Source organism: Acinetobacter kookii, assembly GCF_900096895.1.
GTDB classification, from domain to species: domain Bacteria; phylum Pseudomonadota; class Gammaproteobacteria; order Pseudomonadales; family Moraxellaceae; genus Acinetobacter; species Acinetobacter kookii.
In genome coordinates this window covers 1-57,671 of the sequence record NZ_FMYO01000009.1, presented here as the reverse complement: position 1 = coordinate 57,671, position 57,671 = coordinate 1, and the positions used below count along the sequence as shown (strand labels likewise).

Sequence of the window (57,671 nt, the reverse complement as noted above, 5' to 3'; positions counted from 1 at the left end):
ATAATCTTTTTGCTCCAGCAGCTTTTGATCTGCGGATGACAGCAGACCGGCACGATGCTGATATAACACCTGGGCAAACCTGTCACTGTCCAGCTGTGCATGTAGAGGTTGCCATAAATCTGTTGCCGCTACGCTCTGTTTAAAAGTCGCTGTGGCTTTGGCCAGTGCAGCATCATCTTTGGCATTCAGCACCACAAAGACCTTGTCATTCAGCTGCTGACTGACATATTGCTGCGCCCGTTCCAAGCGGGGATCATGATGGGCTTCCGGCAGTAAGGCAAAGATATTGGTTTGAATATGAATGTCTTTTTTCAACCAAGCCGTACCCAGCGCGATGGCAATCACGCTCAGTACAATCAGCCAGAGCGCAGTAAATTTATTTTGCCAGTTGGAAAAGTGCATTTTCCTCAGCCGTTAAGTTTTGGGGTTGGGTGGTTTGCTGGCTAAAGCGAATGCTGGTGCTGTTGTTGGCTTTCTCGCGAATCACGATACGGTCCACATAACGCTGCCCTTGTGCATCGACCCGGACAAACAGTTTCTTAAACAAACTGCTTTTCGGGGTTAAGGCCACATTCCACTGTGCCGGACTGTAACTGGCCGAAACAACATTGAAATTTTTGGCCAAAGCCGCTTCATTCCCCGACATCAGCTGCAGGAACATGGTCGCGACCGAGCCATAAGGAGATTTGTCAATTTCAATCTGGCTATGCGTGCGCTGGGTTTTCTGTACCAGTTTACGAGGGATCACAATCAGGTCGGCTTTGACCGGAGTCTGGATTTTCCAGATTACGCCCTGCGATTTGGAAAACAACACCGTACCTTTGGACACAAAGGTCTTGTTCATGCTCGCCAGTTTTTTTTGCTGTTCAAAATTGGCCCGCACGGTTGGCGTTTCAGAGAGCTGGCTAAAGATTTGTCTGAGCTGCGGATTTTGCGCATGCACTGCTTGCGACAGCAACATGGTCAGAGACAGCACTCCTGCCAGGAATAATCCTGCTGCACGTGGTAGATTGAGAAAGTTCATCTGCTTTACTCCGCTTTAAACTCAGACCAGGCGTGTAAACGCTGCAATAAAATTTGCGGTGACTGGAAACACATTTCCCGACTTTCAATATGCACCGCCACTTGGGTGGTATAGCCTTTGGTCAGCCTTTTACCGCTTTCCACATCAAAAATCTGATATTCAATTTTCAGGCGGTTTTCCCATTCTTTTAAAATGGCACGCACCCGAATTTTCTGCTCAAACAGGATGCCATGCGCATAACGTACATGGCTTTCAATCACCGGCCAGGCATAGCCGGAATCACGCATCTGCTTGTAGTTATACTGAAACTGGTCCAGCAACTTGCAGCGCGCAATTTCAAAATACTTCAAATAATGCCCATGCCAGACCACATCCATGGTATCTACATCATGAAATGGCACTTCAATTATTACATCGGCATGCATAGTCTGTTTCCCGTCAGATTTAGCGAACAAGTGCGCTATTCAATAATTCCAGATTTTCCAGTCGGTCGACCAAGTGTTGTAATTCGCCCTGTAATGGACGGTCTTCCACCACGTAATCAAAAGTTTGTAATACCCACGCCTTAAATGTGTCGAGGACTTCAGACAATTTTTCATCCAGGGTTTTTAAATGGATGGCTTGCACACTGGCACAGCACAGTGCCGCAATGACCTGTTCCGTTAATACAATGACGCGGCTGGCATCACGCGCGGCAATGGTGCCCATACTGACCTTGTCCTGGTTATGACATTCGGTCGAGCGCGAGAAAATCGAAGCCGAAAGGGTCTGTTTCAAGGCTTCTGCCGTCCATGCCGACACGCCAATCTGTACCGCTTTAAAGCCATGATTCAGCGGCAAGCGCTCATCGGTTGCCCCGGTTAAATTACGCGGCAAACCATTATTCATTTTGTAGTCGACCAGTTGCGCCAATTGCCGGTCCATGAGGTCGGCAATATTGGCGATCATGATTTTCAAGCTGTCCATAGCCTGCGCGATATGACCGCCATAAAAATGCCCGCCGTGCAACACACGCAAATTCACCGGATCAATCAGCGGATTGTCATTGCTGGAATTCAGTTCATTTTCAATAAACTGGCGTAGCCAGACTTTCGAGTCTTCAAACACGCCAATAATATGCGGTGCGCAGCGTAGCGAATAACGGTCCTGCAGGCGTGAACTCTGATGTTCGGTTTGCACTTCACTGTTCAGCCAGTCACGCAGCTGTGCGGCAATATGCTGCTGGCCCGGATGCGGTTTTTGCGCAAACAGCACTTCATCAAAATGGCTCGGATTACCTTCTAAGGCCAAGACATTCAGTGCGGTAATGCAGGTGCTGGCCAAACTGATCTGTTCGGCTTTTTTATAGTTCAGGCAGGCAATCGCGGTCATCACCGCCGTACCGTTCATCAGGGCCAGTCCTTCTTTAGGACGCATCACCAAAGGCTGCATGCCTTTTTCTGCATAGACCTGGCTGATCGGAACAATCTGCCCCTGATAGTAAACATCACGTTCACCGACCAAAGCACCAGCAATATAAGACAATGGCGTTAAATCTCCACTGGCCCCAACCGAGCCTTCGGAAGGAATCACCGGAATCACGTTTTCATTCAGCATCCACACCAGACGTTGCAGCAAGGCATGCGAAACCCCGGAATAGCCACGTGCCAGCGAACACAGACGTGTCACCACGACTGCACGTGCGCTAATTAAGTCCAGGTTTTGACCCAGACCACAGCCATGAAAACGCGATAAATGCAATGGCAGTTCATTGACCTGATGGGCTGGAATTTCCACCAGACAGGAATCGCCATAACCGGTGGTCACGCCATAAATCACGCCTTCATCTTGCAGCAACTGATCCAGAAAATCGGCACCGCGTTGAATCAATTCGCACCATTCAGCACTGGCTGGTAAAGCGACCGATTTTTCCTGACGTGCGACCGCCACCACATCTTCAATTGATAGCGGATTTTCCCCAACAACTAAAACTTGCATTAATCTTTGTTCCAAAAATTATAAAAATTAAACCATTGATAGGGCGCACGAATACAGTGCTGCTCCAGTAATTCCACATATTTACGGGTCGTCGTTTGCATGGCTTGCAGACGGTTTTTGCGTGGAAAATTCAGCTGTTCGGCAATCGCGTGAATATGCACTTCAAAGCTGTCGGCCACGCGATAACAGAACACGGCGAGCACCGGAACTTTCAGCAAACTGGCAAGAATCCACGCCCCTTGCGGCCAGTTTGCATCTTCGCCTAAAAATGAAATCGACTGTACCCGATCCGACTGCACCGGCACACGGTCTGCGGCAACAATCACCCATTCTCCGCGATCCAGTTTTTCTTGCAGCACCAAGGCTGTTTCAATCCCCAGTTCATCCACCGAAACCAGATTGACATCAGCATGGTCATTGAGCTTTTTTAAGAACTGGTTAAATTTGGTGGCATGCTTTTGATAGACCAAAACATTAATTTTTTGCGGATGTTCCGACTTAATGGCACGCAGCAATTCAATATTGCCAAAGTGCGACACCACAATCACCGCGCCTTTTTGGTAATGCTCACGAAAATATTCATGTCCATGTAAAACCAGTTGCTGTTCCGGGATTTTACCCAGCCAGCCCTCAATTTTGTCCAGAATGCCTTCCCCAAACTGCATGAAATGCCGATAGCTCTGTGCCAGACTTGGTGGATGCGGGAAGGGAGAATTTCTACCTGCAAAATGGTGCAATCGAGTCAGATATTGCAGTGAAGCCTGACGTGCGGCAGCCGCAAACAGCCAGTACCATAAGATAATAAAATACATCAATACCCGACACAGCCATCGGCCACCCAGACGGTAGAACGCCAGCACAAGACTCAGTGAGGTCATGCCGCCACGTTCCTGAATATCACTCCATTTACCTGAATTCAGCTCGGCCACAGAATCAACCTTTTACTTTCTGTGCCAGCAATTTTGGCAAACGAATCAGCATCCCGCCCAGCAATTTGGCATGCGCCTTACTCATGCCCAGATTGTCTCGCCAGACATGGTAATGAGAAATACCGTCTTCTGGATAAATGACTTTGGTCGGCACATTGATAAAAGGCACATTGGCCCATTTAAGACGTACCAGAATTTCACTGTCAAAGCCCATACGTGGCTGAAATTTTGCCGAATCCAGCACTTTAATGGTTGAGGCTAAGGGATAGACCCGGAAACCGCACATGCTGTCCTTAATGTCAAACGACAGGCTGTTAATCCAGACCCAGATATGCGTGGCATAACGGCCATACAGGCGTTTTTTGGGCACCGATTCATCAAAAACCGGCTGTCCGATGACCATTGCGTCCGGGTGTTGCTGGGAAATTTGCAGAAATTTTGCCACATCCTGCCAGTCATGCTGACCATCTGAATCAAGCTGCAAGGCATGACTAAAACCCAGCTTGTGGGCATGACGCAACCCGGTGATCACGGCCTGGCCTTTGCCCTGATTATGATGATGCTCAACCAATTCGACCAATGAATTCTTTGCAGCAATAGTATGTAAAAGCTGAGTACATGCGGCATCACTGCCATCATTGACCAGAATGATCGGTTTCTGAAACTGTTCCAGATGGGCGACCAAAGCCTCGATATAATGAGGATGGTTATAAACCGGAATCACAAAACATTGCTGCATATACATCTACCTTTAAATCTGATCGCTCGGCGTTTTAAACAGCAATCGTCCAGAGGCCAAGGTCTGATCCGCATGGGTGAGTTCAAAACTGACTTTGTGCAATTTTCTGGTCAATTGCAATTGCAGCACCATAAAAGGCTTGATCAGATCCTGAAACTTCAACTGCTCGAAACCATTGCACCATTCCAGATCAGCCCAGGTCTGGCGGGCAAAATGCTGAATAAACCCGATCTGCCCCACCCCTGGAAAAATAGGATAATCTGGAAAATGCCCCTTAAAGCATTCCAGTTCAGGTGAAAACTCCAAACGGTAGGATGCCGAATCCGCGACATGCTGTTGTTCCAATACAATAGGCAATAACATAGGCTGAAATAAGGATTTCATGTATTGTTTATTCAGCTTGGATTGGGAGTTTTGCGGTAATTGTGTCAAAAAACGCCACTGTCTTGGAATGGCAATGCTTTCCAGTTTGGCTTTCAGCTGGGCTTTTAAGGTCGCGACATACTGTACTTTGCTGCCATTTTGCAGTTGCTGTCTGGCCTGCTCTGACAATACTGCAACACAGGCTAAAATCTGGCGATGTTCCCGTTCCAGAATCAGCACATGACATTGTACGATGTCATCCAGCTCGACAATTTTTTGCTCGATGGCATCCAGACTTAAACGTTTTTCTTCCAGTTTGACAATCCGGTCCAAACGCCCCAACAAACGGAATGGACTTTTTAAATTGCCGGCTTCAACCAGTTCAACTTTATCACCGGTAAAAATCCAGTCTTCGCTAAACGCATGATTGGTTCTGACCTGGAGTTCCTGCTGTGCATTGGTCTGTATATCGACATTGGCAAAGGGTATCCACAAGGCATCATCCTGCTGGCGATGGGCAATCCCGCCGGTTTCGGAACTGCCAAACACTTCGGTAATGGTACGGTTCAGATAGGGTCTTATACCGGATTCCAGTTTCCCACCAGAGGAATAGACCGTTAAACAGTTTTGCAGCAGCACATCCTGAGTCCAGCGTTTTAACAGTGCCGGACTGGAAATTACATAATTATCCATCTTGAAAACAGTTAATTTTTTCTGGATATCGGCGACATCTTCGGGGAAAGCCAGCTGTACTTGAAAAAAGCAGCGACCGCTGGCCAATGGCCAGAGCAACTTAAACAGCAGGCCATAAATATGCTGATGACTGACCGTGGCAATCGCAATCGCCTGCCCAGGCAACTGAAAACTGGCATCCAGCCCCTGTACTTCATTCAGCAACTGACGCAAGCTGCGCGGGATTTTTTTAGGCTGACCGGTAGAACCGGACGTATAAAAATAAAGCTGTGCCTGAGTCAGAAAGGCATCATCCAGATCGAGTTCAATCGGCTGGTTGTAGCTATGGGATACAGTCTGGCGCTGTAAAAAATAAACATTCTGCCCGGCCAGTTCTTTTTCCAGATCACTGACCCGGTTCGGAGGCAGCAGTACCTGTTTTTTGGCCAGTAGTGCTGCAAATAACAGCACTAAAAACTGGTAACTGTCAGGTTCCCAAAGCGCCCAACTTTCCTGTGAAAGTGCCTCAATGGCATGACGTTGTTGCATCACATCCTGCCAGAAATCCTGAAAGCGGATCTGGCTTAAATCAGGCCGAATACACAGCGGTTTCAGTGAATGGAGATGATTTTGAAAATGACACAACATAATATTCTGTTTTTATTCCTGAAGTTGATTTAAGCGCTGCTGTCGCTTACGCAAGATAAATTCGCCCAGTAGTAACAGCCCCATCAACACATAGGAAATAAAGCCGTTATACAATACCCAGACCTGCATAGAGGCAAAGAGTACGGTCGCCAAGGCAATCAGGGCATTCAATACAAAAAAACCGCACCATACAAGGGTGACTTTTCGGGTCCAGATCACCCCAGCTTCGGGCAAATCCGGTTCTGCCAATCGGGCAAAACGCTCAATCATGGATGGGGGGCGGATTAAAGTCGAGGCAAAAATCATACATGCCCCCACACTCATCAACACCGGATACAGTTTTAGCCAGGCATGATCTTTTAAAATCAGGCTCAGGCTGCCACACAAAATGGCAAATCCGGTTAAGGGCCACAGCAAGGCATTGCCCTTGCTGAACAGGCGCAATAGGCCCAAAACAATCAGCAGGCTGCTGACCCAGACATATTGTCCATGTGCCAAACTATAGCCCACTAAAAAGGGATAGAGCATCAACCCGATTGCCACTATCCCTTTAAAGATCAGTTTCATGCAGCAGACATGTTCTGAATCACAGTCACCACATCCTGTACTGTGCGTACGCTTTTAAAGTCTTCAGGATTAACCTGTTTACCGGTCAATTCCTTGATTTTGACCACCAGATCAATCGCATCGATACTGTCTACGTCCAGATCGGTGGCTAAATTTGCATCCAGCTGCACATCTTCAGGGCTAATCTCAAACAGATCTTCCATCCATTCTCTTAATTTTTCAAGTACTTGTTCCTGAGTTAGCATCACTACCTCTTATGCCTGTTGCTGTGCTTCAACCAAAGCCACCAGACTTTGAATTGATTTAAAATGTTGTTTGGTTTCCGCCGATTCAGCATTCAAATGAATGTTGTAACGTTTTTTCAGTGCCAGGCCCAGTTCCAGCGCATCAATCGAATCCAGACCCAGGCCATCCCCAAATAAAGGTGCTTCGGTTTCAATATCATCTATGCTGATGTCCTCAAGGGCCAGAACATCAATAATCATTTGCTTTAATTCATCAGCAAGATTGCTCATTTTTTAGATAACTCTTGGTTAAAAAATTGGTGTAATTGATGACTCAGCTGACGCACGTGTTTCGGATTCACCGTTACATCCTCGAGCAGATCATCGACTTGTATGGCATCCAGTACCTTCACATGAATATGGAAAGGCTTGGAAGGAACGTGATACCACTTTTCATTCTTGGTTAAGGTTGAAGGCGTACAGCTAATCAGCACCGGACGAATCGGCACGTTGGCACGAATGGCAATATTGGCCGCACCGCGCTGAAATTCATTCAGCAACTCGCCTTTTGCAGTCCGGGTACCTTCAGGAAAAATCAGCAACGATGCTGCCTGATCCTGCTTTAGCCTTGCCACGCAATCATGAATAAACTGTTCCGAACCGGCATTTAAAATATAACCGGCATTCTGCACCGGACCTTTGGTAAATGGATTTGACCATAAAGCCTGCTTGACTACACAGTTGGCTTGTTCCATCAGCCCGATCAGCACCACCACATCCACCAGGGTAGGATGGTTGGCAATCACCAGTTCCTGCTTACTGTGCTGTAATTTTTCCAGGCCTTCAATGTCATAGGTCATAATTCCGAGTTTTACCATCATTTCGGTAAAGCCCTTGAAGCTATGCTTAATGACTTTTTGGGTACGCTGCTGCCTTAAACCGGGATTCTGAGTCGACAGTTTCACTAAGGGTGCAATTAGCCCCCCAATGGCCACACCGCCAATCCCGAAACTGGCGAAACTGAAACCGGTTGCGCCCACACGCCACAGGTAGTTGGCTTTTTGCTTGATTTGATCGCGCTTTAACATTTTTGCCATGCCTGAGTTTGAGGATAATCAAGACGCTGTTCAGATTGCTGCCAGAAATCATAAAAATTCTGCGCATCCATATATTTATGACGCTGGTTGCCTAGCGCATGCATATCCAATTGCAGGTTGGGCGCTTCAAGACTCACCATTGCCGACATGGCAAAAGCGATAAAAGGCTCAGCTTCGTGATAAATTTCCGGTAATGCCTCGTCATAATACACCACCAGAACGCGTGGATTCGGTTGCGTTGCGGTTTTTAACCAGGCATAGGCTTCAATCAGGGCTTCACTCCACGAAGCCGCCAAACTGGTCGATGGGGTCGCATCCTGACATAAAATGGAATACAGTCCGGCAATGGCATTATGTACGGAAGTTGAAAACTGGGTCGGTGACGGCGTCTGATCTTGCAGTACATCGGCCAGAATTTTTAAAGTCTTATGTTCATCGCCATATTGTGAAGCCCAGACAATATAATCTGCCGATTTGGAATTCAGCGATTGAATAGCACTGCTTAACGCGAGTTTGGCAATCCCTGACAAACGTCTGCGCTGCATGGCTGGAATTTGTTCTAAGGCGGCAACGGTTTCATCGGCACGACTTATGCACAGTTGTGACACATTGATTTGAAGCATTGCCCTAATTTTCCATACCCTAAAATATTTTAGCTCGAGGCTATTTTAATGGGTCGGATTATAGCATTTGTAATAAAAATTACACAAAATGTATCTTGTATAATATTGATTATTTAAAATTATAGTTTTGATTTCATTGTTTATTTTGTTTAAAAACCCTTAAAAAACCGATCAGGCATAAAAAAACCAGCAACACCTGTTGCTGGTTTTTATGGCATCAGTGCAATGCTGGATTAATTGCCTTGCACCAAACGACGCGCACTGATAATGCCCGGCTGTTGTTCCAAACGCGCCAAAAGACGGGATAACTGGGCCAAACCTTTCACCTCAATCAACAATTTCATGTTGGCAATACCATCCGCTTCGGAAATGGTATTCACCTGACGAATATTGATCTGATCCGAGAAGATCACTTGAGTCAGGTCTTTGAGCAGACCACGGCGGTCATAAGCCTCAACAACAATCTGTACACTTTGGCCACGGGTCGGCTGCATTTCCCAATCCGCTTCGACAGCACGTTCAGGTTCCTGAGAAATCATGCGTACATAATCCGGACAGGCCACCTTGTGAATACTGACGCCACGATTCAGGGTGATATATCCCCCAATGGATTCACCATGCACCGGCTGACAACACTGGGCAATATGCAGTTCCACATTGTCCAGACCGTCAATTAAAATGCCATGTGCAGACAGGGTATGACTGGCACGCGGATTCAAGGTCGGTTTGAGTACCAGTTCAGGCTCATCCTGACCGATATGCATATGACGGTTGACCTGATTGATCAGGGCATGCAGGCTGATGTCGCCATTCACCAGTCCGATCAGGATATCTTCACCCAACTTGACATTGAAATGATTGCAATAGTCACTTAAATCAATACTTTTGGGATGAATCGCCAGGCGTGAAAGCTCTTTGTTGAGAATTTCACGGCCGACTTCCAGATTTTTACTGCGGTCTTGCTGTCTGAACCAGTGACGCAGCTTATCCCGCGCGCGGGCAGTTTTAATATAACCCAGCGAATTGACCAACCAGTCCCGGTTCGGCTCGCGATCTTTCTTGGTTAAGATTTCAACCTGCTCACCGGTTTTCAGGGTATAGGTCAGCGGCACATAGCGCTGGTTCACCCGTGCGGCATAGCACTTGTTCCCCACTTCGGTATGCACGTGATAAGCGAAGTCCAAAACAGTCGAACCACGCGGCAATTCTTTAATATCGCCATCGCGGCTAAACACATAAATTTTTTCAAAGCCTTCAAAATCTTGAATCTGTTCAAAATTTTCTGGCTCATCCTCTACTTTATGCGCACTGGCATCATTGCGTTCCTGGTAATGTTCCAGTACGGCACGCAATGAATGTAAACGATGATTGAAGGAATGATCGGTATTCTTGGCACCTTCTTTATAGTTGAAGTGCGAACATACCCCAAGCTCGGCTTCTTCATGCATATCCTTGGTGCGGATTTGCACTTCGAGCGACTTGTTCTCTGCAATCACGGCAGTATGCAATGAACGGTAGCCATTGGCCTTGGGATTGGTAATGTAATCATCAAACTGATGCGGAATATGGCGCCAGATTTGATGCACAATGCCCAAGGAGTGATAACACTCGGGTACGGTTTTAACCAGAACCCGCACCGCACGGATATCGTACAGCTGGTCAAAGCTTAAGTTCTTGCTTTTCATTTTTCGATAAATCGAATAAATGTGCTTCACCCGTCCGCTAATTTCGGCTTCAATCCCATGGCTGGCCAGTTCGGTTTTCAGCTTATCAATCACAAACTGAATGTACTGCTCACGCTCCAGGCGTTTCTCATTCAGCAATGAGGCGATTTCTTTATAACGCTCCGGGGCCAGATAACGGAAAGCGAGATCTTCCAGCTCCCATTTAAGCTGGGCAATCCCCAGGCGGTGTGCCAAAGGCGAGTAAATGGTCAGAATTTCACGCGCAACACGTTCCTGGCGTTCCCGAGAAGCTTGGGTCAGTTCACGCAAGGCGTAGGTACGTTCGGCCAGCTTGATCAGCACCACGCGAACATCTTCGGTCACGGCAATCAGCATTTTATAAATGCCGCTTAAATGTTCGCGCTGGTTGTTATTAAAGTGGTCTTCCAGACGCTTGTTCTTTTCAATCAGCTCGGACAGCTTACCCATCGCCAGTGTGCCTTGCACCAGGCCATAGACTTGCTCGCCAAAATGCTCCTGCACTTCTTCCAGCGTCATCACGCCTTCACGAACGCTACGATATAGCATTGCGGCAGACAAGGTCGCTTCATCGACATGCAGATGCGCCAGAATATCGGCCATTTCAATGCCGGTATAGAAGGTATTGGAACGATGGTTGACCGTACTTTGCAGTTCTTTCTGCAAAGTTAAATGCGCTACATCTTCGAGTTGTTTTAGCGCCGTATCATCTAATATGCCACGAACCCGATTTAACCATTCAGCCAAATCTTGTTGAGCTTGTTCGGCATGTTCTACAGTCGCTTCCTCCGACAACTCATTGAGACGTCCAGGAAGCTGCTCACGTACTGTGACCATACCCTACTCCTACTTTTTTACACTTCATATTATAAATCGTTTATTTCGTTGTATTTTTCGAATAAGGCAATAGATTCTACATGTCCCGTATGGGTAAACATATCCATTACCCCAGCCTTTTTTAATCGATAGCCATGTTTTACCAGCACTCCCGCATCTCGCGCCAGTGTGGCAGGATTACATGACACATAAACGATTCTTTTTGCACCAAATTTGGGCACATAATACATTATTTCCTCCGCCCCTGAGCGTGGAGGATCAATCAATAATGCATCAAATCCCTGATTTGCCCAAGAATGATGCGAAAAATCTTTTGTTAAATCTTGTGAATAAAATTTTACGTGACATATACCGTTTTTCTCGGCATTTTCTGCACCACGTTGAACCATTTCCTCACTTCCTTCAACAGCAACCACTTGTCCGGTTTCACCGACACAACGCGCCAAGGGTAAAGAAAAGTTTCCTAAACCACAAAACAGGTCGAGTACACGCTCCCCTTGCTGCAATTGAAGCAAATCACATGCCAGCTTCACCATCTGCGGGTTAATGGTGGAGTTGACCTGAGTAAAATCAAGCGGATTAAAGCCAAATTTCACATCAAATTCGTCCAAAGCATAATGCAAACGCATCGCCGCGGCCGGATCATCGACACGATGCAAACTGTCGCCCCCTGCTGGCTGCAAATACAGTTGCCACTGTCTGTTTAACGCAAACTGTTTTAATTGGTTGACATCATCGGATGACAATTTTTCAGTATGGCGCACCAGCAATGCAATATCCTGATCCCCCATGGCCAATTCTACATGACCAATCGCTGCTTTGCCCTTTAGACTTTGGAGTAATTGTTTGAGTTCGGTCATGGAACCAAATTTACGATCCAGCACCATACAGCGGTCAATCGGCGTCAGCTTATTGCTCTGGCGTTCACGAAAGCCCACCACCAACTGCTCTTTGGCTGGAATATAACGCACACCGATACGTGCTTTACGGCGGTAGTCTTCACGTTGTGAGCGTAAAGCTGCCAACCATTGTTCAGGCTGGATACCGGCAAAATGTTCCAGATGCGACTTCAAGACCTCCTGTTTCAGTCGAATTTGTTCATCTTGCTGAATATGCTGCATATTACAGCCACCACAAACACCAAAATGCGGGCATTGCGGCTGAACACGCAAATGCGAAGGCTCGCTCAGAATCTCTACGCAATCGGCTTCTTCTAAACGTTTCACCACATGGGTAATTTGTGCTCTAACCGTCTCCCCCGGCAAGGCATATGCAATAAAAACTTTTTTACCGTGCTTGTCACTCGGATGATCGGGATGCGATCCATAGTGCGCGATTCCCCGTCCTTCATGTGAAAGAGACTCAACCTGAAATGTGTAAATCGGATGCTGAGCTGGACGTGGCTTGGTTCTATGTTTCATGAATACCTAGGGTGTGGGAGAGATAAAATCTGTAGCGGTAAATTCGGTATGCTGTGAAGTTTCACGCCATACCTGAAGAAAATCTGCGTGTTGCGGTTGATGCTGTAAATACTGGATGGTGGCTTGAACCCAGTAACGGTGATCTTCAGCCAGCAATTGGCCTTTCAGCAATAGCCAGCGCAAATAGATCAGCCAGGTATTCAGCACATCGCCTTCACAGTAGCTGGTTAATTTTAACCACTGCTGTGCACGGACATATTCCGGAACATGGTAAGCACCATCACCGCGCTTGCCCGGAAATCCCAGCAGATGTGCAACATCATCCAGCTTCTGGAAATGACGGCCATTAAACATCGCCATGGCATCCATTAAGTCGACATGACGCTGATGGTAACGGTTCTGGTAATTATTATAGCGCTTTTGCTGATCAATTTCGCCCTGATCGAACAAACTTGGTGCCGACAGGCCATGATACATGGCACGGAACAGAATGACCGGCAGATCAAACTGTGAACCATTCCAACTGACCAGAGTCGGATGGCGCTTATCAAAAATGGACAGAAATTTTTTTAAAATTTCCGCTTCGCTATACTGTTCGCGGCTAAATGAAAACAGTGTCATCGCCCCGTTTTCATCAATCCAGAGACCGGAAATACAAACAATTTCATGCAGCGGCAAACGCTGGAAATCCGCCCCTGATTCCTGACGGCGCAATTTCATTAACGCCTGCTCAAGATCTGCTTCGGGCAAATCCAGATGATATAAATGCGCACCTGACTTTAAATCGGTCAGCGTTTCGATATCAAAAATCAAGATAGGTAAGCGCATTTCATCTCACAGTTTTTTAATTATTCAGGGTCGACTACAGAGAATAAACCGGTAGACAGATAACGGTCACCACGGTCACAGACGATGCAGACAATTACGGCACCCGGATTTTCTTCAGCCAGTTTAATGGAAGCCCACACGGCACCGCCTGATGAGGTTCCGGCACTGATGCCTTCTTTGCGCGCCAGTTGACGTGCGGTTTTTTCCGCTTCAATTTGCGGAATGTCCATAATGCGGTCAACCCGCTTAGGATCAAAAATGGTAGGTAGATATTCTTGTGGCCAACGACGGATACCGGCAATATTGGAACCTTCCGAAGGTTGCAAACCGACAATCTGAATATCCGGATTTTGTTCTTTTAGGTATTTGGAAATCCCCATAATTGTGCCTGTCGTTCCCATGGAACTGACGAAATGGGTAATTTTACCGCCGGTTTGCTGCCAGATTTCCGGACCGGTCGTCCGGTAATGGGCGTCCACATTGTCCGGGTTGCCAAACTGGTTTAAGACCAGTCCTTTTCCTTCTTCTTGCATTTGCAGCGCCATATCACGCGCCTGTTCCATATTCTCGGACTCGATCAGCTCGGCGCCATAAGCACGCATGGCATCTTTGCGTTCCTGACTTGAACCTGCAGGCATAATGAGTTTCATTTTATAGCCACGCATGGCAGCCACCATGGCCAAGGCAATTCCCGTATTTCCACTGGTCGCTTCAATCAATGTATCGCCTGGCTTGATTTGACCACGTTTTTCAGCCTGCATAATCATGTTGTACGCTGGGCGGTCTTTTACCGAACCTGCAGGATTGTTCCCTTCAAGTTTCGCCAATACTGTTGCTTGAGTGTGACTTGCCAGACGTTGTAAACGCACCAGAGGCGTTTTTCCTACATAGTGATCCAGTAAAAATTCGTCAGCTTGGAAATCAGGGGTGGTATTACTCATTATTTGCACCTATATCGAGGTGCGCCTATTGTATGGAAAAATGCTTCCTCCTGCACCCATTTAGCAGGCTTTTTATTGAAAGTGATTAAAGCACAGCCAGTTTTAAATAAAGCGTGCTAATATGCAAAGCATAGGGAATCAACTGCTTTAACCATGTCAAATATCAATAAAAAGTTATTTAAGCGTCTACACTTAAATCATGCTTATGGACAACTCATCGCCATGATTTTTGTCCCCATTATGGTTTTGGCATGTGTGGGGGCATTGCTGGTTTTATCCGAAACATCCAATGCCTCACGTGCGCAGCAACGTCAGATGGCTATTGCGATTGTGACCCGCTATCAGCTTACCGCCGAAGCTGCATTCGATCTGCTCAACCGCTATCCATGGCAATATGATCAGGCTCGTAATACCCTGCAAGTGATGCTGGATGAAAAACATCTCATTCGTGCCGCAATTATCGATCCCCAAGGCAGAAACCGTTTAAGTATTGGTTTTCAGGATCAGGAAGCTTGGCCCAAGATTGACGCTAAAGCCGATTTTGTCGGGCCTATCCTGCATAATCACAATCATATCTATGCCTTAAAAATTAATGAACATACCGATAACCCGGCCACACTGGTAATTGAGCTGGATAACCAGCCCCTGGAAATTGCCCACTACCGGGTCATGATTGTGCTGATTGCCACCGGCCTGCTGACGTTATTGCTGCTGTTACTGTGCCTGAATTTCTACTCACGGCGCTGGATTGCGCCAATGTACGAAATCCGGATGCAGTTACAGCGCCTGAATGCCGACACGCTTGATCAGCACATGGTGATTAACAGTACCGGGGAATTGCGCTTATTGCAGCGCGATATTGCCAACGTGGTGAAACGCCTGCACTTTAGCTTTCTGGAACTCAAAGAACATACCGAACAGACCGAAGATGATTTGCGCCGTACTTTAGATACCCTGGAAGTTCAGAACATTACCTATCGTCAGGCACGCGACCAGGCGATTTCAGCCAACCAGTCCAAGTCGGTGTTTCTGGCCAATATCAGCCATGAACTGCGTACTCCCTTGAACAGTATTGACGGCTTTATTCATTTATTGCTGCGCCAAGGCAACCTGAGCAATGAGCAGAACCTGTATTTGCAAACCATCCGTAAATCATCTGCGCATCTGCTGGCGCTGATTAATGACGTGCTGGATTTCTCCAAGATTGATGCCGGCAAGCTGGAACTGGAAACGGCCCCGTTTGACCTGGAAGAAGCCATTTTTGACGTGATGGATATGCTCTCGCCATTGGCTGCGCAAAAGCATATCGATATGGCATTCTATTATGCCGACAATGTGCCAACGCAAGTGATTGGCGATGCCTTACGCTTCAAGCAGATTCTGACCAACCTGATTTCCAATGCCATCAAATTTACCCCGGATGGCGAAATTATTGTCCGTGCCCGCATGGAACATGACGATATCGGACAATGCCTGTTGCACTTTAGCGTGCAGGACAGCGGCATTGGCCTGAGCGGTACAGACCGGAAAAAACTGTTTGAATCCTTCTCGCAAGGCGATGCTTCGGTGACCCGTCAATTTGGCGGTACAGGACTTGGCCTGGCCATTTCCAAACAACTGGTGCATTTGATGCAGGGCCAAATTGGCTTTGAAGACAACCAGGAGCGCGCACCGACCGAAAAAGGTTCAACTTTCTGGTTTACCGCCATGTTTGTGGTGGATGAAGACATTGAAATTGTGCATCCGCACTTTGAACAAATGCAGGTGGTTTCCTATTTGGCCCATCCTGCAACCGCCAACATTCTGCGCCATTATCTGGAAAATTATGGTGTGCATCATGTGGAAACCGGTTCGATTCTGGATCTGTTCAGCCAGCTGAATAAATTCCCGACAAACGATGAAAATACCTGGCTGATTGTCGACCATAGCGGCGATGGCGAAGCGCTACTGAAAGAAATCCGTCAACGCTACCACGGCAATATTGCCGTGTATGGCTATCAGATGGCGCTCGATCCAAACATGCTGAACGATTACCGCGCCCGTCCGCTGTATCAGCCTTTAAGCCGTAGTGCCTTGATTCAGCTGCTCAGCAATCAGCCTGTTTTCGAGCAGGATGTGCATGAAGAGTTTAATGGACAAGGTTTGCATGTACTGGCAGTGGATGACCATTTACCGAACCTGATTGTTCTGGAAGCGCTGCTTGCAGAGCTGAATGTCACCACCACCAAGGCCTTAAGCGGTCAGGAAGCCATTGAAATTATTCAGCAGCGCATCGAGCAGGAGTTGCCGGCATTTGATTTGGTGTTTATGGATATTCAAATGCCGGTGATGTCCGGAATTGATACCACCCGTGCCATTCGCTCGCTAGAGTCGACCCTGGAGAATCATAAGCGCCTGCCGATTATTGCCCTGACCGCACATGCCTTGGCGGATGAAAAGCAGAAACTGTTGCAGGTCGGTATGGATGATTACGTCACCAAACCGATTCAGATGGAACAGATTATTCAGATTCTGACCCACTGGACCTCGGAAAGCTTCAAAAAGGCGAAAAGCATCGAGAAGTCCATTCTGATTGAAGCGCTGGACCCCAATATTCTGGATTGGCAACAAAGCCTGCAACTGGCGGCCAATAAAGAAGATCTGGCCATCGATTTACTGCAAATGCTGATCGACAGTTTCCCTACAGAACTGGATGAAATGCAGCAGTTGATTGAAATGGAAGATTTTCCACAACTAGAACATGTGCTGCACCGCTTATATGGGGCGACCCGTTATGTCGGTGTTCCTCGCCTGCAGGAAGTCACTGGTGGATTTGAACAGTTTGTTTCTTCCTTACGTAAAGAACGCCGCAAGGCGGATGAAGCCTTTATTCAGGAAACTCTGAAACGCTTTGATGAATTGCAGTCGGTCATTCAGCAGGTTGAACAGGCCTCACAGCAAATTTTAAACAGGCAAAGTATCTGATCATGGTCTAGCCGAGTTCTAGAAGCCACGTCTATGTTTAGATGTGACTCTGCTGTCATGTATCGCGGCATGTATCAGAGAAATACCCGTGTTATGCTCAAAACCATATAAAAATACAGGTCTAACTCATGGCTTTACTTCGCATAGAAAAAAATAATGGCATTGCCACCGTTTCCTTAAACCGTCCAGAAAAGCGCAATGCCATGAGCTTTGCTTTATTGCGCGAACTGGTGCATGCCGCCAAACAAATTAAAAAGGACCGCTCCATTCGCTGTGTCATTTTAACCGGCGAAGCGCATGTCTTTAGTGCCGGAATTGACCTGGCCGATTTAAATGCGCCAAAAAATACCGCTTATGCAGCCTGGGAGCTGCTCAAACCGGGACAAAGCCTGTTCCAGAAAGCTTTTTTAATCTGGCAGGAACTGCCTGTACCGGTCATTGCGGCAATCGAAGGCTATTGTCTGGGTGCCGGCATGCAACTGGCTTTGGCAGCCGATATTCGTATTGCCCATCCGGACACCAAAATGTCGATTATGGAAAGCCGCTGGGGACTGGTGCCGGACATGGGACTGACCCGTTCCATTAAAGGCATCATCAGTGTCGATCTGGCCAAAGAACTGACCTTGACCGGGCGTATTTTTGACGCCAGCTATGCAAAAGAGATTGGTTTGGTGACGCATCTGGATGAATCACCAATGAGCAAAGCCCAAGCAATTGCAGAAGAAATGCTGCAACGTTCTCCGGATGCACTGGCAGCGGCTAAACAGGTTCTTGATGCCATGCAACATGAACCGAAAAAATCATTACGCCTGGAGAAAATCTGGCAACTGAAATTACTGTTGGGCAAAAACAGTAAATTGGCCCGTAAAAAAGACAAGAACCCGGAAGTTCAGTTTTTACCGCGCCAATATAAGTAAAATAGTCCAATAACAGCATGGTCCAGAGAAAAACACATGAGTTTTGATCGTAATACAAAAATCGCATTCCTAGGCATGGGTCTCATGGGCAGCCGCATGGCGACCCGGCTGATTCAGGCCGGTTTTGACGTGGCGGTATGGAACAGAACGGCGTCCGCCTGTGACGTGCTGATTGATATGGGCGCTACTGCCCTAGACGTGCAAAATATTGGGCAATATCCGGTGATTCTGACCTGTCTGGCCGATGATGCTGCTGTACAGGCGGTGTTTGATCACATCCAGCATCAACTGACTGCGGGTCAAGTGATTGTGGATTTCTCCAGTTTATCTGTGGATAAAACCAAAGCTTTGGCACAGCAGGCACAAAACCAGCAAGTGCAATGGATTGACTCGCCTGTTTCCGGGGGTACCGCAGGTGCCGAACAGGGCACGCTGGTGATCTTTGCCGGTGGCGACACGCAAACCATTCAAGATTTATCGCTGATTTATAATGTGCTCTCGCAACGTGTAACGCGTATGGGCGAAACAGGTACCGGGCAAGCCACCAAAATCTGCAATCAGCTGATTGTTGCAGCAAACAGCACCTTGATTGCAGAAGCAGTGGCCTTAGCCAGACAGGCAGGTGTAGATACCACCTTGCTTGCCCCTGCGCTTGCCGGTGGTTTTGCCGACTCGAAACCGTTTCAGATCTTAAGCCCGCGTATGGCAACGCATACTTTTGAGCCGGTGCAATGGAAAGTGCAAACCCTGTCCAAAGACCTGAATAATGCCATGCAGCTGGCTGAACAGTTCAATTTAAATATTCCTGTCGCAAAACAGGCTCTTTCACAATTGAAAACCCACCAAAATAACGGCTATGCTGAGGCTGACCTGGCAACTGTCATTCAACTGGTTGAATCTTGAGCAGATCATTTCTTAGCACGCAAGGAGTAACAGCATGATGAAGCTGGCGGTAAATTTATCCATGATTTTTACTGAAGTACCTTTGATTGAGCGCTTTGCTCTGGCGCGCGCGCACGGATTTCAGTATGTGGAAATTCAGTTTCCCTATGAACTCAGCATTGAACAGATTCAGACCCAACTGACCCTGCATGATCTTGGCTTGTGCCTGATTAATGTACCTGCAGGTGACCTGATGCAAGGCGGCAATGGTCTGGCTGGCGTACCGGGTCAAGAAATTGAATTTCATCGTGCCCTGGAAAAGGCCATTGAATATGCCACCGCACTGAATGTATCCAGTGTGAATATTTTGGCCGGCAAGCAACCGCTCGATTCAGATCTGTTGCCTTGCTTAAATACACTGGCAAAAAATTTAAAACTGGCCTGTTCCATGTTTGCTGTACACAACATCCAACCGGTGTTTGAAATGATTAATGGCACCGACATGCCGCGCTTTCTGGTACAGAATATTGCCCAGGCCCAGGAGATGCTGGAAGCTGTACGACACCCTGCGCTGAAAATGCAATATGACTGCTATCACATGGCGATGATGGGTGAAGATGTGCTGCAAGGCTTAAAGGAAAATATTCAGGATATTGGGCATATCCAGTTTGCAGACTGCCCGGGACGTCATCAGCCTGATACTGCACAAATTCCATACGCAGACATTTTTCAATGGTTAAGCCAAAGTCCCTATACGGGTTTCACCGCGGCAGAATACAAGCCCCAAGCGCATTCCAGCCATTCCTTTGCCTGGAAAGATAAATATTTTGCAAAACATCCACAAAGTTAAATTATGAACAGATTTGAAATTTAGCCCCAAAACCGCTATATTACACAGTGAGATATTGTCCGGAAATTAAACCTTTTATGAATTTAGAACCATCGCCCAGCGCTTCTAATTCTCTCGAACACGCAATGAATGCTCATGCTAAAGATGTACAAGCTTGCTTAAAAGTTGTACATGAAGCCCTCTTAGATGTAAAAGCAAAAGATATTCTAGAACTTGATGTCAGCTCAATCAGCAATGTGGCAGATGCCATGGTCATTGCGAGTGGTACATCAACCCGTCACATTAAAGCCCTTGCAGACAATGTTGCTGAAGAAGCACGTAAAGCAGGTTTCCGCCCTCTCGGCGTTGAAGGTGAACGTGATGCCGAATGGATCCTCATCGATCTTGGTTTTGTTGTCGTTCACGTCATGCTTCCAACAGCGCGTAAATTTTACGATCTGGAAAGCTTATGGCGCGCAACTCCAGAATCAGTAGCCTAAATTAAAAAAGCGACCTTCAGGTCGCTTTTTTTGTGCTGCTGTTTTGGGGATGCCCAGCCTGAACTTTAGACCGAACATCCACTCCATCCAGATTAATCCACTATAATAAGTGATGTAAATCCACAGAAGGATATTTGCTCTTGATGTCCATTTTCACCCGTGCATAGACCTGATCGGCCTTGCTTGGCCCATAAAATTCGCAATAGCATTCATAGGATGCAGTAATCACCTGAGCATAACTGGTAAGCGGCAAACATTCCGTAAAAGCAGCATCATTCAGATTCGCGGATTGCTGAATGGCAATGCCCAGGGCTTGGACATGATTTTTCACTTCCGCATTAAAATCATTCTGATCAGCTGTAGCTACTGTTTGCACTACCCCATTAATCAAATCAAAAAAAGCATCGGCAAAATCGGCTGAAATCGGCACCTCTGTCAGCTCTTCCGTTTGCACTTTCGGCTTGGTATCCAGTAGCACCTGTTTTTCAACCGCCGACATTTCGCATAACACCTGTTTCAACATTTCCTTGCGCTGAACACGCAATTCATCGGTATTGCAAATATCATTCATAAAACGGTTGAGTACAAATGAAGGCTTGTCGCCATACTCCTGTTCCCAGTAATTCAATACCCGTTCCAGTACAGTTCCTTGCAAATAATGGCTTAAACCGCGCTCAATTGCCTGTTTCTTTTGCATCACAGTGAGTAATTCATTTGGCATAGCTAAACTCCCCTTCTTGGTTCAGTGGCGTCTGGTAATATCATCTGTTTCAAAAGTCACATCGCGCTGAAATTCAGGATAAGACAGCTCGGCATGTTCGGTATAATCCAGACCGCGCTGTTCATGTTGCGTTCCGACACGCAAACTCCCCAGCATTTTCTTTAGCACCTTAAAGGTAATCAGCGCGATTCCAAATCCCCAGGCAAATGCTGCCAGCACCCCTAGCACCTGAATGGAAACAATTTGCGAGTTGAACATATCGGCTTCAAAAAACAGGCCGGCAGCCACTGTTCCCCACGCCCCGCAAAAACCGTGTACCGTCACTGCATCCACGACATCATCCAGTTTTAATTTTTCCATTAAGACCGGCAAGGTACTTACCAGCAAACCTGCAATGGCACCGGTGATGACGGCAAAAAGTGGCGACATGGTTGCACAACCTGCCGTAATACCCACCAAACCGCCCAATGAGGCATTAATGGTGGTCTTCATCAGGATTGCCTTGCCACGAACCAAGGCATACAACATATAAGCCACCGCAGCAGCACAGGCGGCCAGATGGGTATTTAAAGCAATCCGGCCAATACTGACATTGGCATTCACCGTGGATGCCGCATTAAAACCGAACCATGCAAACCATAGGATAAAACCACCCAAGGCTACCAAGGGCAAGTTATGTCCCGCCAAAAAATGACTTTGTCCATTACGACCAAAACGTCCCAAGCGCGGCCCCAAAACAATGATTCCGGCCAAAGCGACCCAACCACCGATGGAATGCACCACGGTTGAACCGGCGAAGTCGATAAACCCCAAGGCCTTTAACCAGCCTGTACCCTCAAAAATACTGCCCCATGCCCAACTACCAAAGACAGGATAAATAAGGCCACTGACCACGGCAGCAACGACAATATAAGCGACAAAGTGAATACGCTCCGCCATGGCACCACTGGCAATTGTGGTTGCAGTAGCGGCAAACATCATTTGAAAGAACAGCAGATTCCAATGCCAGCCATCCATGTTATCGGGTGCAAAATGACTGGTGCCAATCCAGCCCGAAGTGTTCATGCCGAACATCAGCCCAAAGCCCACCAACCAGAAGACCAATCCCCCCAGACAAGCATCCATATAGTTTTTCATTAATACGTTAACGGTATTCTTGCTGCGTACAGAGCCACTTTCTACCATTGCAAAACCGGCCTGCATCAAGAACACCAGAATCCCGCCGATGACCACCCAAACGCTGTCGAGTGATAAACGTATTTCTTGAATATTGGCTGTGTTTGTCGCAGCTTCACTTGCAAATGCAGGTAGTGAACAGACGCATAACAGCAATACTAGACACTTTATTATTTTCATGAACAGTCCCCCTAAAACTGAATCACAAAAATGCAAAAGAAATGCCAGATTATCGAGATTTATCTTTTTATTTAAAAAGGCCGGCAAATGCCGGTCTTAGCACAACTTAATTTCTAAAAATATCACTAATCAGCAATATCTATTTAGAAATAAACAGTTAATTGCCATTTTATAAAGCATTTTTGTAATATCGCTTGATCAGACAGCACCAAATAAAACAAGAAACCATATCCTTATAAAAATGTATCCTGCTCTATTCTTCAATTTAATTATTGAAAAGTCATATATTCTAGAAACAAAAAACCACCCGAAGGTGGTTTTAATCTCCCTAAATCCCTCTTTATGAAAGAGGAACTTTTGAAGCGTGGATTTAGTGACCGCCGCCGTTAATGGCTTTAGTCATATCTTCCACAACTTTCTTGGCATCACCGAAAATCATCATGGTTTTTTCATTATAGAACAAGTCATTGTCCAGACCTGCATAACCGGTTGCCATAGAACGCTTGATCACCATAATGGTACGCGCCTTATGTGCTTCAAGAATCGGCATACCATAAATTGGTGAACTTGGATCATCTTTCGCTGCCGGGTTGACGACGTCGTTTGCACCAATGACCAACACCACATCAGTTGCCGGGAAGTCAGAGTTGATTTCATCCATTTCCAGAATGTCTTCATAAGCCACGTCAGCTTCAGCAAGCAATACGTTCATGTGACCAGGCATACGACCTGCAACCGGGTGAATTGCAAAGCGTACTTTAACGCCTTGTTCTTTCAGGATTTCACACAGTTCTTTTACGGCATTTTGTGCACGGCCTTGAGCCATACCATAACCCGGAACAATCACTACGCTGTCTGCATTTGACATCAGGAAGCCTGCATCATCTGCTGAACCTGAGCGGTGGTTACGCTGAACCTGCTCGCCCTTGTCACCAGAAGCCACTGCTGCACCACCCATTGCACCACCAAACAATACGTTGATGATTGAACGGTTCATGGCTTTACACATGATGTAAGACAGAATTGCACCTGAAGAACCTACCAGGGAACCGGCAACAATCAGCATATTGTTTTCTAAAGTGAAACCAATACCTGCTGCAGCCCAGCCAGAGAATGAGTTCAACAGTGACACCACAACCGGCATATCGCCACCACCGACCGGTGCAATCCATACCCAGCCAAATGCAAGTGCAAGTGCAGTCATTGCCCAGAAAGATGTCATGTCGCCGGTTAAGAAGAAGTTGATACCACAACCAAGCATTGCCAGGAAAATAATCGCCTGTACCGGCTTAACCCAGCCACCCGAAATGGTTTTCGCCCATTTCTTCGCAGCCAGTTTACCGTAAGCAAATACGGAAGCTGTAAAGGTGATTGCACCCACGAAACAACCCACGAACAATTCAAATAAATGAACGCTGCTCATATGTGCATGCTGAACACCAGCTGCTGTTAACGCCGCTTCATTCTGTGCAAATAGCGCAGTTAACTGGTTGTTATGCAAAATCGCGGCAATGGCAATCAATACTGCAGCCAAACCAACAAGCGAGTGCATCAAGGCAACAGTTTCTGGCATTTGCGTCATTGGAACGGTACGTGCACGGGCAATACCCACAACAGCACCAAGAACCATTGCACCGACAATCATCCAGATCACAGGATGCTCAGCCACAAAGAAAGTCGTGATCACGGCAATCGCCATTGCGATCATACCGTAACGGTTACCGGCAATCGCAGTCTTTGGACCCGACAGGCCGCGCAGGGTCAAGATAAAAAGAATGGCACCGATCAAATAGAACCAATTGGCATATTCTCGAATAAATTCCATTGATTAGCCCTCTTTTTTCTTTTGCTTTGGCTTAAACATTTCAAGCATGCGTGCAGTCACGGCAAAACCACCGAAAATGTTGATACTTGCCAGGAACACTGCAACCGCGCCTAAAATGCTCACGATGTTTACGCTTTGAAAAGCCACGTTGGCATCGACACCAATCACTGGCAAGCCTACGGTTTGAATCATTGCACCAACGATAATGATCGAAGACAATGCATTAGTTACCGCCATAAGTGGCGTATGTAAAGCAGGTGTTACGCCCCAAACCACGTAGTAACCTACGAAGATGGCAAGGACGAAAATTGTAATCGTTTCAACCATGATGACTCTCCTTAACCACGCTTCAGCAGTACTTGACCGCCATGAGTTACCAGAAGGGCTTTTTGAATTTCCTCTTCCGGATTGATGGCAAAGTTTTTCTCTGCATCAAACAGGGTATCAAGGAAATTAAAGACGTTACGTGCATACAGTGCTGAAGCTTCAGTCGCAACTGTAGAAGGAATATTTGGAATACCCAAAATGGTCACGCCATTATCCGTCACGACATTTTCACCGCACTTGGAACCTTCCACGTTACCGCCAGACTCAACCGCCATATCCAGAATGATTGAACCCGGTTTCATTTTGGCCACTGTTTCAGCACGAATTAAACGCGGTGCATCACGGCCCGGCAACAGTGCAGTGGTAATCACGATATCAGCATTGGAAACGGCTTTATCGACAATGACCGCCTGGTCTTTGATGTATTGCTCACCTGGCATCCATCCATAACCATTTTTAGCAGCGTCAGCGGCTTTTTGCTTTTCTTCATCCGACATTGGCACATCGAGCCATTTACCGCCAAGCGATTCGACCTGGTCACGTGCAGTTGGACGTAAATCGGTTGCTTCAACCACAGCACCTAAACGTTTTGCAGTCGCAATCGCTTGCAGACCGGCAACACCTACCCCCATAATCACCACGCGGGCCGGTTTTACCGTACCGGCAGCCGTCATGAGCATAGGGAACATGCGTTGATATTCTGCGGCCGCCAAAAGTACCGATTTATAACCGGCCAAGTTAGCTTGAGAAGACAGCACGTCCATGTTTTGGGCACGGGACAGCGTACGCGGCAAAAGCTCTAATGCAAATGCAGAAACCTGCTGCGCTGCAAACTGATCTAGCTCAGTGTTGCGATACGGGTCAAACATCGCAATGACTGCGGTATTTGGCGCAAGTTTTTGAATTTCTTCGCCTTGAGGGGCACGAACTTTCAAAATAATCTGACTGCCGGTATAGGCATCATCCGTAATTTTGGCACCGACCTGTTCATAGGCACTGTCAATATAAGCGGCTTTTACCCCTGCTCTACGTTCAATGACTACAGTATGACCAGCACTGATCAACTTCTTGACTGTTTCTGGCGTTGCCGCCACACGATTTTCACCGACAACAGTTTCGGTTGGGATTCCGATCTGCATGAGCGTTCCTCAAGCTAATTTTTCTTAAGTAAACATCGCCGTAAGCAATGTTTCCCCCTAGATGCGTTTTTGTTGAATTTTGGGATTCTAATTGAACTTTTTTAAATTACCACCCAATATTTATTTAATAAATACCCATATTTTGAACTGGTGATTCATAAAAATAATCATACGATATATCATTTATAGGTTTAGCATTTATTTCAGCTGTGCTGAATGACTTTAACTACCACGCTCAATATTTAATGTTTGGCTTTACTTAAGTGCCTGGGCCGAAGCTGCCCTACCTGACCAAAATCCGAGATTGATCTTTCTGACAATACAGCCTTGCTGGCTTGAATTTATTTCTTCCCTCAAATTGCCTGATTTATTTATAAAATTATTAAAATTAAATGGTTTTTTTTATTCATTGACTCTGGTGACATCTGAAAGGCTTTTTTTGTCTTGAAAAATATCCGTCACTGAAAAACTCGTGCTGCGACGATTGCATATTTTTACAACACTAAAAAATAGATAATTTTCTTATTTTTATGCTTTTTTTGCTCTTTTATGTTTATTCGTCCTAAGTCTAATCCGATTCAAAATTTAATAAATATTTTTTTCCTCGTCATTTCGCATGATGATGTTTTAAATTTAATCAATGGGATGCGCGCAGTTATTGCACCTATTTGGTGCAAATAATCAGCTTTTAGGCTGATTCCCGACTTTTTACACACAAATTCACTGATCTTTAGCCTAACAAGCCCTTGGCAGAAGTATTGTCTGGATAAAATTTATTCAGGACTGATTGCCCGAATTTCTAACTTTCGCAGAAAATTGTAGCGACGGATAAACATCAGCCTGAGTTTAGCAATCAATTATTCCCTACAGGAATCATCACCATCATATTTTTGCATTTAACCTCGGCGGCCAAAAACTTTATAATTCACATTTAGTGCCTGATTGCTCTGATCAGCAACCCTCATCAAGTAGATAAAATGAAACTGAGTCTAACCAAAACACAACTGGGTTCATTGTTTGCGATCTGTGCTGCTTTCCTGTTTAGTACCAAAGCCATTTTTATCAAACAAACCTATGCCCTGTCACCTCTGGTGGATGGCACGGTACTGATGGCTTTGCGTATGGCCAGCGCCTTACCGTTTTTTTTGCTGCTGTGCTGGTTCAACCGTCATCACAATAAAGCGCTGGCAGCGAAAGACTGGGGTTTATTGATTGTTGCAGGGCTAATAGGTTACTACTTTTCAAGCTGGCTGGATTTTGTCGGTCTGATGTATATCAGTGCCTCTCTGGAACGGATTATTCTCTTTCTTTATCCGACCCTGACCGTTTTGGCTTCCAGCGTGATCTATAAACAACGCTTGAGCCTAAAAAGCCTGTTTGCTATCGCTTTAAGTTATGGCGGTACGGTTATTGTGATGTTGCAGGAACAAAGTAATGTCCCGCATGAAGGTCATTTCTGGCTGGGAGCAAGTCTGGTCTTTGCCAGTGCAGTATGTTTTGCTGCCTACTTACTGCTGACCCCACGCCTGATTCAACGTTTTGGTTCATGGAATTTTACCGGTTTGGCCCTGAGTATTGCCTGTATCGGCACCTTAACCCACTATTTTGTTGCCACACCCCAACCTCTGAACTTACTGTCTCAGCTTCCTTCCAGTGTAATCTGGTATGGAGTCGCTTTAGGCTTTCTGGTCACCGTGTTGCCGACCATCCTGATGGCGCAAAGTATTGCCCGGCTGGGTGCTGCACAGTCTGCCATGATTGCTTCGATCGGGCCGATTCTGACCATTATCTTGGCCACCATTTTTCTGGGTGAGCATTTAAATACCATTCAATGGCTGGGCTGTATGCTCAATATTGTTGGCGTTATGATGATCACTCTTTCTAAAAAGAAATTCTCACATTAATTTTTGTTCGGTCTGATTCAAGCCTTGTGCCACCTAAAAGTACGGCTTTTAAAATAGCCACAGAACGCCGAATAAAGACCGCTTTTCCCGTATATTTGTACATCCAGACTGATAGCGCTTGCTATACTCTGCAGGTACATTGCAATGCCGGCAAATTTTGTCTGCATGAAACAAAACAAGGATGGTTATGAAAACTTCTCTCGACATCAGCCAGGATAAATCTTTGCTCTGGCTGATGGCCATAGCCTGTGGTCTGTGTGCGGGAGCCAACTATTATTGCCAGCCTTTAATCCATTCCATCCAGCAATATTTTCATGTTCCTGAATCACAAGTTGCCTTAACCGTGACGTTTGCCCAGGTATCCTATGCACTGGGCTTGCTGTTTATTGTTCCAATGGGTGACATTGTCAATAAAACCAAATTCATTCCTTTACTGATGATCATGGCGGCCATCGGTTTATTTCTATGTGCTTTTGCCGTCAACTTACCCATGCTTTGGCTGGGAACCATGATTACGGGACTATTTTCAGTTGCGGCACAAGTCCTGATTCCCCTAGCCACCATGGCCGTCAAACCGGAAAAAACCGGTGAAGTGGTAGGTTTCCTGATGAGCGGACTGCTGGTCGGACTGCTGCTATCCACCAGTCTTGCGGGTTTAATGTCTAACCTGTTCAACTGGAAACTGATCTATATGCTCAGTGCGGTATTGATGCTGATTTTGGCTTTTCTACTCAAAGCTAGACTGCCACACATCCCCATATTAAAAATGAGCTATGCGCAAATTTTTAAATCCATGGCAATTTTACTGAAACAGGAGCCGCGTTTAGGATTTCGTTCCTTGATTGGCGGTTTTGTATTTGCTGCCATGAGTACCCTGTTTTCGACCATTGCCGTTTTGCTGACCTCATCCCCGTTTTATCTCTCTGATGTGCTGGTCGGTGTTGTAACTTTGGTGGGGGTATTCGGTGCATTGTCTACGTCTAAAATTGGCAAAATTGCCGATCAGGGCCATACTCAATCCCTCACCTGGATAGGTCTGTTCACCCTGATTGTGAGCTGGATTTTTCTTTATTTCGGTGGGCAATCTCTGCCAAGCTATATTTTGGGTTACGGCGTCATCAGCCTGGGCCTGACCATTGTGCACACCAGTAATCAAAATATTATTTTCCGTTTACGTCCAGATGCCAAGTCACGGATTAATTCTATTTATATGACCTCTTACTTTATTGGTGGGGCGTGCGGTTCCGCATTGGGCGTTTATTCATGGCATCATGGTGGCTGGAGCATGACCTGTCTGGCAGGATTGAGTCTGGTGCTCTGCGCTGCCTTTTTTGCCTTTCTGGATATGCGCTATCACTCTGCTGCCTCCACTTAGGTATAAAAAACTGGCAAATAAAGAATTTTCTGCCCGACTCGGCTGATTGCAAAATAGAATTTAACAAACTTGTACGACGGGATAAAACGGTTTGCCCAAATCCAGACTATGCGCATTTTCTAGTAGTACAAAGATAAAGGTCGGTAACAAGGCGGCCAGAATATTACAGGCATCCTGCAATTGCCGGCGATTGACCGAACTGTTATAGGTGGCCCCGCCATGAATGATCTGATTGCGCAAGGTATAAAGACGATTAAAAACAATAAATAAAATATCTACTGAGGCTTTTTCCTGTAAGGCTTTGTGGACTTTTTTCTTCTCCTGTTCAAAATCTTCTTTCCAGCTGTGCTGGCTGATTTTTTGATTCTGATAATCCCAGAACTCCTGATACACGTAGGGATTTTCTAGAAGCAGACGGATGGGTTGGCTAAATTTATCCCAAAGCACATGATAAATTTTATGTTCCCGATCTTTCTGACAAATTAAATATAAAAACTGCCTGAATGTCTGCTTGTCCTGATTGAAGGCAATATCTTGTGCATAAATAGCATTAAATGAAATCCAGAGACTCATGAATTTAAGATCAAGGTCGCTATCGAGTTCGAGTGATTTTTTTAACCAGCTTAAGCCGCGATGAATTCTCAAGTTGAAATAATCTGAATGCTCTGCCTTTTTACTTTTAAAAACTTCTTCTAAAATGAACATTTATATTTTCTCTATCCATTATTCTTTTCTTTATAAGAACATACTGAATTCGAGAAATTTCCACAATATAATCAAAGCACTCAATATTCATTTTTTAATGAATAATCAGTACATTTGAGCCTGTTGCATTTTTTGTTTCTGCTCTTTTCTTGGGGCTTTAAGCAGACAGCAGATATAAACCGTACTTCGGTCGTGCTGATAACGGATTGGATAAATTGTTTTCCTTATATTTTAAGTCAAATTGTTATGTTACGAAGTTCAAGAATAAAGCGTTATAATTCAAGTCAGGAATAAAGATTCACTAAACTTTTATACTGATGATTTAATTTGCTCTACTGAGCAAACAACAGCAACACAATTATCATGAATCTTTGATAGCAATCAGAGTCAAGATCTAATTACTCATTTTTATATGATCAATCTTCTATAAATAATAATTTATAGAAATAAGCCGTACCGAGATTGTCGAAAACCAACTTTCCAGAAAAGAATGTCGCGATGACAAAATCAAAATAGACGCCTAAAATTAAAGAGCGTACGGTACACTTAGTTAGTGAATGCGAGAATATCCATCAACCTGCTGGGCTAGAATCACTGCACTCGCTTAAGTTCGAATGTACTCTTGCAGCACTTCGACCTTGATATAAAAAAGTATCCAGATCAACAAAAATCAATTACTGTTTAATTAACAACGCATCTCAACTTAAATATGAGAACAAAGAACTCCAACAGGTAAATGAAATTCTTCGTAACGCTGCAGCCTTTTTTCGCCTAGGCAGAGTTTGACTATCCACAGCAATAATAATTAATTTCATTCAGAAAAACAAAATGCTCAATGGTGTTGAAGCTATCTGAAACTCTTGCTGATTGCACCCTTACGAAACAATGCTTTTCATAGCTTAAATTCTGCTTTATAAAGATCTGCTTTAACTTTTAAATATTTATACATCCAAAATCATGAAAAATTTTATATAATTTAACTCGCCCAACTTTAAAAAAAGCAATAGAATAAACTTAAATCTTTTAATTCGTTAAATATATAATATGGGTTTAAATATTGATATTTCTGTAATAACACCAGCCTACAATGCTGAAAAATTTATTACCAGAACATATAATTCTCTTAAAAATCAAAAATTTAAAAAATTTGAATGGATTATTATTAATGATGCCTCCAATGATAGAACTGAAGAATTGATAAAAGAATTTATTACTGAAGCACATTTTAAAATTATCTTAATTAATAACATTGAAAATGTTGGTGTAGCAAAAAGTCGAAATAATGGATTAGATTTAGCAACAGGAGAATATATTTGCTTTCTTGATGCTGATGATTTTTGGTCAGAAGAAAAATTATTGCTACAGTTTCAATATATGAATGAAAATAAATGTTCAATAAGTTACATGGATTACCGACACGTAGATGATAAAGGGGAGTTTATAAAAGATATTATTAGTCCCATAGAATGTAATCGAAACCATCTATTAAAATCTAACTGCATTGGAACATTAACTTGCATGGTTAGTAAAGAGCTAATTAAAGATAGGAGATTTATAAAACATGGACACGAAGATTATATATTCTGGCTTGAATTACTATCAAGCACAGAAAAAGCTGTTAAAGTTATTACTGAAAAACCTTTATGCAACTATACCATATCAAAAAACTCCCTCTCAGGAAAAAAAATAAAATCAGCGCAATGGCAATGGAAAATTTATAGAAATATTTTACAAATAAATCTAATTAAATCTTGTTATTATTTTACTCATTATGCCATTAAAGGACTATTAAAGCATAAAATTTAGTCATGCATTTTGAGAAAAATAAATTGGCTTGATAGACAGCTTTATTACATTAAAAATTTCAGTTTATCCAGAAATCCATAATTATTTATATGTAAATTTAACTAGAACAATATATTAATGGGAACCTAACAAAAAAAATAGGTATGATTATTAACACCATAAGCTCTCATTAATATTTTATTAAAAATAATTATTTATTCGTGCTAAAATTTATTATTTCAATTCCTTAAGTAAAATTCTAACAAATTAATAAGTTTGTAAAAAAATAGACTTTATAAGAAAGTCTATTTACAATTGAAAAATTTCTCTTTTTTGTTAATGATATGCTATTTTTCATTAGATCATATATACCTGACTTTGATGGTAAAATTCAAAAATACTTTAATGTTCTAGACACTTTAGAGGTTTCTTATCGTTTTATTGGTTGGGATCGTATAGGGGAAAGTAAAAAAAATGAAAAAAATATTCTTTTTAAAAAAAAGGGCTATATAGGCGGAGGTCTAAAAAATTTTTTTAACCTTATCCTCTGGAATATTTTTATTTTTATTACCTTATGCAAACATCATAAAAAAATTAATATAGTTCAAGCGATTGATTTGGATACCGCATTTACAGCATTTATCTTTTGTAAAATTTTTTCTAAAAAAATGATTTTTGATATTTATGATAAATATACAGATACGCATGGGATAAATGGGAAATTTAAGAAAATTTTAGATAAAACTGAAAACTATCTCATAAAACAAAGTGACTTATGTATTTTAGCGGATGAAATAAGAAAAAAACAACATGGTGTAGATTCGAAAAATATTATTATAATAGAAAACGTACCAAGAGATACGAACCTACCGAATTTAAATTCAGATATTCAAGATAACACAAAAATTAAAATTGGTTATTTTGGAGTCTTAGAGAAAAAACATCGCGGAATTGAACATCTGGTAAATTCAATAGCCGAAAGAAATAATCTAGAACTTCATATTATAGGATATGGTCCTTTAGCTGACTTTATTAGTAATCAATCCAATAAAAATATCATATTTTATGGTTCTGCTTCATTAAGAGAAGGACTTTCTATTATGTCTAAAATGGATATTATAGTAGGTATGTATTATAAAGATATATTAAATCATTTATATGCAGCACCAAATAAATATTATGAACACTTAATGCTAGGTAAAGCTTTTCTTACAACTAAGGACATTCCTCCAGGTATAAAAACTGAAAAATTTAATACAGGTTGGTCTATCCCTGAAGGAGCAGATAGTTTAAATGATTTCTTTGATAGTTTAGTTAATAAAGAGCTGATAAAAATTAAATCAATCAATGCAAAAAATTTATGGGAAAACTACTATAAAAATTATTATGAAAACGTATATTTAAACTCATATGGAAAAATCATAAAAAATCTAAATATTAGTTAAGGTTAAGCAATATTTTTTAGTACTAATAAATATACATTATTCCATCTTATATTGATAAATAAGTGTCCACTTTATGTGGACACTATTGAACACTTCAATGTTTAGAAAAATTGATGATTCAGCTGACTTCCCTGCTAAAGCCCACTTTTAAAAATATTCTATGGATACGTCTTCGCACGAACCAACAATATTTAAATGGCATCAAAATATTCTCTAAGAATTTGAACTATTCGCTCAGATGCATGACCATCACCATACGGAGAAACACCACGGGCCATCACCTTATAAGCTGACTCATCATCAAGTAATCGCTGAGCTTCTTCAATAATTCGTTCGCAATTTGACCCCACTAATTTCACTACACCCTGCTCTACTGCTTCTGGACGTTCTGTTTCATCACGTAGCACAAGTACTGGCTTACCTAATGCAGGAGCTTCTTCTTGCACTCCTCCAGAATCTGTTAAAATCAAATATGCTCGTTTCATTACAGCAATAAAGGGTGCATAATCCAAAGGTTCACATAGAATGACATTAGGTAATTCTGCTAGAAATTCATGAGCCACATCTTTAACATTTGGATTTGGATGTACTGGGTAAAGAAATTGAATATCTGAATTATTCTTTGCTAAAGTACGTAATGCTTTACAAATATTTCGGAATGGTTCTCCAAAATTTTCCCTGCGATGCGAAGTTACCAATACCAGACGCTTATCCGCTTCTATATCAATGGGTAGCTCTAAATCTTTGGCAGCACTCATCAACAATGCATCAATTACCGTATTACCTGTGACCACGATATCAGCATCTGCAATTCCTTCTTTTAGCAAATTCTGCCGAGAACCTTCAGTCGGTGCAAAATGCCAACGTGCTAATTTTCCAGCAATAACTCGGTTAGCCTCCTCAGGGAACGGATTCTGCATATCCCAAGTTCTTAATCCTGCTTCAACATGTCCTATCGGAATACGATGATAAAAACATGCCAGAGCTACAGTCATAACTGTAGTCGTATCACCCTGTACTAAAACAGCATCAGGTTTTTCACTTTGTAAAACATCATCCAAGTCTAATAATAATCTTGCTGTCAAGGTGGTTAGTGCTTGATTGGGACGCATAATATCAAGATCAATATCGGGTTCTATACCAAAAAATTGGTTGACTTGATCAAGCATTTGTCGATGTTGAGCCGTTGCTAACACTCGAACCTCAGCCCATGGTTCAGATTTTAGTGCCAGAATGACTGGTGCCATTTTAATGGCTTCAGGGCGGGTACCTACAACGCAAAGAATTTTTTTCATATAGTAATTCCAAGTTTTTTCATGAGTTTTTTCCAATCCTCAAGAAATATCTCTGTAGAAAAGCTATTTCGTACTGAGGTTACCGCTTTACGCGCCACGTCATAATGATCAAATAAATTTTCTATACACTTAGCGAACTTTTCAGTATCACCGAGTGGATAAGTAAGCATAGACTCATGACCAGAAACTAAATCTACGTGTGCTTTAATATCCGACAAAGCGACAGGAATAATTGAAGATATTGCTTCTGCAGCCGAAAGGCCAAAAGATTCACTTTGAGAGGGGGAAACAAATATTCCACCTGAATCAGCAACAGCATTCAATAAAGCTCTAGAGGAGGTAAATGAAACAGGAGGTAATACTAAAGAAATACTATCAAGGGAACGCATTAACAATTCTTTTTCGATATTAATTTCAGGGTTTTTGGGACCGCAGATCAAAAGCATAAACTCTCCTTTTCGTCGACTCTCCAAAATTTGGAAGGCATCTAATATAGATAAGGGGTCTTTTAAACGATCTAGACGGCCAAAGAAAAGAATAGGCTTACGCTTCCATGCTGGAAGAGAAATTTTTTGTGACAATTCAAAAGAATCGATCCCCCAAGGAACAAAATTTCTCAGTAAAGACACTGAAGTGGGTAAAGATAAAAATTCATTTTCAATCAGTGTCTTAAATGATAATGAAGGGACGACAACTTGCTCGCAACTAGACGATAATTTTTGAAGATATTCCCGATTATCTTGATATCCAGTGTGACATTCAACGATATAACGTTGAGAACGATTTTCACATAATTCTATTGCTTGTGGGCAATCGATTAAAGAAACTAAATCATAGTTTCTATCAAGTGAAGTTACAATTGATGTGGTGTCTTCAAGTCCATATTTTTTCAGCGCTAAACGAAATGCCTGCCCCCCTCCTGCATCATGCATAAAATAAAAGTCTATTAAAATCTCTGGAAAATATTGTCTAAAAGCTAGTGCACGATTAATTAGCACTCTCTCACAGCCACCAAAAGTCGCCCAAGGATAAACAAAACATATTCTAATTTGCATATAAATCCCATATACCATTATTTTTATTTATTTCATTTATCAGCGTCTCAAATCGCGCTCGCCAAGTTACCTGCTGCAAAAAATTATTAATATCTTCTGTGTCATAGTCGTCATTAAGTGCCTTCTCAATAATGTCTTCAACATCTTCGCTTTCTGCAAAATATGTCATAGGATAGCTTTTCAAATGTCGGATACCCGTTACAACAACAGGCAGTCCAAAGTACAAATATTCATATATCTTAATAGGATCTACAGCTTCTGCTAAGATTCCTTCCATAAAAGGAATTATCCCAATAGACCAATTGGAAACTTGCCTATGTAAATCTTTTGGTAATACCTTACCTAAAAGATGAATGTTGGATAAAGCTGTAATTTCTTTTCTAACCCATTCTGGCTCGCCATAACCAATAATCTCAAACTTAATATGAGGATAGCTCTTCGCAAGCTGCAGTATAAGCTTCCAATCAAACCAAGCATCAGTGAGATGTCCGAAATATCCAATTATAGGACCTCCATCTTCTCGATTCCTCGCTATTCCTTGATTCTCTACACCAAGCACTTCAGGAGTAAAACCATTCCCAATTATTTTAATATCCGAACGAATATGGGAAAATTTGTTTCGTAAAGGAGGAGATACCGCACAAACAAAATCAGACTGCAATATAAGACTTTCTTCTACAGATTTCTTAAACCAGGGAGCTTGCCCTACTTCACAGAATGCCTCCCATTCATCCATAATGTCATAAATAATAGCGAATCCCTTTTCTCTTAAAATGGGAACAAGCCCCACCAAATTAGGAGTAGGCATAGTCACAAGAAAAAGAGAACGCTCACGGCAAAGATGGAGTTTATTAACGTACTTTATAAAATCAAAGAGAGGAACTTGAAATACATTTGGAAAAACCTCTTTACATCCTTTGGACAATTTATCCTTAGCAGACCACTGCCAAGCAATAAATAATACTTGATAACCTTTTTCAGCAAAATATTTTGCTGCATTAATTGGCCTTTGATTTACTAACTCATCAAATTCAAACCCACAAGGAATAATCACAACTTTATTGTTCTTGTTTGCTTTCTCAACCCATTCAATATAATCGTTAGTATCATCATTCAAAAATTTATCACTAGCGATATCCATATTGCGCTGCATGCGTTTAGCTGCAAAAGCATATCTTTGCTTTTTTAATTTATCTTGTAATGCTTGAGGTAATTTCCAGTAAATCGCTTTTAATAATAAATATCTCCCATCTTTACTCCAAATATAACGGGAAAGCGAATACACTAAACGCAGAGGTCGAGTCAATCTCCATGAACGAGATGTCTGAAACATCTGAATTTGATTATTTTGCTGAAATATTTTCTGGTTGAGAGTTGCTATTTGCATATTCTGATCAGCCACAGCTTGCGTAAGACTAGCAACTTGTAAATCTCTATCTGTCACTGCTTGCGTAAGACTGGCAACTTGTATATCTCTATCACTCACTGCCCGTGTTAGACTTGCAATTTGTATATCTCGTTCAAGCACAGTTTGCTTTAGAATATTAAACTCTGTATTCAAATCAATTTTTTCTAGTTCACAATCACTTAATCTAAGCCGAAGTGAATGAATCCAAGAGGAGTCACCATAGACTAAAAAAACTTGATTCCCACTCCATTGTGTAGAAGGAATACGTGAACAATCCAAAACTTTGGACCATACTAGCCGAAAACCATTGTCTAGTTCTAAAGGGATATTTTCTGACAAAAAAGTTGAGAAATGTTCAGCAATACGATTAATCTCGCGATATGGCAACGCAAGAATAACGGCTTTTTTAGCCTTTGTACTTAAAGTTGCCAATACTTCAAACGGATTATGGAAATGCTCAAGTGTGTTAGATGAAAAAACTACATCATAGCTTTGTGTAATCTCAGAATCTGGTTCAAGCCAGTTTTCACAAAAAAATTTAATCATAGGATAGCGCTGGCTAGCCTGCTCAATCGCTATTTTTGAAAAATCAACACCAAATAATTGCTGTGAATTTATATAACTAGCCCAAATATCAGTTCCATCCCCTTGTGCACACCCCCAGTCTACAACACTGAGAGATTCTCGCCGAATTTGCTCAATCAACCAAATTGGCAAATTTTCAAGGGCAAGTTGAGCGAAAAAGCGAGATTGTCGCGGTCCTTCATAAACCTCCCAATCTTCGGTAAATCGTTTATCCCAATAAGTATCTGAATTAATAGTAGATAACATTTATTATAAAACCTGTACTGTCTGCTCAATCGCCGGCTGAAAAATTCCAAAAAAACGCTGCTCAGACAAAGATGAAAAATAGTGAGCACCCTCAAGATATTCATAGTAGTGGATATCTAAATCGGCACGATTTTCCACGGCCACTACCAAGAGATATTTTCCCGTCACTAACGGATTTATCATACGAAAACGTATACTAAATTCTTCTTGCTCAAGAAGTTGAATATCGCCACTGTCATGTGTTGTTGAAACAATTAGATCAGTCCCTTTAAGATCTTTAATTGAACAGGCGATGCTTAAATGCTTGCGAGGAATATCCGAAGGCACATGTACCTGCACCACAATTTCTATAGGCTCACCCCAAGCAATAACATCACTTCTAGTACCATGTTTATTACATACTGATGCTCCAAGAATTAATCCCTTACGTGCCCCCCAATGGGTAACAGGACGAGCATCCAAAGCATGATGGTTTTGTATAATTTGCTGATCATTCTGTTCTAAAGAATCAATCACCTTCTGAGTTGCTATATTTTTTTTAATATTTTGATGTAGACCCTGTTCCTCGGATAGCTCATCTTGAAACATATATTCCATATACTTACCTGTAACCGGAAAAACTTCTCCATCCTCAACAAGCGTTCCTTTATCAAGCCATATTGCTCTATCACAAAGTGTCCGAACTACACCCACATCATGACTAACAAATAAAATAGTCGTGCCACGTTCTTGGATTTCTTTAATGCGTTTCATACACTTGGCTACGAAACGGGCATCGCCTACAGATAGTGCTTCATCAATAATGAGAATTTCAGGATCGACATGAATGGCAATTGAGAATGCGAGCCGAGCATACATGCCACTAGAGTAAGTTTTAACAGGTTGGCCTAAGAAATCGCCAAGCTCTGAAAATTCAAGCACTTCACCCATTCTTTGTTCTATTGTTTCTTTAGGAAATCCCAAAATAGCCGCATTTAAAAGAACATTTTCGTACCCTGTGAATTCTGGATTAAAGCCAGCTCCTAACTCAAGCAAAGCCACTACACGGCCATTTGTGTCAATACGACCAGTTGTAGGAGTCACTGTACCGCAGATCATTTGGAGTAAAGTGGATTTTCCACTACCATTACGGCCTATAATTCCTACAGTTTCGCCTCGATTTATAGAAAATGTTATATTTTTTAATGCCCAAAATTGGCGAGGCTTTTTTTTATTTCCAAAACTTAGCATTTGAAAGAGTCGATCTTGTGGCTTTTCATAAATGTTATAACATTTACTTAAATCGGTTACTCGAATGGCATAATTAGATAACATCAGCAAATCCCCTACGGGTTTTTTGAAACCATAAAAAACCTGACCAAGCAAACATACTAGTCCAGACAACTTGGATTAACCACTCAATCCAGTTAATTCCTTTACCCCAAATTAGGACATCACGTGCTTGTTCAATTATTAATGTTAATGGATTTAACTGCATTAAAGACTGGTATGCTTCAGGTAGAGCCGTTATTGGGTAAAAAATTGTTGTTAAAAACATTAGCAGGGTGGTGAAAACTCCTACAATTTGTGATACATCCCTCAAAAAAACCCCTATTGAGGCAAGTAACCAAGAAAATCCTAAAACCAACATTATTAAAGGTAATAAAACAAATGGAAATAAGAATATTTCAATGTGAGGAATACCCATAAATATGATATAAAAAATAATCCATACAAAAAAACTAATTAAAAAATGAAAAATTGCAGAACCTAAAGCTACTATGGGGAGAACTTCGAGAGGAAAAATAACTTTTTTAACATAATTCACATTACTTAATATTAAGTTTGGAGAACGATTAATGCATTCTGCAAAAAGGTTAAATATCATTAACCCGGAAAATAATATTAAAGCAAACTCTGTTTTAGAATCCGAGCCACCCAACCATTTTGCTTTAAATACGACACTAAAAACAAATGTATAAACAACTAACATTAAAATGGGGTTAAAAAAAGACCAAAGCAGCCCAAATATTGATCCACGATAGCGCGCAACAACCTCTCGTTTAATTAAACTCCAAATAAGATTTTTATTGATAATAACAGTTCTAATCAAAGCCAAGAGTGAACTGGAAGGACTTGCATGCGGATTCAACAACAATACTCCATTTTCATTTTGTCAACTAAATTACTGTGAATTTATTAGCCAGCACTTTATTTTTTAAAAATATATTTTTGAGGATGAATAATACCATGCTTTATTATAGAATCGAATTCTTTCAGGCTAGTAACTAGCTTAATTGTGTATATGCACCAACTTTAATTAGCCCTGTTACACAAATACAATTGTATCAACCCCTATCCTCAACTTCCTTAATTCTATTAATTTATTTCAGGAAAATATTCCAATAGCAAGAATGACCTATGATTCTTTGAAGTTAATGAATCAAACTTTTCTATTTCACGGACACAATTTACTTCAATATATCTGTATTCAATAAGAACTCCTTCAATTCTGCTGTTGCAGGTAGTCCTGTCACGCTTACCATTAGATCAGATCTGTCTAGTTTCTCATAATCATGCATTTACTTTATCAAAGCTAGCCAATTCAACATTCACCTCCTACATGACCTAGCCGTGAGATAATATTCCCCATATATGAAGTAACTCACGATGTAAGATAGTTATAGCGATTGGTTTCAAATCCAACTTAACATCACAATTCTGATGTAACGCAACATGCTCTGAGATATCGGCTGGTTTTATTTTTGTGATAATATTGCGCGCGATTGGTAGCTTCTTAATTAAGAGCAGAGAATAGCGTTTCGTTCTTCCGTACTCGCTCCCGACTTCATCCAAATATTTATCTATGGTATCTGATAAGGTCAGATCAATGAGCTGTTCTTTGCCAAGCAAAATATCAGGATTGTCTTGAATTTCGACTTCTCTTTTCTTAACCCAGTTTTCAGCCATCTTTTTTGAATGAAATGTTTTACTTTCAGAGAAAGTAGGAAAGCCTTTTCGATTGATTCTAATCGCAGCAGGATAGTTAATTTTACCATCGGCACCTTTCCTTGCTGTAATTAACCCATAATTTACACCACGGCCTATTTTTTTGATTATGGTGTAAAATTTGGTGTAAATGCAAACCGATTAACCCATCTAAACACAGGTTCAAACAGATTCGCGCAGGTTGCGAAACAAAGATTAAAGGTATGATTTTTAATGACTATTATCAAAAACATTGAAAACACTCAATCCCCGCGAATCAGTGTCGCCCCGATGATGGATTGGACTACCCGTGACTACCGTTTTTTTGCACGCCTGTTTAATCCGAATATTATTATGTATACTGAAATGGTGACGACGGGTGCCATTCTTTTTGGCGGTGCAGCACGCCATTTGGACTATAACAACGAAGAACACCCGATTGTTCTGCAACTTGGTGGCTCAAATCCGAAAGATCTTGCGACCTGTACCAAAATGGCACAAGACTGGGGCTATGATGAAGTCAACCTGAATGTGGGCTGTCCCAGTGACCGCGTACAAAACAACAAAATTGGCGCATGCTTAATGGCAGAACCCGACCTGGTGGCTGAATGTATTGCTGAAATGCGCAATGCCGTGGATATTCCTGTGACGGTCAAACACCGGATCGGTATTGATGACATGCAGTCTTATGAAGAAATGCTGCATTTTGTCGATACCGTAGCCAAAACAGGTTGTGACAATTTTATCGTGCATGCACGTATTGCCCTGCTTCAGGGCTTGTCACCGAAAGAAAACCGCGATGTTCCGCCTTTGCGTTATGAAGATGTTTACCATTTAAAACAGGACCGTCCAAACCTGCTGATTGAGATTAACGGCGGAATCAAAACCTTGGCTGAAACCCAAGAACATTTAAAACATGTTGATGGGGTGATGATTGGCCGCGAGGCTTATCACAATCCCTATCTACTGGCTGAACTTGGACAACTCTGGAATCTGGAAGCACCTGACCGTTTTGAGATTATGGCGCAAATGATGCCGTATATTGCCAAACGGATGGAGGAAGGTGCTCCACTTTCTATTATTACCCGTCATATTTTAGGATTATTCCAGAATTTGCCGGGTGCACGAAAATGGCGTCAGGCTTTAAGCGGTGGCAATGCCAAAACCCTAAAAGATGTAGAGACAGCTTTGATCAATATTCAGGAAGCGATGCAACGCACTGAAGAATATATAAAAGAAAATCAGAGCTCTCTAGCTTCAAGTTAATTGCACGGTATCCCCATACAAAATGCCAGTCCATTTAACCATGGACTGGCATTTTTATTTTAATTTTGCATGCGGCTTGCTGGGATACGATTTACACCGTTCACACAATGGTCACGAACAAGCGTAAATGGGCTTCATCTCACTTTTCACCCAGCCTCACCTGGAACGCTAAATATGCATCACATCAGTGATGGTTATAAGCAGCATGTCCTCGATCTTTAACCGCAGCAATTTTTTTACCTTCCACTTTGGCCTGCTCTAATTGACCAGCCTGAACCAATAACCGGGTTTTATCAATCTCTGCCAGCAACTGATCATATAAGGCATCTGAGCTCGGCGCTTTTGCATTATGGGCTTTTAATTTCACTTTTTTTGCATCCAAAGCCGCAGCCTTCATATTATCCAGCGCTTGCAATGCATCGTTCTGATTATCCGCCTTGTTAAACATTTTAAAGTTTTTTCCAAGCGTCATCATATTTTGTTCAAGCGTACCAGCAAAGCTGACACTGCTGAACGACAAAGCAGCAGAAAGCATGACTGTGGTGAATGTTTTTTTAATCATGTTGATGTCCTTGTAAAGATCCGTTTCAAAAACAGGAGAGTCTTATTGTTACAGTTAAATTGCTCTAAACATTTGCGCTTTAAGCATTCAACATAATGTAGATAGCATAAAAAATGCAACGGACAGGTTGCATTTTAATTCATGGCCTGTGTTTTAAACTGGCTCTATTTCCTGTTGCAAGGCATCATGAATTGCTTCTACCAGCTGCTGCGCGATTTCCTGTTTCGAGGCTTTTTCCAGATCACGTTTTTCCATCTGATAACTTTCAGCAAAAAATACCGTCATGGCATTTTGGTCCGATGCAAAACCGATGTCGGAACGTGAAACATCATTGCAGGCAATCATATCCAGTTTTTTCGCGACCAGCTTGCCGGCGGCATATTCTTCCACATTGCGGGTTTCAGCGGCAAATCCCACCATAAATGGACGTTTTTGTTGCTGGGCAATGGTTGCCACAATATCCGGGTTTTTAATTAAAGCCACATTCAGCTCATCACCAGCTTTCTTGATTTTATGCTCGGCCACTTCTGCGACGCGGTAATCCGCCACCGCAGCCGTGGCAATAAAGATGTCACAGCCTTTATCCAGCTGTTCCATACTGTGTTCCAGCATCTGCATGGCAGATTGCACATTAATACGGCGTACACCATTTGGAGTATCCAGACTGACCGGTCCTGCAATTAAAGTGACTTTGGCACCGGCTGCATAGCAGGCCGCAGCCAAGGAAAAGCCCATCTTTCCGGTACTGTGGTTGGAAATATAACGGACCGGGTCCAGCGCTTCACGCGTAGGTCCCGCAGTAATCACGACATGTTTGCCAGCCAGCATGCCAAATTTTTCTGCAATCGCACGCTGTGCACGGTGGAAATATTCAGTCACCTGATGTGCTAAATCTTCCGGCTCAGGCATACGTCCCAAACCGACATCACCGCAGGCTTGTGAACCGGCATCCGGCATAATCACATGCACGCCATCTTCCACCAGTGTATTCAAATTGCGCTGCGTCGCTTTGGCCGCCCACATTTGCTGATTCATGGCAGGTGCGACCCAAACAGGCGCTTTGGTCGCCAGATATAAAGTACTGAGTAAATCATCTGCCAAACCTGTCGCGAATTTTGCCAGCGTGTCACAAGTTGCAGGGGCAACCAGCAGTAAGTCGGCCCAACGCGCCAATTCAATATGCCCCATGCCTGCTTCAGCTTCAGGATTGAGTAATTCAGTGTGCACCGGATTTCCCGACAGGGCCTGAAAGGTCAACGGAGTAATAAAAGCCTGTGCCCCATGCGTCATGACCACACGGACATTAAAGCCTGCATCTTTTAAACGACGGACCAAAATGGCACTTTTATATGCCGCAATACCACCAGTTACCGCTAAAACAATGTTTTTATTTGGAATCACACTCAAATCGAAGCTCACGAACAGGCTACCTTTCTGTTGCAGTGGCGCTCACAATAGCATTAAATAAAGTCATACCCAAGTCAGCGACTTGCTGTAATACCCTCACTAATAACAAAAAAGTCTAAAAACAATGAATTTATCGATTAAACACTGGCCTGAACAGGAACGTCCACGCGAAAGGCTGATTCAACAAGGCGCTGCAAGTCTGTCAGATGCTGAACTGCTGGCCATCTTTTTACGCTCCGGCTCCAGGCAACATTCTGCCGTTGAGCTTTCCCGCATGCTCTTGCAGCATTTTGGCGGGCTCAACCCTATTTTGGATGCCGGACTTCAAGATTTAAGCCAATTTCATGGTATCGGGGCAAGCAAATATGCCCAACTGATTGCGGTGAAGGAATTGGGACGGCGCTATATTTCCACCCATTTACAGCAGGGAAAAATTGAATTAAGCAATTCAAAAATACTCCTGGATTTTTTGAAATTCGAATTGCTGGGTGAAAAGCAGGAAGTTTTTGCGGTACTTTGCCTGGATGCACATTTAAGAAAAATAAGCTTTAAGAAAATGTTCTACGGTTCGCTTAATTCGTGTGAAATTTCCACAAATCAGCTGCTGCGTCATGCCATCAATCAACATGCCAGCAGTCTCGTCATTGCGCATAATCATCCTTGGGGGATGCCACAGCCATCGAGCGCCGATGTCGAACTCACACAACGTATTCTAAGTGCCTGTCAATTATTGGAAATCAAGCTGATTGACCATTGTATTGTGTCACCAGAAGGAAGCTGTTCTCTGGCGGAGCTGGGACTGATTTCAACTCAATAATAGTTGTAACAAATATTGACAAAAGCCCTGCTAACATTGAAGATCAACAAAAAATTTTGATGATACTAATAACATGATTGTTCGTGATCAACCTAGTGTATTCAAGCTGCTCTTTTCCTGGCGCGGAACCATCCTGCCCAAGGTTTTGCCGCCTTTAGGTGTGGTCATGCTGATCTCCTCAGTGATTGGCGGTCTGTCTTATATTGGTTACTTTCATTTTCCAGAACTTCCCCTGGTGGGCTTTACCTTAATTGGGGTGGTACTGTCGATTTTTCTCGGCTTTAAAAACACCGCCTGTTATGACCGCTGGTGGGAAGCCCGTAAACTGTGGGGCATGCTGATTGCCAATGCGCGGCATTTTGACCGCGACTGTCGCATGCTCAGCCAAGGACGCCGTGAACGCATCATTCAGCACGTGATTGTGTTTGCCAATGTACTGCGTGACCGTTTGCGTCATCAAACGGCGAATCCTATGGCATTGGTAGAAACCAGCGGCATGAGCCAACAGGCTGTAACCCAGCTTTACCAGCAGGCCAATGCACCACAATACACCTTGAGCCTGATTCAATGGGAATTGATGCAAGCCCTTAAAGAAGGCGAAATTTCCGATATTATTTATACCCAGATGAACCAGCATGTGGCTGAACTGAGTCTGGTTCAAACCGGTTGCGACCGTATTGCCACCACACCTTTGCCTTTTGCCTATTCAGTCTTACTAAACCGTACCGTGTATTTTTTCTGTTTTATGTTGCCGTTTAGTCTGGGCGCAACCTTGGGTTTGGCGACGCCTTTAATGGTCGGTATTTTGGCTTATACCTTTTTGGGTCTGGATGCGCTCAGTTCCGAAATTGAAGAACCTTTCGGCACGCAAAGCAATGACTTGCCACTGGACTCAATGGTGCGCACCATTGAAATTGAACTGCTGGGAACTTTGGGTAAACCAACCCCACCACCGATTCAGGCACAGGATCATAATTTGCTTTAGACCCTCTTCCCCTTGCGGAATATATTCCTCATCCCAGAGGGAGAAGGAGCTTTTATCCTTTCTAAATTTTAATAATGGATATCGCCTCTTCTTCTAGGAGATGAGCAGCACTGCTGCGCAAGGGAGAGGTCAAACAAAACTCTCCCAAATCCCGACCTGTCCTTCCTTAACGCGCGGAATATTACCCAGCTTGATCCACGGCATATTATCACCATGAAAATCACTGCCCACTGACACCTTGAGACCAAACTGTTCAATCATCCGGTCGACCATTTGGCGGGTTGAGGCCGGCTCAATCGCTGGCGGAAGCTCCACAGCATCCCCACCAAACTGGGCAAAAATTTCAATCAAATAGCGGATATTAGTAGCTGATAAATCATATTTCGTCGGATGCGCCAGCACGGCGAAACCCTGACTCTCATGAATGACCTGAATGGTTTCTTCCAAACCCAGGCCATCAAATTTCACATAGGCTTTTTTGCCTTCTTTAATATATTTATCAAAAGCCTGTTGTGGACGACTGACATAACCTTTTTCTACCAGGGTTTTGGCAATATGGGTTCGGGTGATCCGGTCTGCAACACCCTCCACTTTGGTAATCACATCGGCATAAATATCCTCACCAATCAGCGGAACCAGCAAATCACAGATCTGTTTGGCACGAATCGCCCGAATCTGTTTTTGTTGTTCCAGTAAGGCAAGTAACGGTTCTGGTTTTTGCATATTCAATGCAACCACATGTACGGCATAGTTTTTTTTCGTTGCCGGACGTGACCATTGGCTGGAGATTTCGACACCGGAAATAATATTCAGCGGTAAAGCCTGCGCAATATTTTCAGCTATTTTTAAGCCATCCATGCTATCGTGGTCCGTCAGCGCAAGGGTATGAATGCCTTTTTCCACGGCTGCATGCACAAGTTGTTCTGGAGACAAAGTTCCATCAGAAATATTACTATGTGTATGTAAATCTATGCCTTGCATCACTTATACTATGTCATTTATTTGATCAGATTTAGATACTCTAACATGAAAGCACTTTTAGACTTTGTGCCACTCATTATTTTCTTTTATTTATATAAAACTGTTGATCCCAAAGATACCGAACATCCGCTATTACATTTGATCGGTTCAGCGGGAGGTATTGATAATAATCACATTTTAGTGGCTACCGCAGGTCTGATCATCTCAATGCTGGTGGTGTATGGCGTCTTATTTGTCAGCCAGAAATTCCGCCTGGATAAACAGCAATGGATTGTACTGTTTATGACAGTCATTTTTGGTGGCATTACCTTAATGCTGAGCGATGATTTTTATATCCGTTTGAAAGCCGCTCTTTTAAATATTGTTTTTGCGGGTGCCTTCCTGCTTTCACCTTACTTTACCAAAGACAAGAAACCCCTGATTCAGCGTTTATTTGGTCCTATTTTCAATTTAACCGCAAAAGGCTGGAAAAACTTAAACTTTGCCTGGGCTGGCATGTTCGCATTCATGTCTTTCCTGCATGTTTTTTTCGCTTTTTTATTTGCTGGCGGAAAATATTGGGGCGAATTTACTGCATTTGGTGACATGATTGTGATGTTTTCCTTTATCATTGTTCAGTTTATTGTCTTGCGCAAATATTTTAAGTCGCCTGAAGCCTAATTCAGGTCAACTGATCGAGAAAGAATATGCCTTTATTCGTCGTAACGTGTACCGATAACGAGGGTACAGTCGAAAAACGTCTAGCTACGCGTCCACAGCATTTGGAACGCCTGCAAAAATTAAATGATGAAGGTCGTTTAATTGTAGCTGGTGCAATGCCTAAAGAGCCCGGCAATCCACACGCAGGTTTTTATGGCAGCACGATTATTGTTGACTTTGAAACCCGTGAAGCACTGGATACATGGCTGCAAGATGAGCCTTTCTTAAAAGAAGGCGTATATGGTCATATTGATGTGAAACCTTTTAATAAAGCTTTCCCTCAAGGATAAAATCATGCGTGTTGTAGTTTCAAGCTTATTGGGTTTCTCTTTAATCTGTTCAACAGCTTGGGCGGTGGAATCTGCTCCTGCTCCGACACCTGCTGTAGCCCCTGCTGCTCAAGCGACGACTGCAACACCTCCACCACAGACCACCCCACAAACCTTACCTGCAAATAAGCCGGGTACTGTTCCTGCTACCAAGCTGGATGCCAATGGTTTACCTTTGGAAACCAAACCGCTGACCGCAGAACAAATTGCCAAGAATAAGGCAGTGCAAGATGCCAAAGTCAAAGCGCTGGTTAAAGATCAGGCCACCCGCTTACAGCAACTGGAAAAAGCCAATTTAGATGCCTTGGCACAAAACCAGGAACTGCAATTGAAAAATGACAGTTTGGGCGTTCAGGTGCAGGTGTTGCAAAGTGAACGTAGTGCACAGATGTTTTTATACGGCGCAGCGACGATTGCAGTCGGCGTGTTGCTGGGCTTCCTGATTGCCAGTTATGTGTATACCAAACGTCGTCGCCAGTGGTAATGACAATATTTACTGATTCATTTAGTTTTACAGCTCGATTTAAAGGTTATTTAGGTTTGTCCCATCCTATTCAAACTGCCGATCTGGATTGGCATCAGGTCGATGGCATTGAGGTTCCCGTTTCCAAACTGTTTGGAGACGTTTATTTCTCTAAAGATAATGGTTTGCTGGAAACTCGGCATGTATTTTTAAATGGCAACGATTTATCGACCCGCCTGGCAAAGCTGAATGATTTTGAATATTTCTGTGTTGGTGAAACCGGTTTTGGCACCGGCTTAAATATTCTGGCCTTATGGCAGCTTTGGCAACAGCTTCGCCCGGACAATCACAGCCATCTGCATGCCATTTCTGTAGAAAAATTTCCCTTAAGAAAAGATGACCTGATTCGTACTTTAAACGTATGGCCTGAACTGCAACCTTTGGCTGAGCAATTAATTGCCCAATATCCGATGCCTATTGCCGGCTGTCACCGTTTATCCTTTCCGGATGAACGTTTTAGCCTGGATTTATGGCTGGGTGATGCCCATGATGTCTTTCCCGTCATGGAAAAAACAGCAACAGTCAATGCATGGTTTTTAGATGGTTTCGCCCCCTCTTGTAATCCGGATATGTGGGAAGAAAATGTTCTCAACAACATTGTGCGCTTATCGGATAGAGGGACGACATTCGCTTCATTTAGTGTAGCGGGTGTACTGAAACGCGGCTTAAAAAATCACGGTATTTCTATTACACGTCCGCGCGGTTTTGGACATAAACGGGAAATGCTTAAAGCCATCTGGAATGCGCCTGAAAATCAGGTTGAAACCTCGGAAGATTTAGACTCCACTCAAAAAAAAATCAAGCTAAATACTGCGATCTTTAAACAGCGCCAGATTGCGATTATTGGCGCAGGAATCGCAGGTTTAAGCTGTGCCTGGGCATTTGCTCAGCGTGGCCATCAGGTGATGGTCTATGACCAGACAGCCCCTCTTTCCGGCGGCTCTGGCAATCCTTTGGCCTTACTGAACCCGAAACTGTGTCCGATTGAACAAAGTCCAAACCATTTAATGACTTTAGCCTGGCAACATGCATTAAATCATTATGCAACCTTTGCAGCTTTCCGCCCAATTCAGGTCAGTCAGTTAGCACTGAAAAATGCCGATGAGTTACTGGGACTGGCACAACAGTATCCTGAAGGAATTCTTCAAGCAGAATCCACCACAGATTGTACTCTAAATACTGAATTCTCCAATCTTAATTTATTGCAGGCAGGGGCTGTTTCTCCGCATCAATTACGAGATCAAATCCTAGAACATCCCCTGATTCAGTATCAGCAAGCAGAAGTGTCCGAGATCAAGCAAGCCACCTTGATGAAGGTGCTCTCTACTACTGGGCAATTATTGGGTGAATTTGATCATGTGATTGTTTGCGCTGCACGCAATAGTCAAAACTTCTTTGCACAATTTCCTGTATTAAAGCCGATTCGTGGACAAGTCAGCTGGGTAGACAACTCCGTACAGCCTTTAGATGCCCATCAGGCCTATAGCTATGGCGGCTATTGCATGCAGCTCAATGCAGATCAGCTTGTTTTAGGCGCATCGTTTTACCCGAATCGTGATGATGAGGAAGTCCTACTGGAAGATCATGTGCATAACTATGAACTGATCCACAGTGTTTTTCCTGAATATGCCAAAACTTTAGCACCGGTGGAAAGCTGGCAGGGTCGTGCTTCAGTACGCGCCCAAACTCAGGATTATTTTCCGGTCGTGAGTCAGGTACAACAAGATCAGCAGATTTATGCATTGACGGGTCTGGGTTCGAAAGGGTTTTTATTTGCACCGCTTTGCAGTGAAGTTTTAGCTGCACAGGTGTTGGGCGAAGCCTGCCCTGTTTCATCGAGTTTAGTGCGTAAACTGAGTGCCAGACGTTTTGAAAAGAAAGTAAAAGCGAAGAAACCTTATTTTAAAAATCCTCATCCTTTATCAAAAGGTGAATAGCACCGCTACCAAAGCGGGAGATTTTAAATTTTCTGCCCCACCCTTTACAAACTCAGCAAATATTCTAAAGATTCTTATCTGCCGCCGAGGGAAATTGAGTTTTCTGTCTGCCAATAAAAAAGCGCCTTGCGGCGCTTTTTTCCTTACGCACCCTGCTCTAGAGGGAGGCCTGCATCACGTGCAGCACGGGTACCACCCATCAATACCACATACTCACGTGAACTATCCAAGTTTTCCAACTTTTCAGCAGCACGGGGTGCCTTACTGCCACCACCGCATAAAATGTAAATAGGCTGATCCGACTCCACCTGAGTTAAGCTATTTGCATTTAGGTTATCGATAGGCTGATTCACAGCACCTTTTACATGACCTTCAGCAAAGGCTTTTGTATCACGAACATCCCAGATAATTGCATTTTCTGGGAACTCAAATGTTGTAATTTCTTGTTTACGGATCATTGCACACTCCTTTGATGTAAACAACACTTGGCAAATGAAGAAAACATCCCTAGCATCTCAGATATTCTTTCCATTTGTAAAGGTCTAAACCATGCCTTCTTTCGATATTGTATCTGAATTAGAAATTTTTGAAGTAAATCATGCTGTTCAAAACACGCAAAAAGAAATTGCAACCCGTTTTGACTTCCGCGGACAAGACGTTTCTATTGAACTGAATGAAAAAAACAAAGAAATCAAAATCAGTACTGAAAGTGATTTCCAGTGTGAACAAGTTTATAGCATGCTGGAAAACCATTTCTTTAAACGCAAAGTGGATATTCAGGCACTTGATCCGCAAAAAATGACCGCTTCAGGCAAAAATGTGATTCAAGTGATCAAGCTAAAAGACGGTCTTGACTCGGATACCGCAAAAAAAATTAATAAAGCCATTAAAGAAAGCGGCATCAAGGTGCAATCATCTATTCAGGGCGACAAGATTCGTGTAACGGATAAAAAGCGCGACACTTTGCAACAAGTGATGGCTTTTTTAAAAGAACAGCAATTTGGTGTGCCTTTACAGTTTAACAACTTTAAAGACTAAGGCATTACTGCCGTAACACGACGAGGAATTCCATGACACCGACCAATCGCTTATCGAAACTGGTAAAAGCAACGGCTAAATTACCTCAGGGCATCCGCAGTAGACTGTGGAGCAAAGTGTTTGGTCGGGTCGTGCCGATGGTGGGCAGTGCCCATATTCGTTATCTGGAAGTCAGCCACGACAAAGTGGTGGTCAAAATTGAAAACCATCGGGCCATGCAAAACCATATTGGCCAGGTTCATGCCTGCGCCATGGCACTGATTGCCGAAACTGCCACTGGTTTTGTCACTGGAATGAATGTTTCGGACTCCTGTATTGTATTAATAAAAAGCTTAAAAGTTGATTTCAAGCGCCCATCCAAAGGTGCAATGATTGCAACCGCCACCTTGACAGACGAGCAGCAAAAGCTCATGCAAAACACCGAGAAAGGTGAAACGCTAGTAAGCGTTCAGGTGACGGATGAATCAGGTGAAGAGCCTGTTCAATGTGAAATGCTCTGGGCCTGGGTGTCCAAATCACAATTAAAAAACTAATTTGTTTTTTAGTTCTGCCCATACCAGCTAAAAAATTAAACTGATAAAAAAGCCCAATCAGGATTGGGCTTTTTTACTCTTGGAATTATTTCTCTTGCTGCGAAGCTAAAAATTTTTGTTTGACCTCATCCGGAATCTGACGCTTTGCCCCTTTTACATCCACAGCGACAAAGGTAAACACGCCTTCGGTTACACGAGTAGGTTCACGCGAACTGTCATGACTGTCCCACACTTCAATTTGCATTTGAATTGAGGTATTACCCACTTTTAAAATTTTGGTATAACAGCTAATCACATCGCCGACTTTGACAGGAACCAAAAAAGTCATCTGATTAATTGAAATGGTTGCACAGCGTCCTTTACTAAAACGCTCTGCATGAATTGCACCTGCCAAATCCATTTGTGAAACGATCCATCCACCAAAGACATCACCACTCCAGTTGGTATCTGCTGGCATTGCAATTGTTTGAAGGGAAAGCGTTCCTTCCGGTTTTACATGAGTATCTGACACGTTAACTCCCAGTATTGGCATTTAAATGTTGATCCAGCCACTGCTGTAGCTCTGTGGATCGTAGCGCACCGCTTATTCTAGCAATTTCATTGGTTTTATTCATCAAAACCAAGGTGGGAATACTACGCACATTAAACGCACCACTGAGTCGGGGTGATTCTTCGGTATTAATTTTGGCAAAAATCACTTTCGGGTTTTGTTTTGCCACTTGTTCAAAATGAGGGGCCATCATCTTGCAAGGACCGCACCATTCCGCCCATAAGTCAATAAGTATAGGCAATTCACTATGGGTAACGAAGTTACTAAAATTATGCTCATTCAACTCTATGGGAGCTAGAGGAATAAGCGCATGTTGACACTGACCACAGTTTGGATTTGCTTCCAGTTTATCTTCCGGTACTCGGTTTCTGGCACCACATGCAGGACATACAATAATCATTTAGCTCACTCCAATATGTTGGTGTAAAAATTCTAATTGCGTTGATATGGCTTTTTCGAACCATTGGCCATGATAGATATCAAAGTGTTGCATATCCCATTCATGGTATTGTACATAAGGTGCGATATTGGTCGCTGTTTCACGGCTCGATTCAATCGGAATCAGACTATCCTGTTTAGAGGCAATAAATAAAACAGGCACACTGATTTTACGCACATCCTGAATAGGACGATAACGGATTAGGTTGAAAAAGACGCGTGCAGGAATCTCGCCACTCCAGTAATAATCAGGATTAACAATGGATAGATATCCCTCATAACTATCTGCCGTAGGCATAAAGCATAAACCCTTTTTGCTCACAACGGGCAATGTTTTCGGAGACATCCCGACTTTCGCGCCCATATAATCCTGACTCGATATTTTGAGTGCCTTAGGCAATTGTTGCAAAGGATAAAGCTTGGCACTTTCCGTACCATCGACAAATGGCACTTGCACCATCACCGCTTGGACATTTTTTAATTCTGCCGCTAAATTTAAGGCATAGCCACCACTTAAAGAGGTTCCCCAAAGTACGATACGCCGTGAATCAATCGATTTCCGCGCCACAATATGCGCAATCATGGTTCGCCAATCTTCCAATTGTGATTGAATCGAGACCAGTTCACGTGGACGGCCGGTACTCCCCCCCCAATAACGATAATCAAACAGTACAACGGCATAACCCGCCTGGGCAAAACGCTTGGCATATTGAACCAGTTTAAATTGACGTAAAGCAGCCAAACCATGTGCCATAATAATCACAGCCGGTTTATGTTCGGTTTTGGGACGATAAAAATCCGCAGCAATGACCTCTTGCCCACTATTTACATATAAGGGTTCAACCGTATAGGAATGCATACGCGCTCCAGTGCGTTATTTTATGATTATAATCGCTTATAAAAATTTCAACTGATTAAACTCAAGTTTCAGCTTAATGCTATCATAAAGCATATATCTATTGAGCAAATTATGGAGTGACAAAATGAGCGAAAATGTCGGCTTTGCAGGTCAAATTAGCCCAGAACAGGTAACGCAAGTTATTGAAAAAGGTTTTAAATCGATTATCAACAACCGTCCGGATATGGAAGGTGGTCCAGAGCAGCCTACAAGCGCACAAATTGAAGAAGCTGCACGTAATGCAGGATTAGACTATGTTTTTCAACCCGTCGTTGCAGGTCAAATTACTGAAGTTGATGTGCGTACATTTGCCAACCACTACAATGAACTTCCAAAACCTGTACTCATGTTCTGTCGTACTGGCAATCGTTCAAATAATTTATATCAACTCGCAAAACAAATGGATTTATTAGATGATTAAGCACGTTGTTGATCGTGCTTTTTTAATTTCATTGTGACCTTTAATACCGCGCTGTTTGTATAACCTGTTGATTCAATCTATAGGTTAAGCTTTTTTGGCGGTATTAGGAGGTCAAATGACAACAGATAAATTTTGAATTTTTAAGTCTCTCACTTCACACCCGCCTGATGAGTGATAAGGCTATCTGGCTTCATTCCCCCATTAACTCCTATGGTTGAACAATTGCAGCATTATTTACTCCTCCATTATCGATGGTAAAATTTTTAAAATAGACGGGAGTTAAATTTGCCGAATATGATCATGGCTTACAAAACATATATTAATGATAGAACAAAGTGGCACATGCTCTTGCCTATCATTTAATAAAGTAAAAATTAGGATTGTTCTATGAATAAAATTATTCTTCTACTTCTTATTTCATGCGTCATTGTGGGATGTAGTTCTATGAATGTTCGACCTACGGTTGGGGTAAGTGTAGGAACTTCCATTTGATTTTATAAAAATAATATAAATGGTGCTATTTGCACCATTTTTTATGTGTGTTATCTTTAACCAATATAAACAAATTTAATACACAACATAATTTTGGGGTAATATATGGGTTTTATAAAAAGCTCTTTAGCACTAGCTTTGGCAAGTTTATTAGTTGCATGTGGGGGCGGTGGTAGTGATGGCTATTATAATAATACTAAACAAAATAATGAAACAACAACACCGGGAACATCGACTCCTATAGAAATAGCTAAAGCAGAACTTGATATTTTAAAACGAGAAGGTCAATTCCTATTTGGAAATTATGACCCAAATGATGCTACAACCTCAAAAGGTTATATCGACCATGCATTAGATACTTTTGCACAGGGCCCTATTCAACTTAGCTTAGATATTCGTCAAATTGATTTAACTGCGTTTAAAACAACAAACTATCGTGATAAATGCTTCCTTTTAAGCAAAACAGATTATCGTGCCTGCTATGTATTTGTTGGGGAAGACATTAAAAAAGTTCTTTCTGGTTATTCTGAATGGGATTTTGATATTACTGCTGAAGATTTAAAAAACATTAAACTTCAAAATGATCAAATAACCCCTAATTTAGAAGCATATGAATCAAATACACGAATTTATATATTTGAAAATGAAAATGGTGATAAAAATTTTAATGATGTCACGATAACGGGTGCCTTTGCTTATCCATTCCAACAATCTTGGGGTATTCAACAAACTCTGCAAAAACGTTTTGTACTTATTAATAGTGCCACCAGTGACTATAAAATTACCACTACTGCTACTGTAAAAGATCCAGAAACTGGGAATAATGTAGAACGTGAAATCACCACAGGTGCGATCAGTATTTATAAAGACCTTACATCTAGAGATGGTAGTCTTTATAACATTCAAGCTGGTTCAGGATTTAATGTACTGATTAATGACAACCCGAACATTCCATTTGCGGAACCAATTTCATTTATTCTTAACTCGGTACCAGGGACATCTGCATCAGCAAGCTTTAGAATCAAAGCATCTGGTGAACAGGAACTATTTTTACCGAGTATTACAACTATTGATGGCACTCGTGTAGAAAATGAATCACCTGATCAAAATAATCAGACCTTTACGGGCAATGTTTCATTAAGTGGCAATAATATTTTTAAATTTAAGCAACAATTAAGTGGAACTTTAAATTTTGAACATGTAATTAATGGGATTACTTTTAAAGGTACATCAATAAATAATAATGGTACAGTGAACACCAGTTTAAGCCTCCCAACCGGTGTAACATTTTAAATGTAAATAATTGCAATAAAATCCTCTTTTTAGAGGATTTTTTTATATAGTCAATTTACGCTATTTTAAAAGTTAATATTATGTACGACATCATTATTATCGGTGCAGGTACAGCAGGTATTGCTGCTTATAAAGAAGCCATTAAACACACCCAAAACCTCCTTATTGTTAATCATGGATCATGGGATACAACCTGTGCCCGTGTCGGCTGTATGCCAAGTAAAGTGCTTATTTCTGCTGCAAATCGTATGCATGATATCCAAACTGCAGAGAAAGTAGGTCTATCTGTCACCTCAAAAATTGATACATCGCAGGTTATGCAACATGTACGAATGCTTAGAGATCATTTTACAAATGCGATACTCAAAGATGTAAATAGCTGGACAGCAAAACATAAAATATCAGGACAGGCACAGTTCACTAATGAAAATACAATTACTGTGAATGGTCAGAAATATCAGGCTAAAAGTTTTATTATCGCTGTAGGTTCTACTCCAACCTTTGATCTCCAGTGGAAAGAACAGCTCGGTGACCGGCTCATCACTTCAGATCAAATTTTTGAACTAGAAAAATTACCTCAGTCATTGGCCGTGATTGGTAGCGGAGTCATCGCTATCGAACTTGCACAAGCCATGCAAAGATTAGGGGTCAAGACCACTGTTTTTGCACGTAGCCGTAAAGTTGGCGCCTTAAGCAGCTCAGCTTTGCAAAAATTAGCGCAAGATGAAATCAGTAAAAATTTAAATATTAAATTCGAAACATTACCAACTGCAGTTCAGCTTAATACGCAAGGAGTTACAATTAACTTCCAGGAAAATAATCAAGCTCAACAACTTGATGTGGAATATCTCCTGGTTGCAACAGGCCGAAAAAGTTATTTAGATACGCTGCAATTAAACAATATCCATCACTCATATACTGATCTTAAAAAACTTCCTGTTCACGATACAACCAAACAGCTTGGAGATTACCCTATTTTCATTGTCGGTGATGCACATAGCAACACGCCTATTCAACATGAAGCAGCACATGAGGGACGTCAAGCTGTAAATAACTGTTTAAAATATCCTGAAATTAAAAACTTAAAGACACTTACACCTTTAGCAATCGTATTTAGCGCACCAGAAATGGCAACCGTAGGGCAAAGTTTCAAACAACTCAGCGATGCAAAAATTGAATTCGTTACAGGTATGGTTTCGTATGAAAAACAAGGCCGGGCTTTAGCACTCGCTAAAAACAGTGGTGCGCTCGAAGTGTATATCCATCAATCTTCACGCAAAGTATTAGGGGCAGAATTATTTGTAGAAGCTGCAGAACATATGGCTCTTTTACTGGCATGGATGATTTCTGAGAATTTAACCGTAGATGAAATTTTAGATAAGCCATTCTATCATCCCACCTTAGAAGAAGGACTAAGAAGCGCTTTAAAACATGCCCGAAGACAATTAAAGTGAGTATAAAAGTTTAATATTTAATAAATATCTTTAATATTTTTTGATAAGACTATCAATCAATCCTGCTTACAGTTCACTGCAAGAAGCTTTAGTAGGCTTTTTGCAGTGTTAATATTACCTAATAATTCATGCATAAAAAAAGCCCCTACACTTGGCAGGGGCTTTTGAATAATGAGCTGGCGATGACTTACTCTCACATGGGTAATCCCACACTACCATCAGCGC

The 57,671-nt window shown here is 42.7% G+C and carries 55 protein-coding genes and 1 pseudogene (1 of these 56 running past the window's edge); 21 read left to right on the top strand and 35 right to left on the bottom strand.

The genetic code is table 11. The annotated features are described in order from the left end of the window. The 16 genes from BLP85_RS11950 to cysM all read right to left on the bottom strand — a co-directional run. Positions 1-402, bottom strand: the beginning of a protein-coding gene (locus BLP85_RS11950) for an MMPL family transporter (RefSeq protein WP_092820305.1). It extends 1,932 nt beyond the left edge of the window; only the first 402 of its 2,334 coding nucleotides appear in the window; it begins with the start codon at positions 400-402; its stop codon lies beyond the left edge, outside the window. Further along, positions 377-961, bottom strand: a complete 585-nt coding sequence (locus tag BLP85_RS11945; protein WP_228143301.1) for a LolA family protein — start codon at positions 959-961, stop codon at positions 377-379. Before BLP85_RS11945 ends, BLP85_RS11950 begins: the two co-directional genes overlap by 26 nt. Before the next feature lie 68 nt (positions 962-1,029). Further along, the gene (locus BLP85_RS11940; RefSeq protein ID WP_092820303.1) at positions 1,030-1,449 is read right to left on the bottom strand and encodes an acyl-CoA thioesterase; all 420 of its coding nucleotides are present in this window, start codon (positions 1,447-1,449) and stop codon (positions 1,030-1,032) included. Positions 1,450-1,468: 19 nt separating this feature from the next. Further along, positions 1,469-3,001: an HAL/PAL/TAL family ammonia-lyase gene (locus tag BLP85_RS11935; RefSeq protein WP_092820302.1), complete on the bottom strand. Its 1,533-nt coding sequence runs from the start codon at positions 2,999-3,001 to the stop codon at positions 1,469-1,471. Beyond that, a complete protein-coding gene (locus tag BLP85_RS11930; protein WP_092820354.1) occupies positions 3,001-3,879 on the bottom strand; it encodes an LpxL/LpxP family acyltransferase in 879 nt (292 codons plus the stop codon). The genes BLP85_RS11935 and BLP85_RS11930 overlap by 1 nt, the downstream gene beginning before the upstream one ends. 55 nt (positions 3,880-3,934) lie before the next feature. After that, positions 3,935-4,669: a glycosyltransferase family 2 protein gene (locus tag BLP85_RS11925; RefSeq protein ID WP_092820301.1), complete on the bottom strand. Its 735-nt coding sequence runs from the start codon at positions 4,667-4,669 to the stop codon at positions 3,935-3,937. A 12-nt stretch (positions 4,670-4,681) separates the two neighbouring features. After that, positions 4,682-6,352: an AMP-binding protein gene (locus BLP85_RS11920; RefSeq protein WP_092820300.1), complete on the bottom strand. Its 1,671-nt coding sequence runs from the start codon at positions 6,350-6,352 to the stop codon at positions 4,682-4,684. Positions 6,353-6,364: 12 nt separating this feature from the next. Beyond that, positions 6,365-6,919 (bottom strand): COG4648 family protein, encoded by a 555-nt coding sequence (locus BLP85_RS11915; RefSeq protein ID WP_092820299.1) that lies wholly within the window; start codon positions 6,917-6,919, stop codon positions 6,365-6,367. After that, the gene (locus BLP85_RS11910; protein WP_092820298.1) at positions 6,916-7,164 is read right to left on the bottom strand and encodes an acyl carrier protein; all 249 of its coding nucleotides are present in this window, start codon (positions 7,162-7,164) and stop codon (positions 6,916-6,918) included. The genes BLP85_RS11915 and BLP85_RS11910 overlap by 4 nt, the downstream gene beginning before the upstream one ends. Positions 7,165-7,173: 9 nt before the next feature. Next, positions 7,174-7,434 (bottom strand): phosphopantetheine-binding protein, encoded by a 261-nt coding sequence (locus tag BLP85_RS11905; protein ID WP_092820297.1) that lies wholly within the window; start codon positions 7,432-7,434, stop codon positions 7,174-7,176. Further along, the gene (locus BLP85_RS11900) at positions 7,431-8,240 is read right to left on the bottom strand and encodes a lysophospholipid acyltransferase family protein (protein ID WP_092820296.1); all 810 of its coding nucleotides are present in this window, start codon (positions 8,238-8,240) and stop codon (positions 7,431-7,433) included. The genes BLP85_RS11905 and BLP85_RS11900 overlap by 4 nt, the downstream gene beginning before the upstream one ends. After that, complete coding sequence (locus tag BLP85_RS11895) at positions 8,225-8,863, bottom strand: beta-ketoacyl synthase chain length factor (RefSeq protein ID WP_092820295.1); 639 nt, start codon at positions 8,861-8,863, stop codon at positions 8,225-8,227. The genes BLP85_RS11900 and BLP85_RS11895 overlap by 16 nt, the downstream gene beginning before the upstream one ends. Before the next feature lie 233 nt (positions 8,864-9,096). Next, positions 9,097-11,403 (bottom strand): RelA/SpoT family protein, encoded by a 2,307-nt coding sequence (locus tag BLP85_RS11890; RefSeq protein WP_092820294.1) that lies wholly within the window; start codon positions 11,401-11,403, stop codon positions 9,097-9,099. A 29-nt stretch (positions 11,404-11,432) separates the two neighbouring features. Continuing rightward, positions 11,433-12,824 carry a 23S rRNA (uracil(1939)-C(5))-methyltransferase RlmD gene (rlmD, locus tag BLP85_RS11885; protein WP_092820293.1) on the bottom strand — a complete coding sequence of 464 codons (1,392 nt, stop codon included), beginning with the start codon at positions 12,822-12,824 and terminating at the stop codon, positions 11,433-11,435. 6 nt (positions 12,825-12,830) lie between these two features. Then, the gene (locus tag BLP85_RS11880; protein ID WP_092820292.1) at positions 12,831-13,652 is read right to left on the bottom strand and encodes a 3'-5' exonuclease; all 822 of its coding nucleotides are present in this window, start codon (positions 13,650-13,652) and stop codon (positions 12,831-12,833) included. A 20-nt stretch (positions 13,653-13,672) separates the two neighbouring features. After that, positions 13,673-14,593, bottom strand: coding sequence for a cysteine synthase CysM (cysM, locus tag BLP85_RS11875; RefSeq protein ID WP_092820291.1), 921 nt, complete (start codon positions 14,591-14,593; stop codon positions 13,673-13,675). A gap of 153 nt (positions 14,594-14,746) precedes the next feature. On the opposite strand from cysM, the gene BLP85_RS11870 reads away from it, so the two are divergent. The 5 genes from BLP85_RS11870 to rsfS all read left to right on the top strand — a co-directional run bounded on the left by BLP85_RS11870 (position 14,747) and on the right by rsfS (position 20,685). After that, positions 14,747-17,557 carry a GacS-like sensor histidine kinase gene (locus BLP85_RS11870; RefSeq protein ID WP_092820290.1) on the top strand — a complete coding sequence of 937 codons (2,811 nt, stop codon included), beginning with the start codon at positions 14,747-14,749 and terminating at the stop codon, positions 17,555-17,557. 128 nt (positions 17,558-17,685) lie between these two features. Beyond that, positions 17,686-18,474, top strand: a complete 789-nt coding sequence (locus BLP85_RS11865; RefSeq protein ID WP_092820289.1) for a crotonase/enoyl-CoA hydratase family protein — start codon at positions 17,686-17,688, stop codon at positions 18,472-18,474. A gap of 36 nt (positions 18,475-18,510) precedes the next feature. Continuing rightward, positions 18,511-19,377, top strand: a complete 867-nt coding sequence (locus tag BLP85_RS11860) for an NAD(P)-dependent oxidoreductase (protein ID WP_092820288.1) — start codon at positions 18,511-18,513, stop codon at positions 19,375-19,377. A 34-nt stretch (positions 19,378-19,411) separates the two neighbouring features. Continuing rightward, complete coding sequence (locus BLP85_RS11855) at positions 19,412-20,206, top strand: hydroxypyruvate isomerase family protein (RefSeq protein WP_092820287.1); 795 nt, start codon at positions 19,412-19,414, stop codon at positions 20,204-20,206. Between the two features lie 77 nt (positions 20,207-20,283). After that, on the top strand, positions 20,284-20,685 hold the full coding sequence (rsfS, locus tag BLP85_RS11850) for a ribosome silencing factor (protein ID WP_092820286.1): 402 nt from the start codon (positions 20,284-20,286) through the stop codon (positions 20,683-20,685). A gap of 100 nt (positions 20,686-20,785) precedes the next feature. Here the strand turns inward: rsfS and BLP85_RS11845 are convergent, their stop codons facing one another. From BLP85_RS11845 to BLP85_RS11825, 5 genes are all read right to left on the bottom strand, one after another. Beyond that, entirely contained in the window at positions 20,786-21,406 is a 621-nt protein-coding gene (locus BLP85_RS11845; RefSeq protein ID WP_092820285.1) for a hypothetical protein, read from the bottom strand. A 21-nt stretch (positions 21,407-21,427) separates the two neighbouring features. Next, entirely contained in the window at positions 21,428-22,762 is a 1,335-nt protein-coding gene (locus BLP85_RS11840) for an ammonium transporter (RefSeq protein WP_092820284.1), read from the bottom strand. 370 nt (positions 22,763-23,132) lie between these two features. Further along, positions 23,133-24,587, bottom strand: coding sequence for an NAD(P)(+) transhydrogenase (Re/Si-specific) subunit beta (locus BLP85_RS11835; protein WP_092820283.1), 1,455 nt, complete (start codon positions 24,585-24,587; stop codon positions 23,133-23,135). 3 nt (positions 24,588-24,590) lie between these two features. After that, positions 24,591-24,914 (bottom strand): proton-translocating transhydrogenase family protein, encoded by a 324-nt coding sequence (locus BLP85_RS11830; RefSeq protein WP_092820282.1) that lies wholly within the window; start codon positions 24,912-24,914, stop codon positions 24,591-24,593. Positions 24,915-24,925: 11 nt separating this feature from the next. Beyond that, positions 24,926-26,053: a Re/Si-specific NAD(P)(+) transhydrogenase subunit alpha gene (locus tag BLP85_RS11825; protein ID WP_092820281.1), complete on the bottom strand. Its 1,128-nt coding sequence runs from the start codon at positions 26,051-26,053 to the stop codon at positions 24,926-24,928. A 977-nt stretch (positions 26,054-27,030) separates the two neighbouring features. Between BLP85_RS11825 and BLP85_RS11815 the strand changes: the two genes are divergently transcribed. Together BLP85_RS11815 and BLP85_RS11810 are read left to right on the top strand one after the other, a co-directional pair. Beyond that, the gene (locus BLP85_RS11815; protein ID WP_092820280.1) at positions 27,031-27,957 is read left to right on the top strand and encodes a DMT family transporter; all 927 of its coding nucleotides are present in this window, start codon (positions 27,031-27,033) and stop codon (positions 27,955-27,957) included. 187 nt (positions 27,958-28,144) lie between these two features. Beyond that, entirely contained in the window at positions 28,145-29,332 is a 1,188-nt protein-coding gene (locus tag BLP85_RS11810; protein ID WP_092820279.1) for an MFS transporter, read from the top strand. A gap of 60 nt (positions 29,333-29,392) precedes the next feature. On the opposite strand, the gene BLP85_RS11805 is transcribed toward BLP85_RS11810, so the two are convergent. After that, entirely contained in the window at positions 29,393-30,037 is a 645-nt protein-coding gene (locus BLP85_RS11805) for a HEPN domain-containing protein (protein ID WP_092820278.1), read from the bottom strand. A 1,044-nt stretch (positions 30,038-31,081) separates the two neighbouring features. Here BLP85_RS11805 and BLP85_RS11800 point away from each other — a divergent pair. Together BLP85_RS11800 and BLP85_RS11795 are read left to right on the top strand one after the other, a co-directional pair. After that, positions 31,082-31,843 (top strand): glycosyltransferase family 2 protein, encoded by a 762-nt coding sequence (locus BLP85_RS11800; protein ID WP_092820277.1) that lies wholly within the window; start codon positions 31,082-31,084, stop codon positions 31,841-31,843. Between the two features lie 323 nt (positions 31,844-32,166). Continuing rightward, positions 32,167-33,267, top strand: coding sequence for a glycosyltransferase family protein (locus BLP85_RS11795; RefSeq protein ID WP_092820276.1), 1,101 nt, complete (start codon positions 32,167-32,169; stop codon positions 33,265-33,267). 191 nt (positions 33,268-33,458) lie between these two features. Here the strand turns inward: BLP85_RS11795 and wecB are convergent, their stop codons facing one another. The 6 genes and pseudogenes from wecB to BLP85_RS11765 form a co-directional block, all read right to left on the bottom strand. Continuing rightward, positions 33,459-34,562, bottom strand: coding sequence for a non-hydrolyzing UDP-N-acetylglucosamine 2-epimerase (wecB, locus tag BLP85_RS11790; protein ID WP_092820275.1), 1,104 nt, complete (start codon positions 34,560-34,562; stop codon positions 33,459-33,461). Beyond that, complete coding sequence (locus BLP85_RS11785) at positions 34,559-35,617, bottom strand: glycosyltransferase family 4 protein (protein ID WP_092820274.1); 1,059 nt, start codon at positions 35,615-35,617, stop codon at positions 34,559-34,561. The genes wecB and BLP85_RS11785 overlap by 4 nt, the downstream gene beginning before the upstream one ends. Beyond that, positions 35,607-37,856: a methyltransferase domain-containing protein gene (locus BLP85_RS11780; RefSeq protein WP_092820273.1), complete on the bottom strand. Its 2,250-nt coding sequence runs from the start codon at positions 37,854-37,856 to the stop codon at positions 35,607-35,609. The genes BLP85_RS11785 and BLP85_RS11780 overlap by 11 nt, the downstream gene beginning before the upstream one ends. A 3-nt stretch (positions 37,857-37,859) precedes the next feature. Further along, complete coding sequence (locus BLP85_RS11775; RefSeq protein ID WP_213031972.1) at positions 37,860-39,221, bottom strand: ABC transporter ATP-binding protein; 1,362 nt, start codon at positions 39,219-39,221, stop codon at positions 37,860-37,862. Further along, on the bottom strand, positions 39,160-39,987 hold the full coding sequence (locus tag BLP85_RS11770) for an ABC transporter permease (protein WP_092820271.1): 828 nt from the start codon (positions 39,985-39,987) through the stop codon (positions 39,160-39,162). The genes BLP85_RS11775 and BLP85_RS11770 overlap by 62 nt, the downstream gene beginning before the upstream one ends. Positions 39,988-40,466: 479 nt before the next feature. Further along, positions 40,467-40,943: pseudogene (locus BLP85_RS11765) on the bottom strand (integrase); the annotation flags it as partial. Between the two features lie 114 nt (positions 40,944-41,057). Between BLP85_RS11765 and dusA the strand changes: the two are divergent. After that, a complete protein-coding gene (gene dusA, locus BLP85_RS11760) occupies positions 41,058-42,089 on the top strand; it encodes a tRNA dihydrouridine(20/20a) synthase DusA (protein WP_092820270.1) in 1,032 nt (343 codons plus the stop codon). Positions 42,090-42,273: 184 nt separating this feature from the next. On the opposite strand, the gene BLP85_RS11755 is transcribed toward dusA, so the two are convergent. After that, the gene (locus BLP85_RS11755; protein ID WP_092820269.1) at positions 42,274-42,651 is read right to left on the bottom strand and encodes a cytochrome b562; all 378 of its coding nucleotides are present in this window, start codon (positions 42,649-42,651) and stop codon (positions 42,274-42,276) included. 153 nt (positions 42,652-42,804) lie between these two features. Further along, entirely contained in the window at positions 42,805-44,070 is a 1,266-nt protein-coding gene (gene coaBC, locus BLP85_RS11750) for a bifunctional phosphopantothenoylcysteine decarboxylase/phosphopantothenate--cysteine ligase CoaBC (RefSeq protein WP_092820268.1), read from the bottom strand. A 112-nt stretch (positions 44,071-44,182) separates the two neighbouring features. Between coaBC and radC the strand changes: the two genes are divergently transcribed. Together radC and BLP85_RS11740 are read left to right on the top strand one after the other, a co-directional pair. Continuing rightward, a complete protein-coding gene (gene radC / locus BLP85_RS11745; protein ID WP_092820267.1) occupies positions 44,183-44,875 on the top strand; it encodes a RadC family protein in 693 nt (230 codons plus the stop codon). A gap of 73 nt (positions 44,876-44,948) precedes the next feature. Then, on the top strand, positions 44,949-45,860 hold the full coding sequence (locus tag BLP85_RS11740; protein ID WP_092820266.1) for a bestrophin family protein: 912 nt from the start codon (positions 44,949-44,951) through the stop codon (positions 45,858-45,860). A 129-nt stretch (positions 45,861-45,989) separates the two neighbouring features. On the opposite strand, the gene BLP85_RS11735 is transcribed toward BLP85_RS11740, so the two are convergent. Then, on the bottom strand, positions 45,990-46,841 hold the full coding sequence (locus BLP85_RS11735; protein ID WP_092820265.1) for a PHP domain-containing protein: 852 nt from the start codon (positions 46,839-46,841) through the stop codon (positions 45,990-45,992). Between the two features lie 45 nt (positions 46,842-46,886). Here BLP85_RS11735 and BLP85_RS11730 point away from each other — a divergent pair, with 45 nt between their 5' ends. From BLP85_RS11730 to mnmC, 4 genes are read left to right on the top strand one after another with little or no spacing between them, the layout of a single operon-like run. After that, positions 46,887-47,501 carry an inner membrane-spanning protein YciB gene (locus BLP85_RS11730; protein ID WP_092820264.1) on the top strand — a complete coding sequence of 205 codons (615 nt, stop codon included), beginning with the start codon at positions 46,887-46,889 and terminating at the stop codon, positions 47,499-47,501. 26 nt (positions 47,502-47,527) lie between these two features. After that, a complete protein-coding gene (locus BLP85_RS11725) occupies positions 47,528-47,830 on the top strand; it encodes a YciI family protein (RefSeq protein ID WP_092820263.1) in 303 nt (100 codons plus the stop codon). Between the two features lie 4 nt (positions 47,831-47,834). Further along, positions 47,835-48,353, top strand: coding sequence for a hypothetical protein (locus BLP85_RS11720; RefSeq protein WP_092820262.1), 519 nt, complete (start codon positions 47,835-47,837; stop codon positions 48,351-48,353). A 56-nt stretch (positions 48,354-48,409) separates the two neighbouring features. Further along, entirely contained in the window at positions 48,410-50,329 is a 1,920-nt protein-coding gene (gene mnmC, locus BLP85_RS11715; RefSeq protein WP_092820353.1) for an FAD-dependent 5-carboxymethylaminomethyl-2-thiouridine(34) oxidoreductase MnmC, read from the top strand. A 143-nt stretch (positions 50,330-50,472) separates the two neighbouring features. Here the strand turns inward: mnmC and BLP85_RS11710 are convergent, their stop codons facing one another. Beyond that, positions 50,473-50,787, bottom strand: a complete 315-nt coding sequence (locus BLP85_RS11710) for a rhodanese-like domain-containing protein (protein WP_092820261.1) — start codon at positions 50,785-50,787, stop codon at positions 50,473-50,475. 91 nt (positions 50,788-50,878) lie between these two features. On the opposite strand from BLP85_RS11710, the gene BLP85_RS11705 reads away from it, so the two are divergent. Together BLP85_RS11705 and BLP85_RS11700 are read left to right on the top strand one after the other, a co-directional pair. Beyond that, positions 50,879-51,367, top strand: a complete 489-nt coding sequence (locus BLP85_RS11705; protein ID WP_086195903.1) for a YajQ family cyclic di-GMP-binding protein — start codon at positions 50,879-50,881, stop codon at positions 51,365-51,367. Positions 51,368-51,399: 32 nt separating this feature from the next. Beyond that, entirely contained in the window at positions 51,400-51,900 is a 501-nt protein-coding gene (locus tag BLP85_RS11700; protein WP_092820260.1) for a DUF4442 domain-containing protein, read from the top strand. An 85-nt stretch (positions 51,901-51,985) separates the two neighbouring features. Here the strand turns inward: BLP85_RS11700 and BLP85_RS11695 are convergent, their stop codons facing one another. From BLP85_RS11695 to BLP85_RS11685, 3 genes are read right to left on the bottom strand one after another with little or no spacing between them, the layout of a single operon-like run. Further along, the gene (locus BLP85_RS11695) at positions 51,986-52,357 is read right to left on the bottom strand and encodes an acyl-CoA thioesterase (protein ID WP_409449189.1); all 372 of its coding nucleotides are present in this window, start codon (positions 52,355-52,357) and stop codon (positions 51,986-51,988) included. A 55-nt stretch (positions 52,358-52,412) separates the two neighbouring features. Beyond that, on the bottom strand, positions 52,413-52,850 hold the full coding sequence (gene trxC / locus BLP85_RS11690; RefSeq protein ID WP_092820258.1) for a thioredoxin TrxC: 438 nt from the start codon (positions 52,848-52,850) through the stop codon (positions 52,413-52,415). After that, positions 52,851-53,747, bottom strand: a complete 897-nt coding sequence (locus tag BLP85_RS11685) for an alpha/beta hydrolase (protein ID WP_092820257.1) — start codon at positions 53,745-53,747, stop codon at positions 52,851-52,853. Positions 53,748-53,871: 124 nt separating this feature from the next. Between BLP85_RS11685 and BLP85_RS11680 the strand changes: the two genes are divergently transcribed. The 3 genes from BLP85_RS11680 to BLP85_RS11670 all read left to right on the top strand — a co-directional run bounded on the left by BLP85_RS11680 (position 53,872) and on the right by BLP85_RS11670 (position 57,446). Beyond that, on the top strand, positions 53,872-54,207 hold the full coding sequence (locus BLP85_RS11680; protein ID WP_092820256.1) for a protein tyrosine phosphatase family protein: 336 nt from the start codon (positions 53,872-53,874) through the stop codon (positions 54,205-54,207). Between the two features lie 597 nt (positions 54,208-54,804). Beyond that, on the top strand, positions 54,805-55,992 hold the full coding sequence (locus BLP85_RS11675; protein WP_092820255.1) for a hypothetical protein: 1,188 nt from the start codon (positions 54,805-54,807) through the stop codon (positions 55,990-55,992). Between the two features lie 80 nt (positions 55,993-56,072). After that, complete coding sequence (locus tag BLP85_RS11670; RefSeq protein ID WP_092820254.1) at positions 56,073-57,446, top strand: dihydrolipoyl dehydrogenase; 1,374 nt, start codon at positions 56,073-56,075, stop codon at positions 57,444-57,446. Positions 57,447-57,671 lie beyond the last annotated feature (225 nt).

What these genes read in the sequence shown, in the direction of transcription:
- BLP85_RS11945 (WP_228143301.1), bottom strand. Translation starts at nt 961, where the DNA reads ATGTTGCTGTCGCAAGCAGTGCATGCGCAAAATCCGCAGCTCAGACAA.
- BLP85_RS11940 (WP_092820303.1), bottom strand. Translation starts at nt 1,449, where the DNA reads ATGCATGCCGATGTAATAATTGAAGTGCCATTTCATGATGTAGATACC.
- BLP85_RS11935 (WP_092820302.1), bottom strand. Translation starts at nt 3,001, where the DNA reads ATGCAAGTTTTAGTTGTTGGGGAAAATCCGCTATCAATTGAAGATGTG.
- BLP85_RS11930 (WP_092820354.1), bottom strand. Translation starts at nt 3,879, where the DNA reads ATGACCTCACTGAGTCTTGTGCTGGCGTTCTACCGTCTGGGTGGCCGA.
- BLP85_RS11925 (WP_092820301.1), bottom strand. Translation starts at nt 4,669, where the DNA reads ATGCAGCAATGTTTTGTGATTCCGGTTTATAACCATCCTCATTATATC.
- BLP85_RS11920 (WP_092820300.1), bottom strand. Translation starts at nt 6,352, where the DNA reads ATGTTGTGTCATTTTCAAAATCATCTCCATTCACTGAAACCGCTGTGT.
- BLP85_RS11915 (WP_092820299.1), bottom strand. Translation starts at nt 6,919, where the DNA reads ATGAAACTGATCTTTAAAGGGATAGTGGCAATCGGGTTGATGCTCTAT.
- BLP85_RS11910 (WP_092820298.1), bottom strand. Translation starts at nt 7,164, where the DNA reads ATGCTAACTCAGGAACAAGTACTTGAAAAATTAAGAGAATGGATGGAA.
- BLP85_RS11905 (WP_092820297.1), bottom strand. Translation starts at nt 7,434, where the DNA reads ATGAGCAATCTTGCTGATGAATTAAAGCAAATGATTATTGATGTTCTG.
- BLP85_RS11900 (WP_092820296.1), bottom strand. Translation starts at nt 8,240, where the DNA reads ATGGCAAAAATGTTAAAGCGCGATCAAATCAAGCAAAAAGCCAACTAC.
- BLP85_RS11895 (WP_092820295.1), bottom strand. Translation starts at nt 8,863, where the DNA reads ATGCTTCAAATCAATGTGTCACAACTGTGCATAAGTCGTGCCGATGAA.
- BLP85_RS11890 (WP_092820294.1), bottom strand. Translation starts at nt 11,403, where the DNA reads ATGGTCACAGTACGTGAGCAGCTTCCTGGACGTCTCAATGAGTTGTCG.
- rlmD (WP_092820293.1), bottom strand. Translation starts at nt 12,824, where the DNA reads ATGAAACATAGAACCAAGCCACGTCCAGCTCAGCATCCGATTTACACA.
- BLP85_RS11880 (WP_092820292.1), bottom strand. Translation starts at nt 13,652, where the DNA reads ATGCGCTTACCTATCTTGATTTTTGATATCGAAACGCTGACCGATTTA.
- cysM (WP_092820291.1), bottom strand. Translation starts at nt 14,593, where the DNA reads ATGAGTAATACCACCCCTGATTTCCAAGCTGACGAATTTTTACTGGAT.
- BLP85_RS11870 (WP_092820290.1), top strand. Translation starts at nt 14,747, where the DNA reads ATGTCAAATATCAATAAAAAGTTATTTAAGCGTCTACACTTAAATCAT.
- BLP85_RS11865 (WP_092820289.1), top strand. Translation starts at nt 17,686, where the DNA reads ATGGCTTTACTTCGCATAGAAAAAAATAATGGCATTGCCACCGTTTCC.
- BLP85_RS11860 (WP_092820288.1), top strand. Translation starts at nt 18,511, where the DNA reads ATGAGTTTTGATCGTAATACAAAAATCGCATTCCTAGGCATGGGTCTC.
- BLP85_RS11855 (WP_092820287.1), top strand. Translation starts at nt 19,412, where the DNA reads ATGATGAAGCTGGCGGTAAATTTATCCATGATTTTTACTGAAGTACCT.
- rsfS (WP_092820286.1), top strand. Translation starts at nt 20,284, where the DNA reads ATGAATTTAGAACCATCGCCCAGCGCTTCTAATTCTCTCGAACACGCA.
- BLP85_RS11845 (WP_092820285.1), bottom strand. Translation starts at nt 21,406, where the DNA reads ATGCCAAATGAATTACTCACTGTGATGCAAAAGAAACAGGCAATTGAG.
- BLP85_RS11840 (WP_092820284.1), bottom strand. Translation starts at nt 22,762, where the DNA reads ATGAAAATAATAAAGTGTCTAGTATTGCTGTTATGCGTCTGTTCACTA.
- BLP85_RS11835 (WP_092820283.1), bottom strand. Translation starts at nt 24,587, where the DNA reads ATGGAATTTATTCGAGAATATGCCAATTGGTTCTATTTGATCGGTGCC.
- BLP85_RS11830 (WP_092820282.1), bottom strand. Translation starts at nt 24,914, where the DNA reads ATGGTTGAAACGATTACAATTTTCGTCCTTGCCATCTTCGTAGGTTAC.
- BLP85_RS11825 (WP_092820281.1), bottom strand. Translation starts at nt 26,053, where the DNA reads ATGCAGATCGGAATCCCAACCGAAACTGTTGTCGGTGAAAATCGTGTG.
- BLP85_RS11815 (WP_092820280.1), top strand. Translation starts at nt 27,031, where the DNA reads ATGAAACTGAGTCTAACCAAAACACAACTGGGTTCATTGTTTGCGATC.
- BLP85_RS11810 (WP_092820279.1), top strand. Translation starts at nt 28,145, where the DNA reads ATGAAAACTTCTCTCGACATCAGCCAGGATAAATCTTTGCTCTGGCTG.
- BLP85_RS11805 (WP_092820278.1), bottom strand. Translation starts at nt 30,037, where the DNA reads ATGTTCATTTTAGAAGAAGTTTTTAAAAGTAAAAAGGCAGAGCATTCA.
- BLP85_RS11800 (WP_092820277.1), top strand. Translation starts at nt 31,082, where the DNA reads ATGGGTTTAAATATTGATATTTCTGTAATAACACCAGCCTACAATGCT.
- BLP85_RS11795 (WP_092820276.1), top strand. Translation starts at nt 32,167, where the DNA reads ATGCTATTTTTCATTAGATCATATATACCTGACTTTGATGGTAAAATT.
- wecB (WP_092820275.1), bottom strand. Translation starts at nt 34,562, where the DNA reads ATGAAAAAAATTCTTTGCGTTGTAGGTACCCGCCCTGAAGCCATTAAA.
- BLP85_RS11785 (WP_092820274.1), bottom strand. Translation starts at nt 35,617, where the DNA reads ATGCAAATTAGAATATGTTTTGTTTATCCTTGGGCGACTTTTGGTGGC.
- BLP85_RS11780 (WP_092820273.1), bottom strand. Translation starts at nt 37,856, where the DNA reads ATGTTATCTACTATTAATTCAGATACTTATTGGGATAAACGATTTACC.
- dusA (WP_092820270.1), top strand. Translation starts at nt 41,058, where the DNA reads ATGACTATTATCAAAAACATTGAAAACACTCAATCCCCGCGAATCAGT.
- BLP85_RS11755 (WP_092820269.1), bottom strand. Translation starts at nt 42,651, where the DNA reads ATGATTAAAAAAACATTCACCACAGTCATGCTTTCTGCTGCTTTGTCG.
- radC (WP_092820267.1), top strand. Translation starts at nt 44,183, where the DNA reads ATGAATTTATCGATTAAACACTGGCCTGAACAGGAACGTCCACGCGAA.
- BLP85_RS11740 (WP_092820266.1), top strand. Translation starts at nt 44,949, where the DNA reads ATGATTGTTCGTGATCAACCTAGTGTATTCAAGCTGCTCTTTTCCTGG.
- BLP85_RS11735 (WP_092820265.1), bottom strand. Translation starts at nt 46,841, where the DNA reads ATGCAAGGCATAGATTTACATACACATAGTAATATTTCTGATGGAACT.
- BLP85_RS11730 (WP_092820264.1), top strand. Translation starts at nt 46,887, where the DNA reads ATGAAAGCACTTTTAGACTTTGTGCCACTCATTATTTTCTTTTATTTA.
- BLP85_RS11725 (WP_092820263.1), top strand. Translation starts at nt 47,528, where the DNA reads ATGCCTTTATTCGTCGTAACGTGTACCGATAACGAGGGTACAGTCGAA.
- BLP85_RS11720 (WP_092820262.1), top strand. Translation starts at nt 47,835, where the DNA reads ATGCGTGTTGTAGTTTCAAGCTTATTGGGTTTCTCTTTAATCTGTTCA.
- BLP85_RS11710 (WP_092820261.1), bottom strand. Translation starts at nt 50,787, where the DNA reads ATGATCCGTAAACAAGAAATTACAACATTTGAGTTCCCAGAAAATGCA.
- BLP85_RS11705 (WP_086195903.1), top strand. Translation starts at nt 50,879, where the DNA reads ATGCCTTCTTTCGATATTGTATCTGAATTAGAAATTTTTGAAGTAAAT.
- BLP85_RS11700 (WP_092820260.1), top strand. Translation starts at nt 51,400, where the DNA reads ATGACACCGACCAATCGCTTATCGAAACTGGTAAAAGCAACGGCTAAA.
- BLP85_RS11695 (WP_409449189.1), bottom strand. Translation starts at nt 52,357, where the DNA reads ATGCCAGCAGATACCAACTGGAGTGGTGATGTCTTTGGTGGATGGATC.
- trxC (WP_092820258.1), bottom strand. Translation starts at nt 52,850, where the DNA reads ATGATTATTGTATGTCCTGCATGTGGTGCCAGAAACCGAGTACCGGAA.
- BLP85_RS11685 (WP_092820257.1), bottom strand. Translation starts at nt 53,747, where the DNA reads ATGCATTCCTATACGGTTGAACCCTTATATGTAAATAGTGGGCAAGAG.
- BLP85_RS11680 (WP_092820256.1), top strand. Translation starts at nt 53,872, where the DNA reads ATGAGCGAAAATGTCGGCTTTGCAGGTCAAATTAGCCCAGAACAGGTA.
- BLP85_RS11675 (WP_092820255.1), top strand. Translation starts at nt 54,805, where the DNA reads ATGGGTTTTATAAAAAGCTCTTTAGCACTAGCTTTGGCAAGTTTATTA.
- BLP85_RS11670 (WP_092820254.1), top strand. Translation starts at nt 56,073, where the DNA reads ATGTACGACATCATTATTATCGGTGCAGGTACAGCAGGTATTGCTGCT.